This window comes from Arsukibacterium ikkense, from assembly GCF_000987775.1.
GTDB classification, from domain to species: Bacteria; Pseudomonadota; Gammaproteobacteria; order Enterobacterales; family Alteromonadaceae; genus Alishewanella; species Alishewanella ikkense.
Window position 1 is genome coordinate 1 of record NZ_LAHO01000011.1, and the last position, 57,671, is coordinate 57,671.

40 protein-coding genes (1 of these 40 running past the window's edge) are annotated in these 57,671 nt (G+C 51.4%); 21 read left to right on the forward strand and 19 right to left on the reverse strand.

What is annotated here, in order from left to right:
* Positions 1–113: 113 nt before the first annotated feature.
* The gene (locus WG68_RS11615; protein ID WP_046557871.1) at positions 114–1,136 is read left to right on the forward strand and encodes a tetratricopeptide repeat protein; all 1,023 of its coding nucleotides are present in this window, start codon (positions 114–116) and stop codon (positions 1,134–1,136) included.
* A gap of 43 nt (positions 1,137–1,179) precedes the next feature.
* Here WG68_RS11615 and WG68_RS11620 read toward each other — a convergent pair whose 3' ends face one another.
* Together WG68_RS11620 and WG68_RS11625 are read right to left on the reverse strand one after the other, a co-directional pair.
* The gene (locus WG68_RS11620; RefSeq protein ID WP_046557872.1) at positions 1,180–5,154 is read right to left on the reverse strand and encodes an alpha-1,6-glucosidase domain-containing protein; all 3,975 of its coding nucleotides are present in this window, start codon (positions 5,152–5,154) and stop codon (positions 1,180–1,182) included.
* Between the two features lie 73 nt (positions 5,155–5,227).
* Positions 5,228–8,074 (reverse strand): TonB-dependent receptor, encoded by a 2,847-nt coding sequence (locus WG68_RS11625; RefSeq protein ID WP_046557873.1) that lies wholly within the window; start codon positions 8,072–8,074, stop codon positions 5,228–5,230.
* A gap of 288 nt (positions 8,075–8,362) precedes the next feature.
* On the opposite strand from WG68_RS11625, the gene WG68_RS11630 reads away from it, so the two are divergent.
* A complete protein-coding gene (locus tag WG68_RS11630; protein WP_046557874.1) occupies positions 8,363–9,790 on the forward strand; it encodes a hypothetical protein in 1,428 nt (475 codons plus the stop codon).
* Positions 9,791–9,875: 85 nt separating this feature from the next.
* Here WG68_RS11630 and WG68_RS11635 read toward each other — a convergent pair whose 3' ends face one another.
* From WG68_RS11635 to WG68_RS11645, 3 genes are all read right to left on the reverse strand, one after another.
* A complete protein-coding gene (locus WG68_RS11635; protein ID WP_046557875.1) occupies positions 9,876–10,124 on the reverse strand; it encodes a YdcH family protein in 249 nt (82 codons plus the stop codon).
* Between the two features lie 238 nt (positions 10,125–10,362).
* Positions 10,363–11,853 carry a tryptophan halogenase family protein gene (locus WG68_RS11640; protein ID WP_046557988.1) on the reverse strand — a complete coding sequence of 497 codons (1,491 nt, stop codon included), beginning with the start codon at positions 11,851–11,853 and terminating at the stop codon, positions 10,363–10,365.
* Between the two features lie 118 nt (positions 11,854–11,971).
* The gene (locus WG68_RS11645) at positions 11,972–14,821 is read right to left on the reverse strand and encodes a TonB-dependent receptor (RefSeq protein WP_046557876.1); all 2,850 of its coding nucleotides are present in this window, start codon (positions 14,819–14,821) and stop codon (positions 11,972–11,974) included.
* Between the two features lie 438 nt (positions 14,822–15,259).
* Between WG68_RS11645 and WG68_RS11650 the strand changes: the two genes are divergently transcribed.
* A complete protein-coding gene (locus WG68_RS11650; RefSeq protein WP_046557989.1) occupies positions 15,260–15,706 on the forward strand; it encodes a helix-turn-helix transcriptional regulator in 447 nt (148 codons plus the stop codon).
* The gene (gene malQ, locus WG68_RS11655; RefSeq protein WP_046557877.1) at positions 15,693–17,837 is read left to right on the forward strand and encodes a 4-alpha-glucanotransferase; all 2,145 of its coding nucleotides are present in this window, start codon (positions 15,693–15,695) and stop codon (positions 17,835–17,837) included. The genes WG68_RS11650 and malQ overlap by 14 nt, the downstream gene beginning before the upstream one ends.
* A gap of 61 nt (positions 17,838–17,898) precedes the next feature.
* On the opposite strand, the gene WG68_RS11660 is transcribed toward malQ, so the two are convergent.
* Entirely contained in the window at positions 17,899–18,678 is a 780-nt protein-coding gene (locus tag WG68_RS11660) for a substrate-binding periplasmic protein (RefSeq protein ID WP_083981873.1), read from the reverse strand.
* Between the two features lie 276 nt (positions 18,679–18,954).
* On the opposite strand from WG68_RS11660, the gene WG68_RS11665 reads away from it, so the two are divergent.
* Entirely contained in the window at positions 18,955–19,641 is a 687-nt protein-coding gene (locus tag WG68_RS11665) for an outer membrane beta-barrel protein (protein WP_046557878.1), read from the forward strand.
* A 69-nt stretch (positions 19,642–19,710) separates the two neighbouring features.
* Here the strand turns inward: WG68_RS11665 and WG68_RS19115 are convergent, their stop codons facing one another.
* The 5 genes from WG68_RS19115 to WG68_RS11690 form a co-directional block, all read right to left on the reverse strand.
* Positions 19,711–20,115 (reverse strand): hypothetical protein, encoded by a 405-nt coding sequence (locus WG68_RS19115; protein WP_152663085.1) that lies wholly within the window; start codon positions 20,113–20,115, stop codon positions 19,711–19,713.
* Positions 20,116–20,304: 189 nt separating this feature from the next.
* Positions 20,305–20,709 carry a hypothetical protein gene (locus tag WG68_RS11675; RefSeq protein ID WP_046557879.1) on the reverse strand — a complete coding sequence of 135 codons (405 nt, stop codon included), beginning with the start codon at positions 20,707–20,709 and terminating at the stop codon, positions 20,305–20,307.
* A 47-nt stretch (positions 20,710–20,756) separates the two neighbouring features.
* Positions 20,757–20,945 carry a hypothetical protein gene (locus WG68_RS11680; protein ID WP_200897588.1) on the reverse strand — a complete coding sequence of 63 codons (189 nt, stop codon included), beginning with the start codon at positions 20,943–20,945 and terminating at the stop codon, positions 20,757–20,759.
* Positions 20,946–21,049: 104 nt separating this feature from the next.
* A complete protein-coding gene (locus tag WG68_RS11685; RefSeq protein WP_046557880.1) occupies positions 21,050–21,481 on the reverse strand; it encodes an acetyltransferase in 432 nt (143 codons plus the stop codon).
* A gap of 282 nt (positions 21,482–21,763) precedes the next feature.
* Positions 21,764–24,190, reverse strand: coding sequence for an alpha/beta hydrolase family protein (locus WG68_RS11690; RefSeq protein WP_046557881.1), 2,427 nt, complete (start codon positions 24,188–24,190; stop codon positions 21,764–21,766).
* Positions 24,191–24,501: 311 nt separating this feature from the next.
* On the opposite strand from WG68_RS11690, the gene WG68_RS11695 reads away from it, so the two are divergent.
* Entirely contained in the window at positions 24,502–25,077 is a 576-nt protein-coding gene (locus tag WG68_RS11695) for an outer membrane protein (RefSeq protein ID WP_046557993.1), read from the forward strand.
* 59 nt (positions 25,078–25,136) lie between these two features.
* Here WG68_RS11695 and WG68_RS11700 read toward each other — a convergent pair whose 3' ends face one another.
* Positions 25,137–27,191, reverse strand: coding sequence for a M13 family metallopeptidase (locus tag WG68_RS11700; RefSeq protein WP_046557882.1), 2,055 nt, complete (start codon positions 27,189–27,191; stop codon positions 25,137–25,139).
* 234 nt (positions 27,192–27,425) lie between these two features.
* Here WG68_RS11700 and WG68_RS11705 point away from each other — a divergent pair, with 234 nt between their 5' ends.
* The 8 genes from WG68_RS11705 to WG68_RS11740 all read left to right on the forward strand — a co-directional run bounded on the left by WG68_RS11705 (position 27,426) and on the right by WG68_RS11740 (position 40,140).
* The gene (locus tag WG68_RS11705) at positions 27,426–27,839 is read left to right on the forward strand and encodes a DUF350 domain-containing protein (RefSeq protein WP_046557994.1); all 414 of its coding nucleotides are present in this window, start codon (positions 27,426–27,428) and stop codon (positions 27,837–27,839) included.
* A 10-nt stretch (positions 27,840–27,849) separates the two neighbouring features.
* Positions 27,850–28,473 carry a DUF1190 domain-containing protein gene (locus WG68_RS11710; RefSeq protein WP_046557883.1) on the forward strand — a complete coding sequence of 208 codons (624 nt, stop codon included), beginning with the start codon at positions 27,850–27,852 and terminating at the stop codon, positions 28,471–28,473.
* 3 nt (positions 28,474–28,476) lie between these two features.
* Positions 28,477–29,625 (forward strand): glutathionylspermidine synthase family protein, encoded by a 1,149-nt coding sequence (locus WG68_RS11715; protein ID WP_046557884.1) that lies wholly within the window; start codon positions 28,477–28,479, stop codon positions 29,623–29,625.
* Between the two features lie 366 nt (positions 29,626–29,991).
* The gene (locus tag WG68_RS11720; protein ID WP_046557885.1) at positions 29,992–32,115 is read left to right on the forward strand and encodes a glycosyl hydrolase family 18 protein; all 2,124 of its coding nucleotides are present in this window, start codon (positions 29,992–29,994) and stop codon (positions 32,113–32,115) included.
* A 197-nt stretch (positions 32,116–32,312) separates the two neighbouring features.
* Positions 32,313–34,940, forward strand: a complete 2,628-nt coding sequence (locus WG68_RS11725) for a glycosyl hydrolase family 18 protein (RefSeq protein ID WP_046557886.1) — start codon at positions 32,313–32,315, stop codon at positions 34,938–34,940.
* A 233-nt stretch (positions 34,941–35,173) separates the two neighbouring features.
* Positions 35,174–36,409, forward strand: a complete 1,236-nt coding sequence (locus WG68_RS11730) for a lytic polysaccharide monooxygenase (protein WP_046557887.1) — start codon at positions 35,174–35,176, stop codon at positions 36,407–36,409.
* A 209-nt stretch (positions 36,410–36,618) separates the two neighbouring features.
* Positions 36,619–37,938 carry an amino-acid N-acetyltransferase gene (gene argA / locus WG68_RS11735; RefSeq protein ID WP_046557888.1) on the forward strand — a complete coding sequence of 440 codons (1,320 nt, stop codon included), beginning with the start codon at positions 36,619–36,621 and terminating at the stop codon, positions 37,936–37,938.
* 84 nt (positions 37,939–38,022) lie between these two features.
* Entirely contained in the window at positions 38,023–40,140 is a 2,118-nt protein-coding gene (locus WG68_RS11740) for a DUF6351 family protein (RefSeq protein ID WP_046557889.1), read from the forward strand.
* On the opposite strand, the gene WG68_RS11745 is transcribed toward WG68_RS11740, so the two are convergent.
* Entirely contained in the window at positions 40,134–41,204 is a 1,071-nt protein-coding gene (locus WG68_RS11745; protein WP_046557890.1) for a glycerol-3-phosphate dehydrogenase/oxidase, read from the reverse strand. The genes WG68_RS11740 and WG68_RS11745 overlap by 7 nt on opposite strands.
* Positions 41,205–41,382: 178 nt before the next feature.
* Here WG68_RS11745 and WG68_RS11750 point away from each other — a divergent pair, with 178 nt between their 5' ends.
* Positions 41,383–42,705: a coiled-coil domain-containing protein gene (locus WG68_RS11750; RefSeq protein ID WP_046557891.1), complete on the forward strand. Its 1,323-nt coding sequence runs from the start codon at positions 41,383–41,385 to the stop codon at positions 42,703–42,705.
* On the opposite strand, the gene proB is transcribed toward WG68_RS11750, so the two are convergent.
* Together proB and WG68_RS11760 are read right to left on the reverse strand one after the other, a co-directional pair.
* Positions 42,702–43,808 (reverse strand): glutamate 5-kinase, encoded by a 1,107-nt coding sequence (gene proB / locus WG68_RS11755; RefSeq protein ID WP_046557892.1) that lies wholly within the window; start codon positions 43,806–43,808, stop codon positions 42,702–42,704. The genes WG68_RS11750 and proB overlap by 4 nt on opposite strands.
* 56 nt (positions 43,809–43,864) lie before the next feature.
* Positions 43,865–44,383, reverse strand: coding sequence for a DUF4124 domain-containing protein (locus tag WG68_RS11760; RefSeq protein ID WP_046557893.1), 519 nt, complete (start codon positions 44,381–44,383; stop codon positions 43,865–43,867).
* Between the two features lie 210 nt (positions 44,384–44,593).
* Between WG68_RS11760 and WG68_RS11765 the strand changes: the two genes are divergently transcribed.
* Together WG68_RS11765 and WG68_RS11770 are read left to right on the forward strand one after the other, a co-directional pair.
* Positions 44,594–45,226, forward strand: coding sequence for an OmpA family protein (locus tag WG68_RS11765; RefSeq protein WP_046557894.1), 633 nt, complete (start codon positions 44,594–44,596; stop codon positions 45,224–45,226).
* A gap of 260 nt (positions 45,227–45,486) precedes the next feature.
* Positions 45,487–48,351 (forward strand): TonB-dependent receptor plug domain-containing protein, encoded by a 2,865-nt coding sequence (locus WG68_RS11770; RefSeq protein ID WP_152663086.1) that lies wholly within the window; start codon positions 45,487–45,489, stop codon positions 48,349–48,351.
* Positions 48,352–48,461: 110 nt separating this feature from the next.
* Here the strand turns inward: WG68_RS11770 and WG68_RS11775 are convergent, their stop codons facing one another.
* The gene (locus WG68_RS11775) at positions 48,462–48,914 is read right to left on the reverse strand and encodes a DUF4124 domain-containing protein (protein WP_046557896.1); all 453 of its coding nucleotides are present in this window, start codon (positions 48,912–48,914) and stop codon (positions 48,462–48,464) included.
* A 123-nt stretch (positions 48,915–49,037) separates the two neighbouring features.
* The gene (speE, locus tag WG68_RS11780) at positions 49,038–49,901 is read right to left on the reverse strand and encodes a polyamine aminopropyltransferase (protein WP_046557897.1); all 864 of its coding nucleotides are present in this window, start codon (positions 49,899–49,901) and stop codon (positions 49,038–49,040) included.
* Between the two features lie 135 nt (positions 49,902–50,036).
* Here speE and speA point away from each other — a divergent pair, with 135 nt between their 5' ends.
* The 3 genes from speA to WG68_RS11795 all read left to right on the forward strand — a co-directional run bounded on the left by speA (position 50,037) and on the right by WG68_RS11795 (position 53,856).
* Positions 50,037–51,923 carry a biosynthetic arginine decarboxylase gene (gene speA, locus WG68_RS11785; protein ID WP_046557898.1) on the forward strand — a complete coding sequence of 629 codons (1,887 nt, stop codon included), beginning with the start codon at positions 50,037–50,039 and terminating at the stop codon, positions 51,921–51,923.
* Positions 51,924–52,033: 110 nt separating this feature from the next.
* Positions 52,034–52,927: an acyltransferase gene (locus tag WG68_RS11790; RefSeq protein ID WP_046557899.1), complete on the forward strand. Its 894-nt coding sequence runs from the start codon at positions 52,034–52,036 to the stop codon at positions 52,925–52,927.
* Positions 52,927–53,856: an acyltransferase gene (locus WG68_RS11795; protein ID WP_046557900.1), complete on the forward strand. Its 930-nt coding sequence runs from the start codon at positions 52,927–52,929 to the stop codon at positions 53,854–53,856. The genes WG68_RS11790 and WG68_RS11795 overlap by 1 nt, the downstream gene beginning before the upstream one ends.
* Positions 53,857–53,884: 28 nt before the next feature.
* Here the strand turns inward: WG68_RS11795 and WG68_RS11800 are convergent, their stop codons facing one another.
* Complete coding sequence (locus WG68_RS11800) at positions 53,885–55,102, reverse strand: methyltransferase (protein ID WP_046557901.1); 1,218 nt, start codon at positions 55,100–55,102, stop codon at positions 53,885–53,887.
* Entirely contained in the window at positions 55,102–55,947 is an 846-nt protein-coding gene (locus WG68_RS11805; RefSeq protein ID WP_046557902.1) for a tetratricopeptide repeat protein, read from the reverse strand. Before WG68_RS11805 ends, WG68_RS11800 begins: the two co-directional genes overlap by 1 nt.
* 304 nt (positions 55,948–56,251) lie before the next feature.
* Here WG68_RS11805 and WG68_RS11810 point away from each other — a divergent pair, with 304 nt between their 5' ends.
* Positions 56,252–57,671, forward strand: partial view of an acetolactate synthase 3 large subunit gene (locus WG68_RS11810; RefSeq protein ID WP_046557903.1) — the 5' portion only. 320 nt of this gene lie beyond the right edge of the window; the window shows 1,420 of its 1,740 coding nt (coding positions 1–1,420); the start codon lies at positions 56,252–56,254; its stop codon lies off the right edge, out of view.

A 57,671-nucleotide genomic window follows, 5' to 3' on the forward strand; every position in this document is an offset into this window, starting at 1 on the left:
GAAGATTGTCATTAAGGAGTGTTGTTGTGCCTGTCCATGTTTCTGTTCGGTTTTGAAAAATCGGCATTCAGCCTCTATAGTAATAATCTGGAACGCTAGCAGCAGGTTTAGCCATGTTAAAGTGTGGCGTGCTAATTTGGTCACTGACAGCAACGCTGTCCTCGTTTTATTCTGTCGCCGATATAGCTGCAACATTAGATGAAGCGGAAGATTATCTGACAGTGAACCCAGCGCGCACACTTATGCTACTGGAAAGCATCACGGAGCCAGCAGCGCTGCCGCTTGATACATTTATCCGGCGGAATGTTTTAATACTCAGAGCAGCAGTGCCAACCAATCAGATGGAGCTGTTGATCCAGACGTTAGACGCCATTTTTGAATATCATCTGCATCCATACTTTCAGCAACAACTTACGCCAATAACCAGCGCTCTTGGCATTTGGCTCAGGCGCAATAATTACTTAGATGATGCGCTGCACAGTTTTGAGTGCTCTAACAAATACGCCAAGACTGACCGACAACGTCAGACGCTGAGCAACAGCATGGCTTTGGTGGCCAGAGAGTTAGACGAAACCGAAAAAGCCCGTGCATTATTTGCCAGAGCCCGGCTGCTGGCAGAGCAGTCTGAGCAGATCAATGTCTTGGCGATGACCGAAAATAATCTTGGCTTACTTGCACTTGACGAAGCTAACATAGAACTTGCAGAACCACATTTTCGTGCAGCTTTGGCACATTACCAGTCTTTGAGTCTGCGTGCAGGACAAATCTCTGCCGGGGTCAACCTCTTGTTTGTTTTTTTGCTGCAGGGCGATTTAACAAATTTTCAACGCCTGTACAGCCCTACTGCCAGGCTGACCATAAACTTCCCGAATCAGGCTAAACAAGCATTGCTGTTTTGGTTGCATACCCGGTTTGAGCAATTGCAAGGACAAACCATTACTGAGCAAACTCGCCAGCAACTAAACGAGGCCTACCAGCAACTGGAAGACAATAAAGTGAAAACGTTGGTTCACCAGCATCTGGCGCCACCACTACAGGTTAACATTAAACTTCCTGAGCCGGTTGTACGCAAAGCCTTCAACCGTTCATGGTTTGACAACGTGATACTGTGTGAATGGCCACAGCATGATGCATAAAAAAGCTGCAGACAAGCTGCAGCTTTTTATCGCTTCTAACAGTTTATTGCTTGGTTATTGTTAGCTCTGGCGTTTCGGTTAACGTGGCATCTAACAGGAAGTTATATACCGCGTCGTCGGCGAATGTCATATTCAGATTGTCGTTACTGGCTTCTATTCGCAACGGATTACCTTCGGTTACCGTGGCCCCGTCGGCACCAGCGCCCATATTTACGGTAGCCCAGTCGCTGGATGCGACTTTAAACTCATAACTGCCGGCGCTGATACTGATATCCACGCTGTACAGGTTTGCGCCCAGATACGCAAAGGCGTCCACTTCACCCCAGCCATTCATGCCACCACGCAGGAACACGGTAGTAGCACCATAAGGCACATACTCGCGCACTGTCAGGGTTGGCGCCGCCGGGTTAACGGCATTCAGGGTGAACACATAGGAAGAGCTGTTGGCAATATCAATCCGCAGGTTGTCGTTGCTGGGTTCAATCACGATGGGAGTGTTAACCAATACCTGATTACCGGCTGCACCTGCCCCCAGGTTTACTGCTGCCCAGTCACTTGATGCCACTTTAAACTCATAGCTGCCCGCGTTGATATTTAAGGTAGCGCTGTAAATGCCGGCACCAGCATACTCAAATGCATCAACCACACCCCAACCATTCATACCGCCGCGCACAAAGACGTCAGTTGCTGCATAGGGCGGAATATCAGGCGCGCCCAGCGTGGCATCGGCCGCTAAACCGGCACCTTGCTGCCCCTGCTGGGCTTTAACAAACACGGCCATGCTATATGCTGGCACAGTAAAGGTGCCTTCGTCTGTACCGGCAGTAAAGCTGGCCATGCTCACCATATTATCTACCGAGGCCTGCTGTATAGGGTGCAAATCAAAGCCGGCAGCGGTCGGTACAGTGTGCGACCGCTCTTGCGCCGTACCGTTAATCATTACAACTAAGGCGTCATGCATCGGATCAAGATCAGCCAGGCCAGTGCCGTCGTCAATTGACATCACAATAACGCCCTGGGTCTGGTTGCTGCCGATATTGTGAAAACCTACCCGGTCCATTACAGCCTGGCCAGTGGTCAGACGGAACAAAGGGCTGCTGCTGCGAATGGCCAGAAACTCGCTAAACACATCAGAAGCAAACATAATGTCGTTACTGCTAACCCGGGTATTCGGGTTTAAAAATAAGGTCGCAATACTGTCCCAGGCAGTGCGGTTTTTTTCGGCCAGCGGTAAACCCACCGCCCAGTTGTTGCTTTGCATGCTGAAATCAACAAAGTTAAACCAGTCGCCTGAATCATAGCTGTCACGGTCCATTGACTTGGAGCGCAGGAAATCGCCGCCCATTTGCAAAAATGGAATGCCCTGGCTCATCAATGGAATGGCAATAGACATGTTCTGCGCCCGCACCCGCTCGCTGGCACTGAAGGTAGTGGGTAAGCGTGCTTGTAAAATATCCCACAGCGTTTCGTTGTCATGCTTCGATACATAGTTAATCACATCAGCCGGATCTTCAGCATAGCCCGCCGCCTGGCCATTCCAGTTTGCACTGGATGCCGGGCCGGTGATATCACGGTAATTTTTCAGCACATAGTTTTTTAAGGTACCCGCTAAACTGATACGGATAATATCCTGCTCGGCCAGATTGCCGTCGTTATTAACGCCGCTGAAAATGGCAGCGCTGCGCACGCCCTCACGAATACGGTCGTTAAAGCTACCGAACTCAGTGCCCGCCATATCCTGTTGCTTGGCCTGGGTAAATAAGCGGTTATTGGCTACTTCGCCAAAGTTCCAACCTTCACCGTAGAAGTAAGTGTTGGGGTCAACCGCCCTTACCGCGTCGCGCGCGGCTAACAGGTTTTCTTTCGGGTGGTGGCCCATGATGTCGAAGCGGAAGTCATTAAAGCCAAAGTCGCGGGCTAAAATCACTAACGATTCTTTAATAAACTTATCGAACATTTTATGCTCGGTAGCGGTGTTTTCGCAGCAGGTAGAGCGTTCAATATTACCGGTGGTTTCGTTATAACGGTGATAATAGCCCGGTACCAATTTATCGAATACCGAGTTATTAAACAGGCCCGAGCTGCTGGTGTGGTTGTACACTACGTCCAGTGCCACCCGCAGGCCAATATCGTTTAACGCTTTGACCATGGCGCGTACTTCTTTAATCCGCACTTCGCCTTCCGGGTTTGAGGCGTAGCTGCCTTCTACCGCAATAAAGTGATGCGGATCGTAACCCCAGTTAAAACCGTCAATCCGGCGCATCGATTCTACCAGCGCCTGAGCATCATCACTGTATGGCAGGTAGCCTTCCAGTAACGATTGCAAGGTTGCATTGGCATTTTCCACACCGCATACCGGCGCTGTGGCATTTAACGCACACAGTTGGGCAACGGTATCCGTTAAGTTAATGCGCCGGTTGGCACGCTCTTCAATATTGGCCTGATCGTTTAACGGTAATACGTGAAAATGGGTTAAACCATTGTCCGCCAGCTTTTTCAAATGCTGTACCGGCAGTGACTCCATCTCGGTAAAGGCCAGATACTTGCCGCGATTGGCCGCACTGGTACTCATATCGCGCACGCTGAAATCGCGCACATGGCCTTCGTAAATCACAATATCTTCCGGCGTAGCTACCACCGGCACCGTCCGCTCGCTCCAGCCCTCTGGCGCCAGGTCGGCATCGCCCAGGTTAACAAACTGGCTGTAAGCACCATTGGTAGACACACTCAACGAATAAGGGTCGGTACTTTCAATGGTTTCAACCGCGCGGGTTAACGGGTGATAAACTGTCACTTCATACCGGTAGAATTTGCGGTCTAATGCACTGCTGGCACCGGTGTACGACCAAACCCCGGTTTGCTGGTCCAGGCTCATCGGCTGGCTGGCGGCTAAGGTTTTATCGCTGTTGTACACTTTTAAGGTCATGCTGCGGGCAGTAGGGCCCCATACCGCAGCGGTGATATTGCCGCCTTCATAATGAATACCCAGTGTGGCGTCTAAGGCGCTGTCATCGCCGCTGGCATATAAATCGTCCAGTACTTTGGCAACCTGCACATAAGTAGCGCCAACCAACTCGCCGTCGCTGCTGTAGGCGGCCAGTGCCAGCTGGTTTTTCGCCATAGCTTTCGCTTCACCAGCGGTAAAGTCGGCACTAAAGGCTGCGGCATTGGCCATATGCGGTACCAGCGTGCGCTGCATATCGTTTAGCTCAACAGGCGTCAGCTCCATGCTGCTGCCAATCAGCTGATCATCGTTATTAACAACCAGGCTGGCATCGGTTGAATAAAACAGTTTTACCACAGGCACAGTATTTGCCAGGCCGGCATTCCAGATAAAGGTATTGGTATCAAGCCAGTGGCCGGCGGCACCCTGAATACTGACCCCCAGCGACACAATCGGGAATTCAAACACACTGCTATTGCCAGAGAATACCCAGTTCATCCGGGCAAAATCCGGGTCATCCTGCGATAACGGCATTTGCATATCCGGGCCGGGGTCTTTACCGGCGTCATCAGTACCAATATGGATAATAAAGTTACCGCAGGCATCTTCAGTACCGGCATAACCGGGCTTTAAATTTAAGATCCAGTAAGCACCATAATTCGGATCCACGCCGTTATGCACCAGACCGTTATCCCAGGATGGCGCAATAGAGGAAGGCTGATAGGCATCGCAGTTTTCGTTATTCCAGGTATGCAAGCGGTAACCGGTATAAGCACCATCTTGTGGCCGCTTGTAAAACAGCACGGCCTGATCCGGGCCGGCAAACACCACAGGTTGCGGCGCATCGGGGTCTTTACCTACCCGGCAACCGTCGTTGGTGTCATTCGGAAACTGGCCGGTAGGGCAGGAAAACGGCGGCGGATCAATACAGGCTGTGCCAGCACTGTTTGGTATTTGCGGCACGCTACAGGTTAGCAGTACCTCACCCGGGCTGGTGGAATCACCACAGCCGTATAACAGACCGGCAGTTAATGCCAGCGCGCTCATTCTGAGCATTTTTGTTGGGTTAAACATTATTCAGTTACTCCAGTGTTATTCTTTTCCTCGCCGCAGCCCGGCACCGCCGGTGTTGCAGCGCTATGCTGGGTTAAAACGAGTACACCGCACCGACAAAATACTGCCGGCCGAAAAACTGCAAGGTGCCGGTTTGCGCCGGCTGGCCAAAGTAGCTTTTGGTGGGTTCGTCGGTCAGGTTATTCACCTGGAACAATAACTTCAGGTTATCGTTAAACTGATAACCAAACTGGAAGTCCAACACCAGCTCACTGTCAAAATTAGTAATCTGCTCATCAATGCCCACCTGCGACGATACAAACGGTGAGCGATAACGGGCGTTAATCCGGGTATCTATCCCTTGGTATTCCCAGAACAGGGTGGCGTTAACCACATTTTTCGACAGGCCTTCAAAGGTGGTTTCGATAGATTCACCACCCAGATTATTAATCAGCTGCACTTCACTCTCGGTATAGGAGTAGCTCAGCTGCATGCCAAGGCCCGACCACAGATCCGGCAGGAAATTAAACACCTGGGTATAAGCCAGCTCGATACCGCGAATATAGCCACCCTGATCGTTATTAACGGCAGTTGAGAACGCACCATCGAAGGTGGTACGCGGCACGCCATCTTCATTGATAATCACGTCAGGCACCGCAAAGCCGGCGCCACGGAAGTCAAAACCCTGAATGGTAAAATCGTTGATAAAGGATTTAATATCTTTGTAGAACAGCGCCGCTACCGCAGCACCGCTACCAAAATAATACTCGTACGACAGATCAAACTGGTTCGCTTCAAACGGCCGCAGGAACGGGCTGTTGGAGCTGGAACCATTCACTTCACCATCGTCGCTGATGCTAATGGAGGTATTCGATGCCAGCCGGTTAATCGGCGGCCGCGAAATCACTTTAGCCGCGGCAAAGCGCAAGATGGTTTCATCAGTCAGACTTAAACTCAGGTTCAGGCTAGGCAGATAATGCGTGTATTTTTCACCTAGAATGCCAGGCGCATACTGGTTATTCACCAGGCCGGCTTCATCCACAATATTCTGCGCACCGCGCAGTGGGTCACCGCCGACATCGGTTAAATCGGTGGCCGACTGATCGGTAGTCACCCGCCGCACGCCAACATTACCGCGCAGTGGCAAATCGAAAATTTCGGTATCCAGGTTAGCCATCACATAGGCTGCCAGCACGTCTTCGTATACCTCACCGCTTTGCAATACCGACCAGCTGGTGTTCGCCGAGGCATTCGGGTCGCCGTTAATCACCCCCGGGTTACCAGCGCCCCAGGTTTGCACCGGCTGCGGGATGCCCTGCGGGAACCAGGCATTGAGCGCTTTATCTAAATCAATTGCCAGATAACTGGGATAGTTCGAAAAATCGCCTTTAAAATTCACCACTTTGGCCATATCGGCCGTTAAGCGTAGTGGCGGTTGTGAATTTAAAAAACTGCCATCACTGCCATATTCAAATACTGAACGGTCATTGGTGTATTTGCGTTCTGAATAGCGAGCGCCCACTTCAACCGAACGCAGCAGTGGCAAATCTAAGTCAAAGCTTAAATCCAGCCGCACGGCATTTACTTCATCGGTATTCACAAAAGGGTAAATACCGTATTTGCTGACCATCACCCGATCAATATCGCTAAAGGCTTCAGCCTGGTTAAAACCAATACTTGGCAGGTTTAAACCATTTAGCAAATAACTGATTGAAACATTGTTATCAAATACCGGATTGGCCACGGTGGCATCTTCTGCGACCAGCGCCCACAATAAGCCGTTTCTGAAATCACTGCTGGCACGGGAATGCGACACATCAAATACCAGGTTGGTACGATCGTTAATATCCCAATCAGCCTTGATGCCATAGCTGTGTACTTCATCGTAATCACGGTTGTCATCGTTTACCAATTCCACCCGGGTAAAGCTCTGGCGCGAGCGGCTGACATTGCCGCCAATAACCGAGGCGTTATTTAATACCGGGTTGGCATAATTGGCCTGCTCGCCGCCAAACTTTACCCGAAAACCGCGGGCAAAAGATTCACGGTCAAACTTGGAAATAAACACGTCGCCTTTCAGGCTAAAGGCATCGTGTGGCTGCCATTCCAGCGAACCCAGGTAACCATTACGGGTTTCTTCGCCGCCTAAATGCTGAATTTCAAAGCCTTCGCTGATAAATTCATTCTGGCCATTGCCGGTAACATCTTTCTGGCCGTTGTAAGCTAAACCAATAAACTGGGTGGCAACACTGGGCTGATACAAGCGGGCATAGCCCAGCGCCAGGCCCAGGGTATTGTCTAAAAACTTACCCTGGTAAGAAAAGCTCAGGCGATGGCCGGTGTCTTCGCCGTCGGGCACTTCGTTGGCCCGGTCGTTAAACATACCGCGCACGTTAACGTTAAAGCTGTGATCTTTATCGTTTTGCAGCACACTGCCGGTGTGTAATTCAACAGTACCTGCAACACCACCTTCGATTAACGAAGCCTTCGGTGATTTATATACGGCAGCAGAGTTAATCAGCTCAGACGGGTACTGATCAAATTCAATATTGCGTTTACCACTGGTCGACACCTGCTCGCGGCCATTCAGGGTGGAAAAGACAAAACCACCTGACATCCCCCGAATGTTAATCTCAGCGGCCTGGCCACCGGTACGTACCGCAGAAATACCCGGTAAGCGGGTTAAGGCATCGGCGATAGACACATCGGGCAAGGCACCCAAATCGTCGGCCGAGATGGTTTCCGACACCACATCGCCAAAGCGTTTACTGTCCAGTGAGCGAAACAGGCTGCTGGCAAAGCCTTTTACCTGGATCACTTCAACCTGTTGCTCATCTGCAGCAGGCTGTTCCGCTGGCGGTTGTTGCTGAGCAACCGCCAACGAACTTAGCCCTGCTGCACTGACAGCAAGGCTAAGCAGACTAAGCTTAAACTTATTCATACCTTCATCCCCGTTTTGTTTTTATTGTTGGTTGCGCCATCCATGCGATACGGGCCATCCGACTCGGGCACGAAATAATGCAGCCATAATTTTTCTACGGTTAGTTATTAACCTATTTGGGGCAACTGGCAATATGAATACGTATTCACAAGCGCTAAAATAGCGCAGCAAACGGCGGCATGCGCCCAAACTGGTGCAAACGGGCAGGGCTTTTCATTAGGGTTAACTCAGGCTATGTTACATAGCTGCAGGCTTAAACAAACTATCAGATAAGAAGGAAAGCGTTCGTTGAAAAAAACAGCCAAAAGTTCGGTGATGGTGTACCGGCTGGAACGCCTGCTGGCCAGCTTGTATGCCAATGATGAACACTGCTTTTTTCAGCGCAGTAAAACGTTTTTTGCGCATTATCGTCAGCAGCAAAAAACGCTGCATCAGGCCGAACAACACTGGCAGCAGTTGCAAACGCTGCAAACAGCCAGCCAGGCTGAACGCCTGCAGGCCCGCCAGCGCTACAGTGAATTACAGTATCAGGACGAAAAAGCCCGCTTACAGCGCTGGGCTGATTTACAAATGCTGGCAGAGCAATTGTTACAACTATCTGAAGGCGAGAATAACAACGAAACCCTGGTGTTTAGTGCCCGGCTGCTCGGTTGCCTGCAAATTATGGTACCTACCGCTAAGCGTCAGCGCGAACTGGTGCAATTTGCTTATAAACCGTTATACCGGGCGGTATTAACCTTACGTTTACTGGATCATTTACTGGCGCAACACATGCTGCACGACCCCACCCTGCAGGGCCATTATCAGGCGCGCAGCCGCCTTACCCCAGATGACTGTCCATACCGCCAGCATGTGCAGCTGCCGATTGTTATGGCAGTGTTGCTGCAGGATATTGGCTTATTGCACCCTGAAGCAACAAGCATTATTCAGGGCGAGCTGGCCCAGTTCGACCCGGGCCGGGCGCTCAGTATGCAAGAGCGGCAGCAGTTGCTGCAGGTCAGTAACGACGCCAGCCTGGCGTTACTGCAACAGGGTTTTGGCATAACGCCCTATAAAGGTAATGATAAAGTCGAACGCGACCATTACTTTGCCGCCCAGCAACAACGGCTAAAGTGGTTAAGCCAGCTGCTGCAATTAAACCCTGGCGATAAAACCTTGTTTGGCAGCGTCTTAAAAGTACCGCAGGTGTATACCTCTATTGTGTTGCCGGGCCGGCAACGGTTTAACTACGCCTTGCTACCCAAAGCCGCGTTGCTGATGCGCGAGGGAGCCAAACGCAATGAATACAATGGCCTGCTGGTCGATCAACTGCTACGGATCACCGGCCTGTTTCCGCAGGGCTACGGCGTGGTATTCGCGCCGCTGGGCGGCGATCAGCAACCGCTCGACCGCTACGAATTTGCCATAGTCAACGGCCTGTACCCGCAAAAACCCGAGCAACCCAATTGCCGGGTGGTCAGCCGCCAGCAGCAGTATCGCAACACCGGGCTGGATATCAGCCTGCAAACCGATTACAACCTGTATTTTAAAGTCGCCCGCCAACGGCTGGAGGTACTGCCCGAACACCGCCTGAAAGCTTTACTGAACGCCTTATACCAGGATGGCGAAGCGCGCTACCTGCGCAAACTACTGCCCCGCTGCTGGCAGCCCGAGCAGTTTTTTCATGAACCGGCGCACCAGAATTTGTGGCAAAACGCCACGCTAAAGCAAAACTGAAAGACGCTCGTGGAACACCTCATGTCGCGCTAATAAAAAATCGCTGACAGCACGCTATCAGCGATTTTTATTAAGCTTAAGAAAATTAAGCAGTTAGTTGTTTTTGAATCATCTCAAACAGCTGGTCTTTTAGCAGTAATCTTTGCTTCTTACGTTGCTCCAGATGTTCATCTGCCGTTGTTTCCACACCGGTTTCAATACGCCGTACTTCATGATCAATATCATGGTACTCATCAAATAAACGGGCAAAATGATTATTTTCCAGTTTCAATGTATGAATCACGTCTTTGTGTTCTGGCAATTCATGAATTAAATCGTGCTTCTCATTTAACATTAACAGTACCCCTAACGGTATGTGTTTGTGGTGCTACTACGTTAACACATAGCCAGTGCCCATGGTCTGATCCAGATCAACAGACCTCGGCGAATTACCGGTTTAACGCCCCAGGTACACCCGATAACCCCAGGCGGGCAATGTCAGCACAGCCGGTTAGTCATAGGGTAAAGATTAAGCTCGCTGACAGCAGCGATGTCATACTCCGGGCGTAAAACATAGTAGTGTCCTTTGGTGGTTAACCCCGGCTAATCATGGTTTGAATATAAGTATCATGATCAGGCAGCTTGCTTAGCGGCTCCTGCTTAATGGCCTGAATATTGGCCAGCATCTCGCGCAGTTTTTCGATACTGAAATTACTGGCAATCGGATGGTAGTCTTTCGGTTCAATGCCCTGGCCTAGCATCACCTGCAGCCAGGAGCTTTCCAGAAATAAGTCGTTTTGCTCGCGAAACAGCTGGCCGTTGTCGGCGAAAATTGCCATTTTCTGGCGCAAACTGTCCGGAATGGCTAGCTGCTGCATATCGCGCCAGAACTGGCTGTCGCTGCGTTCATTAACGTGATAATGCAAAATCAGGAAATCACGAATTTGTTCAAATTCCAGCTGAGATTGCTTGTTGTATTCGTTGATGGCACTCTGGCAAATACCGTTGTGCGGGAACAGCTGAATAAGCCTTACTACGGCTGACTGGATAAGGTGAATACTGGTCGATTCCAGCGGTTCTAAAAAGCCACTGCTTAAGCCGACCGCAACCACATTACGCTGCCATTGCTGACGGCGGCGGCCGGTTTTAAAGCGTAGAAACTTAGGGTCGGCCACGGCTTTACTATCCAGGTTCGTCAATAATAAGTCGGCAGCCTGCTGATCGCTATAATGGGCGCTGCTGTACACCAGGCCATTGCCATTGCGGTGTTGCAGCGGAATGCGCCACTGCCAGCCCGCACTGTGAGCAATAGAGCGGGTGTAAGGTAAGGTTTTTTCAAAGCGCTCTGACGGCACCGCTACAGCGCGATCGCAGGGTAAAAAGTGGCTCCAGTCGTCATAACCTGCATTCAGTTTGTCCTGAATAAGCAAACCACGAAAACCAGAGCAGTCGATAAATAAATCGCCGCTCAGCTCACGGCCATCTTCCAGCACCAGACATTTTATATCGCCATTCGGGTGTTGAAATACCTGCTGTACCTTACCCTCATGCCGGGTTACCCCCATTTGCTCGCTAAGCTTGCGTAAATAGCGGGCGTAGAGGCCAGCATCAAAATGGTAGGCATAGGGTAGTTCCAGAATACTGTCTTTGGCGTTAATCGGCGCAAATTTGCCCGCCATGGCGCAAAGGTAGTTTAAGTCGTACTGCCATAAATCGGTTTTATCACCATGCTGGCGGGCCCGCAGCCATAAATGATGAAAGTGACAAAACGCCAGGCTTTTGCCAGGTGCGCCAAAAGTATGGAAATAGCCTTCGCCTGGCACCCGCCAGTTATCAAATTTGATCGCCAGTTTAATGGTGGCTTTGGTTTCGCGCAAAAACTCAGCTTCATTAATACCCATCACATTGTTAAACAGGCGAATGGGCGGAATGGTCGCTTCCCCCACCCCCACAGTGCCAATGTCTTCCGACTCCACCAGTTCAATGTCAATTGCGCCAGCCAATACCTTTTTCAGTAAAGCCGCTGCCATCCAACCGGCGGTACCGCCACCTAACACCACGACTTTTTTCACTGCGTTATTCATAATCTCGTACTCGAAAAAAAGCCCAGCCCTTAAACCAGGCCGGGCTTTTACCAGGGAAAACCTGCACTGCCAGAGGCCAGCCTGTTGCTCAAGCAACCAGCTGAGCCTGGCAGAGCTATCAGAACTTGTAGTTTAACCCTAACATAAAGTTCCGGCCAAAACTCTGATAGTCAGTAACCTGACGGGCATCAGCGCCATTGGTTCTTAAGGTTGGCTCGTCAGTGATGTTTTGCACCTGGAAGGTGACCCGCAGGCCATCCAGTGCTGCAATACCCGACTCGCTAAAGTCATAACCAATCTGCGCATCCCACAGTTCAGCCCCACGGTCTTCAATGGTCGCCAGTGACAAACTTAAGCCACGGGTTTCACTTAAGAACTCATCACGTTTGGTGCCGGAAATCCGGAACTCAAAGCCTTTGTACTCATAGTAAGCAGTTAAGGTGTAGATTTCATTGGATAAACCCGGCACCCGGCCACCGTCATCCAGTTTACCATCCATAAAGGTGGCGCTGGCAACAATACCAAAACCATCTAACGATTGATGCAGAATTTCAAAAGGCAGACTGGCCTGAAACTCGTAACCACGAACAAAGCCCTGCAAGCCATCGGTTACCCGTGATAAACCGCCAACAAACAACACTGGAGGCAGGTTACCCGTTTCATTTGAAGACTGGTGGAAGCCCGGAATATACACGTCAGAGAAGTCAGCAATCACGGTTTCATTGCGGTGCCAGTTTTTCAAATCTTTAAAGAAGAAGCTGGCGGCAAAAAAGCCGTTGTCGTGGTAATAATTCTCGTAGGCTATATCAAACTGGTTTGCTTCCAGTGGTTTAAGCTTGGTATTACCGGCACTGCCGCCCCATGGGCTATTAGCAGGATCATTGCTCAGGATATTGCCATCGTTAAACTGGAAGGTTACCTGGGCATTGGGCCGCATATCGTCCATCCGTGGCCGGCTAATCACTTTTGACAAGGCGGTACGCACATACTGGCGATCGGCCACTTCAACACTGAGGTTTAAGGTAGGCAAAATATCGGTGTAGCTATCGCTATCACTTACTGGCGTGGCCACGGTAAAGCCCTGAGCATTACTGGTGGTACTGAAACCTTGACCGCTTTGCTTGGCATTTACCACTTGCAGACCAAAGTTACCCTGCACCATCATGCCAGCCACTTCAGTATTTAAATCAAACTTGGCAAAGGCAGTGGTCAGTTTTTCATCAATTTTATAGGTGTCACCAAAACGGCCGTTTTCCAGCAGCGCGGCATCGGTTTCGATATAGTAACCACTGTTATATAAACCTAAGCTGTCATACGCCGTTACCCCGGCAATACCAATAAAGCTTAAATCGGCCACACCCAGTGGGTTAGGAATGGCTACATCGCCCGGCCAGCTTGGTGCGGTTAAAAAGGCACCGTTGTTAATTTTGGTTTTTGAACGTTCCTGATATACCAAGCCGGTTTCAATGCCGGTGATAATACCCCAGTTCACAAAACCATTTAGTTGCAACCGGATGCTATCCAGTGTTTCTTCAAACTCAGGCTGGTTAACAAAGCCATCCTGCGCGTTAGTACTGCCAGCAAACTGTGGAATTGCACCAAGAGCTCCACCCCAGCCTTGCGGTCCGGCTAAGCGCATCAGGCTGGCATTGGTATAGTCAACTGACGGCAGGCTTGGGTGGTCGCTGTACATCACGCCTGTTGGCGTCATGGTCCAGCTGCGGGCTGCCAACGGCCGGCCATCGATACCGGCCCGGCCAACACCTGAGTAACTTTCAACATCGGTAATGGTTTTTTCCACTTTACCGCTGGATAAATCCAGTTGGGCGCTCCAGTCGTCGCTTAGTTCATACTCCAGGTTTAAACCAAAAGTCAGCAAATCGGCTTCCTGACGGCGGGCATCGTTACGCACTACCGAATGAAAACCATCATAGTAACCCGAGGTAACCAGGCCATTTTCGACACCGGTAATGGTGTAAGCGCCAGTACCCCACTCAGCGCCACCTTCTTCCAGGCCGCGACGAATGTCGTTTTCAACAAAGTCGATATATAAGGCGTCAAACTTAACGGTAAGTTTATCGCTTGGCATAAATTCGATAATAGCCGCGAATGAATCACGCTCGAGCATGGCGGAGCGGGTAAAGGAGTCATGACCACCCAGCACTACTGTGCCTGCAGGTACCGCTACCGTATCGGTTGCCCGGCGTGGGTTTTCAAAATTGCCGTTAGCATCGCGATTCAAGTTGACGTCAGCATAACCCCAACCACGGAATTGCTGCTCCTGGCGTGGCGTTTCCATTGATGACACTACCAGCGCAACGCCGACTGTGTCGTTTAAAAATTTGTCGACAAAGTTAATCGAAAAACGATGGCCCTTGTTATCGAAATCAGGGTTGCCTGACGAATAATCATTTTGCTCAAAGTTAGCGTTAAAGGTCAGGGTAGATTCGGCTGTGAGTGGCCGGATGGTTTGTAAGTCGATGGTGCCACCAATGCCCTGTGCCAACACGGTTGCATCCGGTGTTTTATACACGACTGCGGTTGAGACAATTTCTGATGGATATAAATCGTATTCTACGCCGCGGTTATCTCCCATACCCAACAGCTCACGGCCATTTAATGAGGTACCCACGTAGTTTTCGTTAAAACCGCGCACCGATAAACCGCTGGTGCGGCCATTACGACGCTCACCGGCCAGGCCGGGTAAACGCGCCAACGATTCGGCGATACTGGTGTCAGGCAATTTACCAATGTCTTCAGCCGATAGTACTTCTACTACCGAGCTTTCACTCATTTTAATCGCCTGGGCGCGTTGCAAACTGCCCCGATAGCCGGTAACGGCAATCACTTCGATAGCATCTTCTTTAGCCTGTTCGGCGGCTTCAGCGCTTTGCTGGGCCACTGCAGCTGAGCTGGCGCCGGCTGCAATCAGCGCGACAGTCAGCATATTTAATTTAAAGTTTTTCATTACCCTTATCCCCGGTGAGGTTGTTATTTTCAGGCCGTAATTCTCACCGTGCTTGTAACGATACGACGATGAAAGCTTACCAACCAACTTTTACTATGGTCATTTATTAAACTTATTCGGGCCTAAGCTCAACATGAATACGTATTCATAAGCGGCTTTATGCACAATGCCGGGGCAAAGCGGCTACTTGGCGCACAATTGCGGTGCGCCCACTGCCATCGGCTTTGAATGCTGGCCAGCTAAGCCGGCTTTGTGGCTGCGCCGGCCATTTAGCAGCCTGATCAGCCGCTTTTTTTTCAGCTCATTTCTGGCTATTTTCGCTGCATACGTATGCAGCATGTTTAAATATGGACCAACGTTGCTTTATGCTTGCACCAACTAACGGCAGCTTTGGGCAAAGCCTGGGATTTTGCTTTGCTGCCTCTTGGAGCAATGCAAATGACAATCGGCACTTTCAATTTACTGCACTACCACGCGGTAAATAACCGTAACGACCACAGCCTTAATACGCCGCTGATGCTGTTACGCCAGCAGATTTACCAGCAATTGCCGCAGGTACCTCGCTTAAGTATGACAGCCAAAGCATTGCACATGAGCAGCCGCTCGTTACAACGCTTTTTGCAAGGCAAAAATACCAGCTTTCGCCTGTTGGTAAGTGAATGCAGGCACCGGTTGGCCCAGCAATATTTACAAGAAAAAACGTTTAGTATTCAGCAAATTGCTACCCAGTTGGGTTTTGAAGAGCAAAGTAGTTTTCAAAAAGCATTTAAAAGCTGGCAAGGTTGCTCGCCAGGGGTGTATCGCCAGCGCAGCAGCACAATAATTAGCCGACCTTACCCAGGTAATACCCTGGCCAGCCGACAGGTGATGTATGGAACCAATTAAGCAACTTGCTGCATTAGCGGGGCTGCAAGACAGCTATGTGCACGCCCAGGGCCACACCGAGCATATCGCGCTGGCCGATCAGCAAGCTATTCTGGCAGCAATGGGTTACGACTTAAGCAGCAGCAAAGCCATAGCGCAGCAAACTGCCCGGCTGCAACAACAGCCGTGGCACGAGGTTATTGCGCCGGTGCAGGTATTGGCCGCAGAGGCCACCGTTACTGTGCGCCTGCAACAAGCCGCCGCGGTTGCCTGCAGCCATTGGCAATGGCAAATTGTTACCGAGCAGCAGCAAACTTTCAGCGGTGAGCAACAGGTTGCCACCCGTGATATCATCGACCGCCAGCAGCTGGCCGATACCGAGTATCTGGCATTTAAGCTCAGCCTGGATGTGGCGCTGGAACAAGGCTACCACCAACTGACCTTGTCAGATGGCCAGCAACAGTATCAGCAACACCTGATCGTTACCCCGGGCCGCTGCTTTCAATTACAGGACCAGGCTACCCTGCATAAAACCATGGGCCCGGCCATTCAACTGTATGCGCTGCGCTCCAGCCGTAACTGGGGTATTGGTGACTTTGCCGATTTAAAAAACATAGTGGCGCCGCTAGCCGAACTGGGTAACGATTTTATTGGCTTGAACCCGCTGCATGCTTTGTATCCTGGCCTGCCACAGGATTGCAGCCCCTACAGCCCAAACAGCCGGTTATGGCTCAATACCCTGTATGTCGCGCTGGAGCATAGCCCGGAATTTGCCGAATGTGCACAAGCCCAACAGTTACTGCACAGCCAGCCATTTCAAAGCCGCTTGCAGCGTTGTCGCGCCACCGCCGATGTCGATTACCCTGCAGTAAGCAGCCTGAAAGCAGACATGGCTGAGCTGTTATATCAGCATTTTAAACAGCAGCATCTGGCCAGTAACAGCGCACGGGCACAACAATTTCAGCAGTTTGTCGGGCAAAGCGACCCCAGCCTGTTGCAACTGGCCAGGTATCAGGTATTACAGGCCGTGCTGTTTAAACAGGATATGCAGATGGCCTGCTGGCAGAACTTCCCGGCGGAGTACCAAAACCCGCACAGCGACGCGGTGCAGCAATTTGCCGCTGAACACAGCGATGCCATTGCGCAGCAACTGTATTTGCAATGGCTGGCCCAGCAACAGCTGGCCGAGGTAAAAGCAGAATGTCAGCGCCAGGGTATGGCCATTGGCCTGTACTGCGATGTGGCGGTGGGTGCAAACAGCAACAGCGCCGAAAGCTGGGCCGCCCCGGAAGATTTCCTGATGCAGCTAAGCGTCGGCGCGCCACCCGATATTATGGCACCCAAAGGCCAGAACTGGGGGCTGCTGGCCTATAACCCGCACACCCTGCGCCAAAAAGCCTACCAGCCGTTTATTCAGCTGATCCGGGCCAATATGCGTTATGCCGGCGCCTTGCGGCTGGACCATGTGATGGCACTGCTGCGCTTATGGTGCTGCCCGCCGGGTGCCGATGCCACCGCCGGCGGCTATATCAGCATGCCGGCCGAAGATTTATTCGCCATTATGGCGCTGGAAAGCCAGCGTAATCACTGTGTGGTTATTGGCGAAGACTTAGGTACGGTACCGGTAGCGATCAGTGAACTGATGGCCAAATATCAGGTATTGTCGTACCGGGTTTTTATGCTGGAGCAAAAGCACGGCAGTTATCAGCACCGCGAACAAACCTATCCGGCACTGGCATTGGCCACGGTAACAACCCACGATATGCCAACCTTAGTCGGCTTCTGGCACGAACACGATCTGGCGCTGCGCCACCAGCTGGATCTGTTCCCCAGCGCGCATATAGCCGCCAGCCTGGAGCAGCTGCGTAAAGACGAAAAACAACTGCTGTGCAACCAGCTGCAACTGGAACCGGGCAATGTGCAGCAGCTGGTGCAAAACAGTCACCTGTATCTGGCGGCCACCCCGGCCCGCTTAATGGCTTATCAGCTGGAAGACTTATTACTGGTTGCAACGCCGGTCAATATTCCCGGCACCAGCACCGAGTACCCGAACTGGCGGCGTAAATTGCCGCTGGAGTTTGAACAGCTGCTAACGCAGAGCGACGTGCGCGCACTGATAACAGCCATGGCGCAGCAACGCCGCAACAACTAAATAATGCGTTAGTTTTGACAGCTAACGATTGGTAAAGAGGCTGAGTAAGCCTTACCACTTATCATAGTTGGATTGGGCCTGATGGCAGTTGATGAAAATATTCATTAATCAGCCCTTCGGCAATCATTGATTGAACAGCATCGGCTAAACGCTGCTGCAGATTCGCATGTGGGCTGGCTCTGGAGAGGCCTAAATGCACAAAGCGCGGCTCGGTAAGTTCGAAGGAGACACTGGCGAACTTAAACTGGCCGTGGTATGACGGGTTGCTTCTAATCCTGTTACGGGCTATTTCTGCAGTACTAATTAAGGCATCGCCACGACCTCTGAGTAACAATTCCAGGCCGGAATCCTGCGAGTCCATCATAATGGTGTTTCGGTGCGTGGTCAGCATTTTAATAGTTTCGGCATTGTAGGTGTAGCCGCGAATAAGGATCAGGTTTAGCTGCGTCAGCCCGGCCACCGATTCGATATCCGGGCTGTCTTTTCGCAATAGCAATACTTCTGAGCGGGCATAATCAACGGGGATCATAAACATAAAGCGCTCCCGCTCGGGGCTGGAGTTCAGGCGGATCATTACATCAGTTTTACCTTGCTCCATCAGCCTTAAACAGCGGGCAAATGGGGTGTTAGGGCTGTACCTCAGTTTTACTCCTGCGCGTCTTGCTACCTCTTGCATAAAATCCACCGTTGGCCCAAATGGCATACCGGTTTCAGGGTAATTATGCCGGTCAGGTAAGTGATCTAAACACCATTCCAGCTCTGGCCGAATATCTTGTTGTGCCACCGCATAACAACATATTGTAAGCCAAAGTAGCACACCGCTTAGCCAACGCATTCGCATTATGACATGACCTTATTTTGAAAAATTATAAGCGTCGTTAAAGCATAGCATAATATATATATACAAAATTTTTCTGTTGAAGTCCGATGTGCCTGTCCACCATGTACGCTGATAACAGCAATGGCGCAGCAACGCCGTACAAACAAAGCCGCACTTTTAGATTATTTTGTTACACATTGTTTGCATAAATCCATTTACCCACCCTTTTGTTTCAGTTATAAACACAACCGCGAAGCGCTCGCTAAGCTCCAATCACTTAATAAAATAGGATGTTTTATGCTGTTTAAAAAAATTGCGTTAGTCGCTGCAGTATTCAGTTGCACCGCCGTACAAGCCAACACTGCACCAAGTTATCGTTACCTGCAGGGTTCAATAGAGCATATCTCACAGTCTGGAGACGAAAGCTTTTCAGATACCGGTTTTGGGGCAGCAGGCGCCTGGCAGTTTAATAACAACTGGTTTATCGCCACAGAATGGCAGCGTTTTACTGACAGTGAGTCTTATACTGAAAGTTTTAACAATGAACGGGTAGACATGTCACTTAAGCTAACGTTAGACCGATATTATTTTGGTACTGGTTACGTTATGCCGATCAGCGATATTACCAATATCAGCTTTGCCGGCTATATAGGCAGCTATCGTGTAGGTGTGAGAAGCAGTTTCCAGGCTTTTATTAATAATCAGCTGTCTTTCTCTGATAGCTACAGCGACAGCAGTTCAAATGAATCTGTTAAAGTTGAAACGGTAGTTCGCTCTAATATCAACAACAACGTAGAGCTAACGGGCCGGGCTTACTATGAATACCTGAATGCCAATCTGGACGACAAAAGCCAGTATGGTTTAGGCGCAGGCGCCCAGTACAATTTCACCCCAAACTTTGCGCTGAGAGCCGACTTAAGTTACGGCAGGCTGCTGGATGAAAACACCACGCAATTCAGCCTGGGTGCGCGTTACCACTTCTAAAGATAAATTTATTCAACCACTGGCTCAGCGCTCATTAGTGCCCACTGAGCCAGTGTTACCTGAGGCGGTTTAGTCAACAAACACCGCTAAACCTTGTGCGTTATGATAATACTTTATCACATCCCGAACACTTGACTGTACACCATCAAATGAGGACACGCGTTCTTTTACCGCTTCTTCCTCAAACTTAGTTAACACAACACCATTAGCACCAAGCGCAGCCGCTTCGGATATTAATGCATTTATCACTTCATCCTGTTTTGATTGCTTGCCAGCAACTGTCGAACCAATACTCCGGGCTGACACAATTGCTATTTCAGTAAATTGAGCTGGTGCTTCGTTATAAACAACCACTGCTGAGGATGAAGTTGCCGCGCGAACCTGACCGGTCAGCTGATGTGAGGAGTTTGAAGAGTTTAAAGAGCAACTGGCTATTAATAAACAAAGTAATATACAAGCGAATAATTTAAGCATTTCTTAGTCTCTTTAGCTATGTGGTTTTAACTGTTCCGCTTATCGCGGTAGTGTTTACCAGACTTTTGGCCCGATAATGAACATATACCATGTTGCCTTGTTATACATCATCTTTAAGCAACTTATAACGCTGCCGTTAATCTCGGGCAACTTATTGGCCGTCTATTCAGACGGCTTTGAAACGTCTTGTTACTTAGAAGCCAAGTGATCATGATAGAGCTCTGCATCTACAAGCCCGACAAGGACGTTACCGATCACCATCGTTCCGTTTGAGTCGATTATTCCGCCTTCACCGTCGACAATGACTGAGAAATATGCCAAATCTTGGCGAGTCGCCTGCGCGGGGGCCGCTTCCAACCGATTTAGTTCAACCTTTACGGCTTGTCCGCTGCTAAGAACTAACTCCATCGCATTAGAATCATTAGGGTTCAGAGCAACCAACTCTGCCAGGACCTTTGATACTTCATAAATGTGAGCATAGGTTTCTTGTCCCGTTCTCGAGACTTTCTCTTTTCCCCCTAATTGGAGCAATCCAAAAGTAGCAACAGCGCCAAATGCTATTGCAGATAGGTGGGTTAGTATTCCTTTAGTCATATCTACTCTCCTAGAGACGTTTAAGGCCCGCCACAGATGCGAGCAACTTATTGCGGTACTGCGATAGTGAACAAGTCGACCAGAGTATACGCAAGCAAGCCCGATACTTGTGCAACAGATTTTAGAATGTCAGCAGGTATGGCTACGGCAGCACCAATACCAATAATAGCTATTGACGAATAAGCTAGGGCAACACCCAGAATGACGGCGACTACCCAATTTTTAAATTGATCCATCTACTTACTCCTTTTTTTGCCTAACGCCACCAGCAAGCGCGGCTTTGTAGTGAAGGCGAAGCCGCAACGAAAAAGACGTCGCCGTGCCTGGCTTTGATAAATTTTTATAGCGCCATATGCAAAAGTGGATAAGGCTTACCCTGACCATCGACTGGTGAGCGGCCAGTCACTTTAAAGCCAATATACTGGTAAAAACCTAGTGCCTGTCCATTCTGTTCGTTTACATCGACCTTTGATGCGCCCTGCACTTTGATAGCATTAGCTGCTAACATGGCACCAATGCCTTTTCCGCGGGCATCAGGTGAGATGAATAACATTTCAATATTACCGTCATGGACGCCACAAAATCCCTGTATTTCACCGTTGCCGTTTTTAGCGCACCTTAAATCAACAGCGTCAAAGTACTGTTCCAGAATTAACGGCTTTAACTCCTGCAGATCATCTTCAGCTAAAAAGTCGTGGGTTGCTCTGACCGATGCCTCCCAGATTTCTATCAGCTTAAGGTGATCTGCTTTTTCTACGATCTCAATATTCATCACTACGCCCGATTGAAAATTTAACAGCTTAATAATTTGTAACTTCCACCCTCTTACGCTGTGTAAACTACACTCCACCTTTTGTAAATCAATTGACGTTATCCAATAACTATCAGTGTATCAACATATTTTTGGTGTGGTTTCTGGTACGTTACGGTAAAAGCGGGGTTTATGCTGGCAATTTACGTGGTAACAACATATCACCATTATATGGCGGCTACTGCAGTAAAAAGGGCTGCAGTTGCAGCCCTTTGGTTGATGGTTGTAAATCGTTAACTAGCGTTATGGCGCCACAGCTGGCGTGGCGTTTTTTACAAACTCATCCAGCCAGCTCTGGGTTTCCCATAGCATATGCAATACTGATTCGCGGGCGCGGTAGCCGTGCGATTCCAGTGGCAGCATCACTAAGCGGGTAGTACCACCATGGCCTTTTACAGCCTGGTACAGGCGCTCGCTTTGCATCGGGAAGGTGCCGGAGTTGTTGTCGTCACTGCCGTGGATTAGCAGTAAAGGCGTTTTTAGTTTATTGGCATGGAAAAACGGCGACATGGCCAGGTACAAATCCGGATCATCCCACAGCGTACGTTGCTCACTCTGAAAACCAAAAGGCGTTAAGCTGCGGTTATAAGCGCCGCTTCTGGCAATACCAGCTTGAAATAAGTTGGTATGCGCCAGCAGATTAGCGGTCATAAAGGCACCATACGAGTGGCCGCCAATGGCTACGCGCTGTGGGTCGGTTACACCACGGCTTACCCCGGCTGCTATAGCGGCTTCGGCATTGAGTACCAGCTGGGCAATAAAGTTATCGTTTGGCTCCACTTCACCTTCGCCAACAATTGGCATGGTCGCGTTGTCCAGTACTGCATAACCCTGGGTGGCCAGAAATTGCGGGGTCCAGTAACTTACCCGGTTAAAGCGGTACGGCGAATCAGCTACCTGGCCGGCGGCCGCGGCATTGCGAAACTCGCGCGGGTAAGCCCAGATCACCGTTGGCAAAGGGCCATCGCGTTTAGCATCATAGCCTGAGGGTAAAATCAGGTTGGCCGACATCGGCACGCCATCGCCACGCTGGTAGTTTATCAGCTCGCGGCTGATCCCCAAGGTATGCGGCATCGGGTGTGGCGTGTTGGTTAAGGCGGTTAACTCACCGCTTTGCAGATCGCGCAGGTAAAAATCGGCCGGCTCGGTGGGTGCTTCGCGCTGAGTCAGCAATTTGCCGCTGGGTAGCAGCGTAATAGGGTATTCATAGTACGGGGCGGCTGAGCGCCACAAGCGTTCAGTATTGCCAGTGGCCAGTTCGAACTTGTCGATAAAGGGCCGGTTACCCTCTTCGGACGCACCTACCGCCGTAAGATACAGCTGCCCTTGCTCTACGCGCAATAAGCGCTGGCCATTGGCGGCGGTGGTCATTAATGGCCGGCCCGGATCGGCATAGCGGTCTTCGGTAGAGCGCTGCCAAAGCAAACGCGGTTCGGCACTGCCATCGGGGCTAACCAGCCAGACTTTTTCCTGCCGATCCTGCCACCAGCCTTCATACACCAGTGCCGTACTGGCATTGGCCGCCAACAGATTGCGAAACCGAAACGCCATATCCAGTAATTTTACCGGTTCAGCGTTAAAAGGTGCCGCCAGTTGCCACAGTTGATCGCGCACCTCAGCCGGGTTTTTCGGGTCGCCGCCATCAGCTGCCTGCGCCCAGTGCAAAGTAGCCGGGGCATCGCTGCGCCAGCTAACACTGCGCGGCCCGGTTACCACCGCATCAAAGGCGATTGGCAGGTTGTCGGCTACCGGCTGGTTAGCCACGGTGTAACTTACTTCACCGCGCAGGTTCCATACTTCGGTGCTGTTGGCAAAACGGAATAGCGGTACTGCATAAGAAAACGGCGGTTCAATCCGGTTTACCAGAATATGCTGGTTGTCAGGGGACAAACTAAAGCTGCGAATTAACGCTGGCTTGCCAATGTTAGTGATTTTATTTTTCAGGCTGATTTTCAGCAGCTGGCTGCTGAAATAGTGGCTGAACAGCGCTTCGTCATGCTGATCTTTTAATAAATCCTGATAGGTACGTGCCGGCGCAGTACGACCACGCGCTTCGGTAACCACCGGCCCGGCCGGCACTTTAGTCGCTACCGGTGCGGCACCACGTCTGGCAGCAACGGCCAGCAGGTACAGCTCTTCATTGTTAGCAGCCCATTCCAGCCGCGCACCCTGAATGGCATTGGGTTGCAGCTTGCCCCAGCGCTTGGCGGTAGCATTTTTGGTATCAATCCGCCATAAGCTGCTTTGGTTATCATCCAGTTGTACCACGGCAATATAGCGGCTGTTAGGTGACCATTCTGCAGCAATCACTTTCAAGTTTGCCGGCAGGCCTTTAATCGCGCGGCTGTCACCACTGGCGATATCAATAAGAGTAACCCCGGCAATATAACGCGGCTGGCTGGGGCCGTTATTCGCCGGGTTTAAACGCACCCCGGCCAGGCGGTGTTCCGGCGCCGCTAAATCAGCCAAGCTGGGCAAGGCCGGAAACTGCAGACTTAACAACATTAAGCCGTCAGGGCTTAAACTGGCACTGGGGGTGGGCGCTGCATCAACAATGGCGGTGATTTCGCTGGCAGGTTCGCGGTAGCCGGTATCAACAGCCGTAGCCAGCAGGCTAAAAGAGAGCAGGCTCAGCCATAAACTGGCAGCCAGCAACAGTGTTTTTTGCATGGTTTCATCCTTATTTTAGCAATACTTCAGTTGTAACATAGCCACTACCAGCCGGCAGCAGTTAAGCGACCACATCCCGATTTTGTACGGTAAGGTTCAGATAAATTTGCAAATCTTAATTTTGTTCCTGTAACAGTTAAGTCTCCGTTCAGCTGCGAATTCGTACATTAGCCACACCAAGCAGCCTTAGCTTAACCTTATTGCTCAACCGAGCTTACAGCAGACACGCTTTTAACAGCGCTATGATAGTTACCTGGCTGCAAGTAGCCGACACTCAGAAACATTTTTTATTATTTAATAAGGATACACATATGTTCAAAAAAATCTCTTGCCTGGCGGTTATTGCCGCCCTTAGCAGCACATCGGCGCTGGCCAATGAAGGCCTATATATTGGCGGCCAACTGAGTAGCACTAAACTGAAGGTGGCAGTAGCGGGTGAGTCAGACTCGGAAAGTTTTAATGTGTTATCGGGCCTGGCCGGCTATAAGTTTAATCCGTATTTTGCACTGGAAGCGCGTTTAGGCAAGGGCATTAGCGATCAAAGTGCTACTGAAGATGGTTTTCGCGAAAGCATTTCAGTTAGCCATCAAAATGCCTTTTTGGCCAAAGGCATCGTACCCATAAATGACGTATTTTCTATGTACGGCGTCGCCGGTTTTGCGGCGGTAAAATACAAATTTAAAGAAAGCGGTGATGGATTTTCGGCATCCGCTAGCGAAACCATTGATGGTTTTTCTGCCGGTGTCGGCGCAGCGTTTAACCTGAACAGTCAGTTGTCACTCACCATAGAATATCTGCAATTACCCAACAAAAAATACTCCGTTGGCCCTGCCAATATTAAATTGAAAACTAACAGTGTTACCGCAGGGATCAATTACGCATTTTAATGATTAAGCGCTCCTAAAAAGGGTCGCTGCTGCGACCCTTAATCATCCGACATTAACCCTTACCAGATTTTTACCCGCACATCTTCTTCACGGTACATGGCATCGCCAGGCTTCACCTCGAATGCCTCGTAAAACTCGGGCATATTCGACAGCACACCCAGTACCCGGTACATGCCCGGTGAGTGCGGCCCGGTGATCACTTGCTGGCGCAGTGCTTCATCGCGGAATTTAATCCGCCATACCTGAGCCCAGCCCATAAAAAACCGCTGTTCCGGGGTAAAACCGTCAATCAGTAGCGCTGGTTGCTCTTTAGTGGCGGTTTGGTACGCTTTATAAGCCACGGTTAAGCCACCTAAATCCGCAATGTTTTCTCCCAGGCCCAATGCGCCTTGTAAGCGTAAGTCGTCAATCGGGTTAAAATTGCTGTACTGGTCAATCATCCGCTGTGCCCGTTCGCGGAACTGGCGTTCATCTTCTTCGGTCCACCAGTCGCGTAAATTGCCGTCACCGTCAGAGCGACGGCCCTGATCATCAAAGCCATGGGTAAATTCGTGACCGATAACGCCACCAATAGCACCGTAGTTTACTGCGTCGTCTGCAGCAACGTTAAAAAACGGTGGTTGCAAAATAGCGGCCGGAAATACAATTTCATTCATGGTAGAGCTGTAATAGGCATTCACCGTTTGCGGGGTCATGCCCCATTCATCGCGGTTAACCGGCTGGCCCAGCCGGCCAACCATCCGCTGGTATTCACATTCGGCACTGCGGCGTAGGTTGCCAATTAAGTCATCGGCAGCAATAGTCAGGCAGTCATAATCGCGCCAGACATCCGGGTAGCCAATTTTAGTGTTAAATTTGGCTAGTTTGGCCTGCGCTTCCACTTTTGTTGCCGGGCTCATCCATTCTAAATCGTCAATCGCCTCTTTAAAGGCCAGCCGCAGGTTCTCGATCATTTCATCCATCCGCGCCTTGGCTTCGGGCTGAAAATGCCGCTCTACATATTCTTTACCCACCATAAAGCCCAGGTTACTTTCCACCGTGCTGACAGCGCGCTTTTCCCGCGTGCGTTGCTCCTGCTGACCACTTAAAATACGGCCGTAAAAATCAAAACTGGCAGTAGCAAAGGGCTCACTTAAATTGCCGGCGTTGGCCCGCAGTAAATGAAACTTTAAATATTGCTGCCACTGCGCCAGCGGTATCTCGGCCTGAATTTTGGCAAAGGCGGTAAAATAGCTGGGCTGACGCACCACGATATGCTCAATATCTTTAAGCTCGGCGGCCGTTAAAAAGCGGGCCCAGTCAAAACCGGGGGCTAATTCAGCCAGTTCGGCCTGGCTTAACTTGTTGTAGGTGGCGTTGCGGTCACGGTTTTGAATGCGGCTCCACTGCGCTGCGGCCAATGTCGTTTCTATCGCCAGAATGTTGGCCGCCGCTTGCGAGGCGTTATCCCAACCGGCCAGCTGCCACAGGGTTTCAATAAAGCTACTGTACTGGCTGAGTAAGGTTTTGCTGCGTTCATCATCTTTTAAGTAATAATCACGGTCGGGCAACCCCAGGCCAGCCTGGCTGGCGCCGGTAATATATTGATCAGACTGGCGTTGGTCCTGGCCTACAAATACTGCCAGCGGCGTACCAAAGCGAAAACGCTGGTTCTCGCCCCAGTACTGGCTTAATTCGGCACTGCTGCTCAGGTTGTTAATGCGGGCTATTTCACCCCGTAGTGGGTTTAAACCCAGCACATTGATCCGTTCTTCATCTAAGTAAGAACGATACAAATCAGCCATTTTCTGGCCATCAGAACCGGCAGCATGCCCGGTAGCAGCCAGTTCCTCAATAATTGCCAACACTTGCTTGTCAGCACTTTCTCTCAGCTCGTCAAAACTGCCCCAGCGGGCTTTATCGGCCGGAATGTCGGTATTGGCCAACCAGTTACCGTTAACGTAGCGGAAAAAGTCCTGCTGCGGCGCCACGCTGGTATCCATATTAGCCGGGCTAATGCCCGAGCTAAGCTGGCTTTGCTGTTGCGCGATATTGCTTGCAACAGGCTGGCTGCTGCACGCTGCCAGCCCTAAAGATAAGGCCACGCCTAACGCGAGGGCAGATACTTTATTCATAATGGTTCCTTGGATGTCTGATACGGTTGTTTTAATAATATTGTTATTTTAAGCAGCATAGTTTTGCAATTACAACCGAGTGTAAAAGCTCTGAGTCTGATGTAAAGCCTGGCAGGTTAGCCCGCCAGCAGGCTGCGACAAAAGGCGAAATAAGCCGCACTAAGCCGGTTTTACTTGAAATACACCAGCTTTTTGCGCAGGATCAGTGCTCGCTCATACTTGCAGGACTTTTTTATGTTAGACACCGCGTTAACCTCATTGGCTGGTATACCGTCATTTTTAGCTTATTTCGTGCTGGCCGTGGTATTGCTGCTGCTGTTTATCCGGCTGTATACCTGGGTAACGCCACATGATGAATTTGGCCTGATCCGGGCCAATAATCCGGCTGCAGCCATTGCCTTTGGCGGCGCCTTAATTGGTTTTGGCTGGCCGCTGGGCAGCGCTATTACTAACTCCATGTCACTGCTCGACTGTGCAATCTGGGGCGCAGTAGCGCTGGTTGTACAGGTGCTGACGTTTCTAATTAGCAGCGCTGCGCTAAAACAACTGCCGAACCGTATTACCCAGGGCGAATTAGCGGCCGGTATATTCTCTGCTGCCTGTTCCATTACCGTCGGTATGTTAAACGCCGCCTGCATGAGTTATTAAGGAGTATCAGATGACATTACGCCCGAGCAAACGCAGCCACAAAGCTGCCCTAATTTTTATGTTGCCGGCTGCCGGTCTGGTATTAAATGGCTGTGGCGAAAAGCAGGTGCAAGCCCAGGTATTCAGCACACCGGACGAGTGCGCTGCTTTTTATAACCCACCAGCCCAATGTCAGGCAGCGTTTGCTGAAGCCGAACAACTACACCCGAAAGTGGCCCCGCGCTACGCCAACAAAGCAGAATGCGAAACCGACTTTGGCCCGGGCCAGTGTGAAACCGCACCTGAGCGCCACCAGCAGGGCAGCTTTTTTATGCCGATGATGATGGGCTTTATGGCCGGCCAGATGTTAAACCGCGGTGGTAGTGCCCCGGCGACTGGCCAGCTGGCAGGCCAGCAAACGGCTGCCGCAGCAGGCCGTAATAGCGTGCCTACCCAGCCGCTATATAAATCGCGCGATGACCGCAACACCTTTCGTACCGCCAGCAATACTGCGGTCGCCAGCCAACCCGGCACTACTAATATCCGGCCCTCAGCCGTGCAACCAAAACCAGCGGCATTAGCAAGGCGCGGCGGTTTTGGCGCCCAGGCGGCGCAACGTGCTACCACCGCACAACGCCAATCTGCCGGAGGCTAAACCATGCAAAGACGCGACATTCAACCACGCCCGGGCTGGCAAGACTTTGCCGAGAGTGTCGGCTTTGCCTTTCATACTATCGACAACGAGCCGTATTGGGATGAAAACGCCTATTACCAATTCAGTCTGCAACAAGTCGAGCAGGATTTAGAAGCGCCGACTGAAGAATTACACCAGATGGCGCTGGATCTGATCCCGGATATTCTGGCCAGCGAGCAACAGCTGCAGCAATTAGCCATTCCCGAGCAATTCTGGGATTACATTGCCACTAGCTGGCGCAGTGGCGAGCCGCACTTATATGGCAGAATGGATTTCAGCTATGCTGGCACAGGCCCCGCTAAATTGCTGGAACTGAACTACGATACCCCCACCTCGTTATTTGAAACCGGCTTTTTCCAGTGGGTCTGGCTGGAAGATCAGCTAATGCGCGGCCAGTTGCCGCAAGGAAGCGACCAGTTTAATTCGTTGCAGGATAAACTGGAGCAAGCCTTCGCCCAGCTGCCACTGGCGCAACCGTTTTACTTTAGCAGCGTTACCGAAAGCCTTGAAGATAAAGGCACCGTCGATTACCTGATGGACATTGCGCTGCAGGCCGGCCTGAATTGCCGCTATATTCAGCTGGAGCAACTGGGTGATATTGACGGCCAGCTGGTCGATAGCGATGGTTTTCCGATCAACGGTTTATTCAAGCTGTATCCGTGGGAATTTATGCTGCAGGAAGACTTTGCCAGCACCATTCTGACCAGCCAGACCCAGTGGCTGGAGCCGAGCTGGAAACTGTTGCTATCGAACAAAGGGATTTTACCGCTGTTATGGCAAAAGCATCAGGGCCACCCTAATTTACTGCCGGCATTTTTCACTGGCAACCAGCCAGTAGCAGCGGGCTGGGTGAAAAAGCCGCTGTTCTCGCGTGAAGGCGCCAATATCGAACTGGTTACGGCCAGCGGCCAGCGTTTCAGCGAGGATGGCCCCTACACCGACAGTGGCTATATTCGCCAGGCCTTAGCGCCCTTACCAAAGTTTGGCGACAGCTACACCTTAATCGGCAGCTGGGTAGTCGGCGACAGTGCGGCCGGTATTTGTCTGCGTGAAGACAACAGCCTGATCACCAAAGACAGCTCACGCTTTTTACCGCATATTATCCTCGATTAAACCATTAACGGCAGCCAGCACCTGATGCTAACCACTGCGCCTGCCGTTAACAACTTTCCCGTAAAATGCCTGTTCCGGCCCGATAATCTGTAAAATAAACTGACAACCAACTGTAAATATATTTCATTTTATTTCAGTGCGTTAGAGTTTTATCAACAAAATATCAGTTAAAAATCGCCTGCAAATTTTGACAACGCTGTCATTTTTGTCATAGTCATAACTGCTCATTTTACAGACAACTCTCAGCAGAGATGTCAGGCCCAAAATCCTGGAATGAGCCCGTTGAAACGCTGTGCCAGGCCATAGCCTGCAGCGTAAACAAATAACGCAAACAGAATATAAGAATAAACAATACCGGAGGAAGTTATGTTTAAACAATTAGTTATAGGTGGTGGCAGCCTCTCACTCCTGCTGCTGGCAGCCCAAATCCAGGCGAATACCCCCAATGCCCCGGTGATCAGCTGGATGCCGGCCGATTACCAGTTACAACACGGCAGCGTGCAGGTGCCCGTGCGCTGGGATATGTGGTGGGGTAGCAACGGTAACAAGTGGTATTTGCACAAAAATGACAGCGCTGTCTACAGCGCTGCGCTAACAGCCGATGGCCAGAATGCCCAAAGCGGCAGCACTACCCTGACCTTTACCCAACCCGGTAGCTACCAGCTGCAGGTAAGCTTATGTCAGGTTAGCGGTGCGACAGAAGAATGCGCACAAAGCGGCATTACCACTATTACCATTGGCGGCAGTGGCGGTACTGTACCCGACCCGGTAGAGCCAGACCCTGTCGAGCCTGATCCAGTAGACCCCGACCCGGTTGAGCCCGCGCCCACCAACCCGGCAGCGCCGGCTAAGCCGGTGTTTGGCTGGAGTGAAAACAGTGTCACGCTAACAGGCGGCAGCGCCAACCTGAACCTGAGTTGGAATATGTGGTGGGGCAATAACGGCAATCTGTGGCAATTAAAGCAAAACGGCGCCGTAGTGCACAGTGCTGCGTTAACGGCCAATGGCCAGCAAGCCCAAAGCGGCAGTACCAGCGTTAACTTTAGCAGCACCGGTAACTATAACTTTGTGGTGAGTTTATGTCAGCAAAGCAGCAGTGCTCTGCTGTGTACCGACAGTGATATAAAAACGGTGGCAGTGACGGCTGGCAGCGGCGGGGATAATGGTGGGGATGGTGGTTTTAACCCCTGGACCGATCTGGATATGACTGCCTGGCCACATCCGTTAAAGCAAAGTAATCAGGCTTATAGCAACACCACAGGTAAAAAAGTCGGTGCGTATTTTGTGGAATGGGGTATCTATGGCCGTGCCTTTCATGCGGCCGATATTCCGGCGCAAAACCTGACCCATATTTATTATGGTTTTATTCCGGTATGTGGTGCCAACCCGTCATTACAAGCCGCTAACCCGCAGGGCCATGCGGCGCTGGTGAGCCAGTGTGCTGGCAAGCCCGACTATTCAGTAGTGGTACACGACGCCTTCGCCGCCCTGGAAAAAGGCTACCCTGGCGATGTCTGGGATCAGCCCATTCGCGGTATTTTTGCCGAATTGTACCGGCTGAAACTAGCGCATCCACATGTTAAAATTCTGCCGTCAGTCGGTGGCTGGACCTTATCTGATCCGCTGTATCAGGTGGGCGTAAACCCGGCAGCACGGGCAGTGTTTATCGAATCGATGATCGACTTTATCCGCACTTACGACTTCTTTGACGGTATTGATATCGACTGGGAATTCCCGGGCGGCGGCGGCGCAACACCCGAGCTGGGCAGCCCGCAGGACGGTGCCGGCTTTGCCACCCTGATGCGTGAATTACGCGAAGCGTTAGATGCGTTAAGCGTGGAAACCGGCCGTGATTACGAACTGGCCGCCGCGATGTCGGGCGGGGTGCAAAAACTCAGCGTAGTGGACTGGGAAGATGCCCATCAGTACATGGATTACATCAACCTGATGACCTACGACTACTACGGCGCCTGGAATGGCGTACTGGGTCACCAGACCGGCCTGTATCCGTCAGCAAACTCACCAATAAGTGGCTTTAGCGCCGATGAGGCGGTGCAATACCTGTTAAACCGTGGTGTACCCCCAGACAAAATTGCGCTCGGGGCGGCGATGTATGGCCGCGGCTGGCAGAATGTGGCCGGAGTCAGTGGTAATAATCCGTTTAGTGGTACTGGCGGCGCCGGCATCGGCGGCGGCTGGGAGCCCGGCATTATGGATTATAAGAAAATCGAAGCTGACTTTATGGGCGGGCCAGAAGCCAATGGCGTTAACGGTTTTACCGTGGGCTGGGATGATACGGCTAAAGCCAGTTATGTCTGGAACCCGGCAACCAATACCCTGATAAGTATGGATACCAAGCGTTCAGTGCGCGAGAAAGGGGCTTACATTCTGCAACATCAGCTGGGCGGTATTTTTGCCTGGGAAATCGATGCTGACAATGGCCATATTTTAAACGCGATGCACGAAGGCTTAGGCCATCCGCAACAATAATTCATATTGCCGCAAGCCCTATGCTGACTAGTTGGCTCGGGCTCTATACCCTAAGTGATTGGAGTTGCAGTGAGGCGACGAGTGAGCGAGATCCCATGAGCATAGACAAACTATGTGATTGGGGCGAGCAAGCGAAGTCAACAAAGCTGCAGCTTCAAGCACGACGGGTATAGCCGGCATTTTGCAGGAACTTTGATATGAAACTCACTACTACACTGTCATTGCTGGCCCTGGCCAGCAGTGCAGCCTTTTTTGCCCAGGCGCTTGATTGCAGCAACCTGGCGCAGTGGCAAAACGATGCCGCTTATAATGGCGGCGCTCAGGTACAACAGCAACAACAGGCCTATCAGGCTAACTGGTGGACGCAAGGCAATGAGCCACTTAGCCACTCTGGGCCTTATCAGCCATGGAGCCTGCTTGGCGCCTGTGACGGCGCCGAGCCTGAGCCCGATCCTATTCCGGAACCAGAGCCAGAACCTGATCCGGACCCACTTCCAGACCCCGAGCCAGAGCCGGAACCACTTCCAGACCCCGAGCCAGGCGACAACAGTTGCCGGCCCGATGGTCTGTACCAGACACCGGGCATTGCCGTGCCCTACTGCACTGTGTATGACGCTGCGGGCCGCGAGCTTATCAGCCCCGATCACCCGCGGCGGATTATTGGTTACTTTACCAGTTGGCGCCATGGCAAAAACGGCCAGCCGGCCTATTTAGCCTCAGATATTCCGTGGCATAAAATTACCCATATTAATTATGCTTTTGCTCATGTTAACAGCGCAAACCAACTATCCATTGGCGATGCAACCGACCCCGACAATGCCTCTACCGGCATGGCATGGCCTGGGGTAGCAGGGGCAGAGCTTGACCCCAACCTGCCCTATGAAGGTCATTTCAACCTGCTGACTAAATACAAGCAGCAGTACCCGCACGTTAAAACCCTGATCTCAGTTGGCGGCTGGGCCGAAAGTGGCGGCTATTTTGACGCCGATGGCAACCGGGTAGCCAGCGGTGGTTTTTATACCATGACCACCAACAGCGACTTAAGCATTAACCAGCAGGGGATTAATACCTTTGCCGACTCGGCCGTGGCTTTTATTCGCCAGTACGGTTTTGATGGGGTGGATATTGACTACGAATACCCCACCAGCATGAATGATGCCGGTAACCCGGACGACTTTGCCATCGCCAACAGCTTACGCGGCGGCCTGAACCGCTCTTATATTGAGCTGATGAAGGTACTGCGCCAGAAACTGGACGCCGCTGGCGCAGCCGATGGTAAACATTATCTGCTGACCATTGCCTCGCCCTCGTCCGGCTATTTGCTGCGCGGCATGGAAGCCTTCCAGGTCACCCAGTACCTGGATTACGTCAACATTATGACCTACGATCTGCACGGCGCCTGGAACCAGTTTGTCGGCCACAATGCCGCCTTGTTCGATAGCGGCGAGGATGCCGAACTGGTCGCCTGGAATTACTACAACACCAGCCAGTATCAGCAAATTGGCTATCTGAACACCGACTGGGCCTACCATTATTTCCGCGGCACTATGCCGGCCGGGCGGATTAATATCGGCATTCCGTACTACAGCCGTGGCTGGCAGGATGTACAGGGTGGCAGCTTTGGCTTATGGGGCAGCGCGCCTTTACCAAACCAGAGCAACTGCCCGCCGGGCACCGGAGGTAGTACCGTCAGTAAATGCGGCAACGGTGCCATTGGCATCGACAACCTGTGGCATGACAAAGACAGCAATGGCCATGAAATGCCGGCTGGCTCTAATCCGCTGTGGCATACCATGAACCTGGCCGAAGGCATCAGTGGTAGTTATCTTGGCGTCTATGGCCTTGACCCGGCCAACCCTGAGCATCAGCTCACTGGCAATTACAGCCGGCACTACGATGCTACGGCCGTCGGCCCCTGGCTGTGGAACGCCCAGAAAAAGGTGTTTTTATCGGTAGAAACCGAACAAAGTATCGCCACTAAAGCACAGTATGTGATTGATAACGGCATTGGCGGCGTGATGTTCTGGGAGCTGGCCGGTGACTACGCCTGGGATGCGGCCAAAGGCGAGTACTTTATCGGCAATACCCTGACCACGCAGTTTTACGACAGCTTCAAAGGCGCCAGCCCCTATGGTGCAGTAAAAGCCGAGCGGGTGATGCCGGCACAGGCAGTTGATGTGCGCCTGAGTATCAGCGACTTTAAACTGGGCGATCAGAACTTTCCCATCAACCCCAAGTTAACCCTGACTAACCACAGCAACAGCACTATTCCGGGTGGCAGCAACATTAGCTTTGATGTACCAACCGCCATACCCGATAGCATCAGCGACCAAAGTGGTTTTGGTTTAACGGTAATTGACAGTGGCCGTAACGCCAGCGGCAACAATATTGGCGGCCTGAGCAATAACTTCCATCGGGTGGCCTTTAACCTGCCGGCGTATTTAAGCGTGGCACATGGTGAAAGCGTTAGTGTAACGCTGAATTATCAGCTGCCAATGCCGATGCCGTCGAACTGGGTATTACATGCCAACGGCAACGACTATGCCTTTGCCGCAGAGTACCCGCAGTTGCCAGTGGTGAGTATTGGCGGCGGTGATGATGGTGGAGATAACGGCGGCGGGCCGGGCAATGGTAACAGTTGCGGCGGCATTACCGCGCCCATCTACCCTTACCCGCAGTGGCCGCAAACTGATTGGCAGGGCAACCCCAGCCACGCCAACGGCGGTGATCATCTGTCATATCAAGGCGGCGTGTATAAAGCCAACTGGTGGACCAACTCGCTACCCGGCAGTGATGGCAGCTGGAGTTTTATTTGTAATTTATAACAGCTGACCAACTAACAGGTCGTGAACTTTGAACTTGGAAAGCGCAGGGTCGTGTCCTTTTCAGGGCGCCACAGAGTGTCTGAGTAAAAATCGCTGCAGCATATAGCTCCGGGCCGTAACGCCCGCCAGGCTCCCTGCAGCAACTCGCGCCCGCGGTGCGGGCACTCAGACACTCTACAGGGACCTGTCAGGGTCACGCCCCTCACTGTTTTACCAAAACTGGAGTGGTAACAATGAAATCCGTATTCTTAAAACCAGTATTACTAACAACCAGCCTGCTATTTATCAGCCTGCAGGCCAACAGCCATGGCTATGTCGATTACCCCAAAGCCCGGCAGCAAATGTGTAAAGACGACGGCGGCTACTGGTGGCCGGCCGATGGCAGCGGCATACCTAATCCGGCTTGTCGCGCAGCGTACCTGCAGTCGGGTGGCTATATGCTAACCCAGCACCATGAATTCTCGGCCAATGTCGCCAACTATCGCAATATGGCGGCGGTGCAAAGCGTGGTTAGTGATGGCAGCCTCTGTGCCGGCGGCGACAGCCGTAAAAGTGGCATGGATATTCCGTCTGCCGACTGGCAACGCACCCCTATCGACCTGGCACAACACAGCGAGCTAACTCTGCGCTTTCGCGCCACTACCCCGCATAACCCCAGTTTCTGGCAAATTTACTTAAGCAAACCCGGTTTTGATGCCGCTGCGGCGCCATTAAGCTGGAGCCAGCTTGAGCTGATTTACCAGCAAAGCGATGTGCCGGCCGATGCCGGCTACTATACCTTGCAGGTACCGCTGCCGACAGATCGCAGCGGCCCCGCTGTATTGTATACCCGCTGGCAACGGGTAGATGTGGTGGGTGAAGGCTTTTATAACTGTTCGGATATTGAACTGATAAACGGCAGCGGCGACACCCCGCCGCCGGCGTGGTTTGATAAAGGCGCTTATCTGAACCTGCAAACCCCGGCCGAAGTCGGCGGTTATGCGCAGTTGCGCTTGTTTGATGCTGCAGGCCTGGAGCTGATAGACCAGCACTGGCAAATCAGCAGCAGCAATATTGCCAACGCGCTATGGGCCACCGAATTGGCAGCACAGGTGAATACCCAGTACAGCAACTTGCTGCAGTTGGGGGTGTTACACGGTGAAAATGTGACCTTTAGCAGCGATCTGGCGGTAAACCGCGCCTATGTGCGGGACGACAGCTATTTTTATAACCTCGACCTGCGCCCGGCTGCTGATAACGGCGGTGACGATGATGATAGTGGTAATAACCCGCCAGGCAACTGCCCGGGCTATGATCTCACCACCGTTAACAGCTACCCCAACTGGCCACAAACCGACTGGCAAGGTGCGCCCAGCCACGCCGCCACCGGCGATAAGCTGCTTTACCACAGCGCGCTGTATCAGGCCAACTGGTGGACCCAGTCTCTGCCCGGCAGCGACAGCAGCTGGACGCAGCTCTGTAGCTGGTGATAGTTTCGCCAAGCCAGATGCCCGCAGTACAAAAGGTGGGGGCGGAGCGCTCGCCCGGACGAGGGAATAAATATGCTTTAAAAGTGGATATTAACCCACAAAGCGCATAAAATGCCGACTTTGCGGCCGCAGAGTTGGCATTTTGTCACTTAGCTGCCATCTTTATGTTGTATATAGCTATTGTTTAATCAGAAGGAAGCCTCATACCCGTGCGTACTACTGAACTTGTCTCCGGTTTTCGCCAGTCAGCCCCCTATGTTAATGCGCACCGCGGTAAAACCTTTGTGGTGATGCTGGGTGGTGAAGCCATTACCCAACCGGGCTTTCGCAGTATTATTAACGATATCGCTCTGCTAAACAGCCTGGGCATTAAAATAGTGCTGGTATATGGTGCCCGGCCGCAAATTAACCAGGCGCTGGGTCTGGCCGGGCTGGAGCCTACTTATCACAACCGGGTGCGGGTAACAGATGATGATTCGTTTAAGCTGATTAAGCAGGTGGCTGGTGCGTTACAGCTGGATATTACCGCCCGCTTATCGATGAGCTTAAGCAACACGCCGATGCAGGGTGCGCAAATTAACGTGGTCAGCGGCAACTTTGTTATCGCCCAGCCTTTGGGCGTGGATGAAGGCATTGATTATCACCACAGCGGCCGGGTACGACGGATAGATGCAGCCGGTATTCGTCGCCAGTTAGAGAGCAACGGTATCGTACTGATGGGGCCAATAGCGGCCTCAGTCACCGGTGAAAGCTTTAACTTAACCGCGGAAGATATTGCCACCCAGGTGGCGATAAAACTGAAAGCCGATAAAATGATTGGCTTTAGCGAAGTAGGTGGTATTACCAACGAAGATGGCGATATTATCGCCGAGTTGATGCCCAACTTTGCCGAGCAAAAAATGCTGGAGCTCGAAGAGCGCCCTAATGCCTGCCCTGGCACCATTGCCTTTTTACATGCGGCTATTACCGCCACCCGCGGCGGCGTGCCGCGCTGCCACCTGGTGAGCTATGACGAAGATGGCGCCCTGCTGCAGGAGCTGTTCTCACGCGATGGTATTGGCACCCAGATTGTTACGGAGTCGGCTGAAAAACTGCGCCGGGCAACCATTAGCGATATTGGCGGTATTTTAGATTTGATCCGGCCGCTGGAACAACAAGGCCTGCTGGTACGCCGCTCACGCGAACAGCTGGAAATGGAAATTGATTACTTTACTTTAATCGAGCGCGATGGCCTGGTGATTGGCTGCGCCGCACTCTACCCCTTTGTGGATGAAAACGTCGGCGAATTTGCCTGCTTAGCGGTGCACCCCGACTACCGGGATGCCGACCGTGGCAGCCTGCTGCTTAAACATATTATTCAGCAGGCCCGCCAGCGCCGCTACGACAAAGTGTTTGCGCTTACTACCCGCAGCATTCACTGGTTTTTAGAGCAGGGCTTTGAACTGGTTACCGTGGACGATTTACCGAGCCAGAAAAAGCAGCTGTATAATTATCAGCGCCGCTCAAAAATTCTGGCGATTACCTTATAAAAGCGCCGGTTGCAGCAGGTTCGTGCTGCAACCGGCGGGTTCCTTGGCTAAGCTTAATACACCTGCTGCTGAACAGAGTTGGCAATGTTCTCTACCCTCTGGCGTTACAAAACCCTTTGCCTGACAGTACTGCTAACCGCGGGGCTGTACCTGCTGTATCTGAGCAGCCTAACCCCTGGCCAGCGCTGGCGTGAGCCCAACCCGGTGCAAGGTGTAGCGCCGCAGCAAGCCGGCCCGCTGCTGCAGGTCAGCTCGCATATTCGCTACAGCCCGCGCCCGCCTGACCCTTATCCTTACCCAATACCCCTGGGCCAGCCCGGGCCGCATATACCCCTGTACAGTGGCGGCCTCAGCTATCCGTTGTATTGTGACTTCAACCAGCAACAGCTGCCGCCACCGCTGGTCGACAACCAGCAAGGCTTTGGCGTGGCAGTGCAACAGCAGGGCAAAACCCTGGGCTACAGCAAAGACTGCCTGCAGCCAGCCAGCCTGCAATACTTTTACATTACGGCCGATGGCGCAATCAGCCACTATCAGCAGCAAACCGTTACCGCCGATGCGCTGCTGGTGCGGCTGGAACTGGGTACCATTAACCGGTTTTTCTATTACCTGTTGATGCCGGTGCAGCTGGCAGAAATCACTGAACGCAACAGCGCAGCGCTGTGGAATGGCAAACTGATTTACCAGTTTCACGGCGGTGTGGGCATTGGTTACCGCCAGGGCTATCTCCGAGCGGAGCGGCTGATCAGTGAGCGCTTGCCGCAGTTACGCCAGGGCTTTGCTGTCGCCAGTGCCAGCATTAATAAAACCAGCTATGGCTATAACTTTTTACTGGCTGAAGATACCGCCAGCCGGGTGAAACGCCAGTTTATCAGCCTGTACGGCCAGCCCCTTTATACTTTGGGGATCGGCGGCTCCGGCGGCGGTATCGCGCAATATCTGCTGCTGCAAAACAATCCCGATTTGCTCGACGGTGGCATTGCGCTCTACAGCTACCCGGATATGCTAAGCCAAACCCTGTACGCACTGGACTGCGATTTGCTGCACAACTATTACCACTTTACTGCAGTTGATAAAGCCCGCTGGCAGGATCTGGGCCAGCGCCAGCTGCTGGAAGGCCTTAGTGTTACAACTGAGCACCCGTTAAAATTTGCTCCGCAGGTGGCGCTGGCTCAGCTAAGCGCAGGGATTTGGCCCAGCCTGCCGCATGGCGCCAGCCAGTGTCATAATGCCTGGCTCGGCTTAGCATCGCTTATCCATAACCCTCACCAGGGAAAGCTGAAACGGCTGACCACCGATCCGCTACTGGCGCAGGTAAACTGGAGCTACTGGGGCAATATGGCCGATATCTATGGCCGCGACAGCCAGGGTTTCGGCCATAGCCTGTGGGATAACCACGGCGTGCAGTACGGCTTACGCGCTTTAATCAGCGGCGAGCTTAGCGTGGCAGATTTTATAGCGCTAAATGCCGCTGTTGGTAGCTGGCGGCCACAGGCAGCAATGCGCCCAGAGCAGATCAATTATCTGCCATTTCTCGGCACACCGCTGTGGCGCAGTGCTTTTGGCCGGCAGAATATTATCAGCAGCACCAGTGCTACCCCCGCAGCACGCTACAGTGCAGATCAGGCCGCAATCACCCGAGCCTATCGCTATGGCCAACTGTTTCTGGGCATGACCGACAAACCCATTATCGACCTGCGCCACTATCTCGACCCTGAACTTGATATGCATCATCTGGAACCGTCGTTTGCCGCGCGCAAGCGTCTCATCCAGCGCAATGGCCATGCCGGCAATCAATTAATCTGGGTAAGCCATCCCGACTATACGCCAACGGATCAGGCTGTGGCGTTAATGGATATGTGGCTGACAACAAACCAAAAACCAACGCTGGCCGTTGATCAGTGTTTTGCGGCAGATGGCCGCGTGATCGCCGCAGGCGATACTGTCTGGCTGGACAATGGCGACTGCAGCACCCATTACCCGCCATTAAGTAACAGCCGGCTGCAGGCTGGCGCCCCGGGTCATGGTTTAATGTTCAGCTGCGCTTTAATCAGCGTCGAACAGGCGATTGCCCGGGGTATCTACCACACTGTGGATATGCAGCCCTATGCGGCAGAGCTACGCGCAGTATTTGCCGACGGTGTTTGTGATTACAGCATGCCGGACCAGGCCATGCCTGCCGACCTGACGTTTCCCTACTGACTGGCAGCGACTGACCGGCTCACCTGCTTAGCCAGCGCCCGGGCGGTGGTCCACTTGCCGCCCGAAACCGTTAACAGCTGGCCTTGCCAGTTCAGCTGATACTCGCGACTGGCCTGACTGGCATTAGCGGTGCCACCCAGTAGCGGCCTTACGCCGGCGAAATCTGCCAGCACCTTGCTGCTATCCACTGCCGGTCGAAAATAGTGGTTATAAACCGTCAGCAAATAGTCGCGCTCAGCAGCCGAGCATTGAATGGGCTCTGCCAGTTGCTGGCGCACTTCCGTGGTACCGAGCAGGGTGTTACCCTGATAAGGCAGTACAAACACAATTCGTGCTTCGCCCGGTACTTCCAGCATATGGCCATAGCGGCTGATCGGCGGCAACAACAAATGACTGCCGCGCACTAAATCCAGCGGTTGCTCTGGCAAACCGGATTGCTGTAATAACTGCTGACTCCAGGGGCCGGCAACATTAATCACCCGATCAAACTGTTGCCAACCGCTGGCCAGCAACACCCAGCCATCGGCAGTTAGCTGCAGTACCGGTTGGTTTTCATAAAGCTGTACACCGGCTTTAGTACATTGTGCTGCCATCCACAGGCCCAGTTTCTGATCGTCCATCTGGCCGTCAAAAAACAAGTAAGCACCTGTTAAGCCATCCGCCTTTAACTGCGGCGAGCAGCGCAAGGTTTGTTGCGGCGTCAGCCAGCGATGGCGGCCGATGCCCCTGCGCCCGGCAAACGCATCATACAGCCACAAACCTACTTTTAACTGCCAGCGGGCGCGGTGGGAATCAGCATAGATCGGATAGAGAATGGGCAAACGCCGGGTTAACTGTGGCGCCTTTTTTAACCACCAGCGTCGCTCCTGCAGTGCTTCACGCACCAGGCGAAACTCACCCTGCTCCAGATAACGTAAGCCTCCATGCAATAACTTAGAGGAAGCACTGCTGGTGGCAGCCATTAGTTTATCCCGTTCAAACAAGCTAACCTGGTGGCCAGCCAGCGCGAGCTGCCAGGCACTGGATAAGCCGTTAATGCCGCCCCCTACTATCGCCAGCTTCATTAGTACTCCTTAAACTTATTTAGGTTACAACTTGTCTGGTGGCGAAATTACTGACTAAACTGTGCCGATAACCGTTGTTTTTTGTGGTAACGGCTACTGAGGATCACGGTAGCCCGCCAATGTGGCTCTGATGCTCAGTGTTAGACAATACAGATTAACTGATGACGGAGCATACACAATGAAAACATGGTTAAATGGGTATTTTTTATTAACACTGCTGTTATTGCTGGCTGGCTGCAGCGACCCACCGCAACTGGACGCCGTAAAAAAACAACTTGCTGCCGAGATCCCGCAAGGCTGGCAGGTGACTAAATTTAAGGTTGAAGCCAGCGAAGACGCTGGCAGCAAGGTCGAGCCGTTATGGCAATACCGGATTGCCGCCAGCATAGCCCCGCAGGAAAATCTGCACTATAGGGTTGGCAGCTTACTGGACACCGATATTCTGGAAATTGCTCAGAAGAAAAATCAACAGTTTCAATTGCATGGCATAGCTTATTCTGCCCTGGATGGTGGGCAATGGCGCAGCCGGCTCGATTTACAAAGTGTGCCGCCGTTTCGTGCTGGTCAGCCGGCCAGCGCTTTCAGTGGGCAACATGTAGTGCAAGGCAGCTCGGGTTATAAGAAACTGTTAAAACAGGCAAAAGCGGCCTTAACCGAACAGCAAGCTAGAATTGCGGTTGATGAAGAGCAGCTGACGAAAGGTATCGCCCGCTACAATGAGCTCAACCGGGAGTTGCAGGAAAAAACGCGTCTTTCTGCAGAACATCTGGCGACCTTGCAACAACAGTTTTCACAACAACGTTCTGAATTACAGCAACACGTCAGTAGCCAGAGCCGGGAATTGAGCAGTCAGTTACAAGCAGAGCGGCAACAACAAACCGCCCTGTTTAAACAAGAGTATGATAAAAAAGTGGCGGAGACCGATGCTCAGCACCGGCTGGCCAGTGCCGGCTTTGCTGCAGACCGCACCCGCGCCCGCGAAAACCGCCAGATGGAACGCAACAAACTACGAGACGCCTTTGCGGCCGATACCAGCAATGCCCGCCAAAATATGGCCCGTGCCGACTATACCGTTTATAAAGCGCAATCAGACGAAAAGCTACGTTTGGCCTATCAACAGGTAGAGAGTCAATACCAGGCGCAATTGGCCGGGATAAAAAAGCAAGAAGACCTGCACAATGCCACCCGACGCAACGCGCTGGATAGTTTGACCGCGGCGTACCGGCAGCAGGTTGCTGCACTGAATGAGCAACAAAGCAGCCTGAGCAATACCGCCCGCGCTGAACTAAACCAACAACAGCAGGATACCCGCACTAAGCTCGACAGCGAATTGCAGCAAGCGCGTAATAGTCATCAGGCGTTATTGCAGGACAATAACCGCCAGTTATCAGAGCTTCGGGGACAACTGGACCGGCTGCAACGTCAGGTAAGTGAGGCTAAAAACAAGCATGGTCAGCAAAGCCAGTTACTGGCGCGGTTAGAGAGCAAGCCAGGCAATTAATTTAACAGCACCAAATCGTTGCGGTGGATCACTTCTTCACTTGGGCAATAACCCAGCACCGCAGCGATATGGCTGCTGTGCAGCCCTTTAATTTTGCTTAGCTCCTGCGCGCTGTACTGGCTGATACCTTTGGCTAGCGGTTGCTGTGCATGATCAACAATCATGATAGCATCGCCTTTATCAAAATGGCCACTGCTGCTGACGATACCACTGGCCAGCAACGATGCGCCTTTGCCTTGCAAGGCGGCACTGGCACCGGCATCCACCGTAATCACGCCGCATTGCTTTAGGGTATTCAGGATCCAGTGTTTTTTAGCGCTCAGCCGGTCTTGCTGCCGGCTGAAGTGGGTACCAGCCGTGCCACCAGTCAGTAGCCGCTCAAAACTGGTCGCATCCTGACCATTAATAATCAGGGTATCAATACCAGCTTTGGTGGCTTTTTCTGCCGCCTGAATTTTGGTCAGCATGCCGCCCGTGCCAATAGCATGATGGCTGCCGCCTGCCATCGCATAAATAGCGCTGGTTACCTGTGCTACTTCAGCAATATGCTGCGCCCCGGGGTCTAATCTGGGGTTGGCCGTGTACAAGCCGTCAATGTCCGAGCAGATCAGCAGCACATCAGCATCAACGACTATCGCTACCAGCGCCGCTAAGTTGTCGTTGTCACCCAGTTTTAATTCTGCCGTTGCCACCGAGTCATTTTCATTAACGATGGGCAGCACATGATTGGCCAGCAAGGTACGCAGAGTGTTATCAATATTCAGGTAGCGGCGGCGGTCTTGCAGATCGGCATGGGTCAGTAAGATCTGAGCACAGTCAAAATCGAACAGCTGGCTCCAGCTGGCCATCATCCGGCTTTGCCCGACCGCCGCCATAGCTTGTTTTATATTAATAGGCAGCGGCTGTTGTTTGGCCAGAATGGCATTGCGCCCCGCAGCAACGCTGCCGGATGACACCAGCACCACTTCTTTGCCTGCCAGCCGGCACTCGGCAATAAAGCGGGCAATGGTAAGTAAATAGCGGGTAGAGCAGCCCTGAGCAGAAGGCGCAATCAGGGCACTACCTACTTTAATAACGATCCGACGCCAGGAAGAAAAAGCCATAACACACTCCCGCACAATAATGGCAGCAGCTTAAAGTTCAGGCGTCTATATGTCTATTAATTTTTTGCGCTAACGATCGCCACATCGCATTCACCGGCAGTCAGGTGGGTAAAGTTACCATAGGCAGCAATAACCAGCTCCTGCTCAGTGTAACGACGCACATGCCAGCTGACCTGACCGCTACCAAAGGCAGGGTGATCAATCACAAAGTTACCCATGCGCTGGCGAATATTGTAGTTAAAAATATCCTGACGCTGGCCTTGCTGGATATGTTGGGTCATTTGATGCTCAGCAAAAACCCAGGTTTTGCTCAGCGACTCGTCCCGATACACGGTGCCATCCAACACTTTAGAGGTACCCAGCTCACACCAGCTGCCACTAAGGATAGCTGTAGGTTCCTTCACTGCCTGCTCACCAAACAACATATCAATCCGCGCCTCAGTACCTGAGACACAAGGCGAGCCCTGAAAAACCACATTGCCATCTTCTGCCGTGCATTTAAACACGGCAGCACTCGCTGCCTGACTCAGCCCTAAAAAAAATAACAAACAAAAACAACGAATTATAATTATCATTACAGTATGTCCTGATTGTTCTGCACTACGGGCTACGTTTTATCGCACCCAAAACCCGCTTACCTTACCCAAAAATGCAGCGAAAGGGAATTCTATTTACATTGCATCTACATGAATTAGGCTGGCCTGGCACAATTAAGCATTTAATTAAGTTCAGCGCCAATTCAGAGAACAGTGCTAAGCTGTGGCTATAATTAAAAGGAGTCCGTTATGAAGTTAGCCTCTATTGTTGTTACCACCCTTGCTGCCAGCCTGATTTTAGCCGGCTGTGCTGACCAATCTAATGCCACCAAGGGCGCCGCTATAGGTGCAGTTGCAGGCGCCATTGCCGGTAAGGCAACCGGTAACCATAAAGATAAAAGGCTGGTAATTGGCGCAGCAGTGGGTGCGTTAGCCGGCGCCGCTGTCGGTAGTTATATGGATAACCAGGAAAAAGCGCTGCGTGAAGAGCTCAGTGGCTCTGGCGTCAGAGTAATACGTGATGGTGATATTTTAAAACTGGATATTCCGGCGCAGCTGACATTTGATATTAACCGCTCAGATATTAAGCCTAACCTGTATCCGGTGTTTAACGACATTGCTAAAGTATTGCGTGACTATGAAAAAACCATGCTGGTGATTGCTGGCCATACTGATGATACCGGCCCGTATCAATACAATATGAACCTGTCACTGGCCCGGGCTGATGCTGTTAAAAATTACTTAATGGCGCAAAACGTGCAATCTATCAGGTTAGAAACTCAGGGTTATGGCCCTAATTACCCTGCTGTTGCCAATACCTCTGAAGCTAACCGCGCCCAAAACCGCCGGGTAGAAATTCATATTGAGCCTATTGTTCAATAACTGTTTACACTAGTCATCATACCAAAAGGAGCCTCAGGCTCCTTTTTTTACGTCAAAAAAACATTACACCACCAACTTAACCTCTACCCCATTATTTTTACAAAATACAAGTTGTTAGCTATGCTGATGCTGTTTGTCTGTTTTATGACAACAAACTCCAACAAAGCGTGCGCTAAACCCGCTGGTTGCCGGGCTTAAAAGCTGTAGCCGGCTAAGCAACACCCAGCATGTTTAAAACAATTACAATAAGGAACAGCTTTATGCGAACAACTTATACAAAGTTAAGTTTAGCTATTACCAGTACCCTGCTATTTAATGCACCACAAGTGCTGGCACAACAAGCCGAGACGGCCAATGTAGAGCGGATCGAAGTAACCGGTAGCCGGATAAAACAAACCGAGCTGGAAGGCAAGAGCCCGGTGCAAATCCTGGATCGGGATTTTATTGACCGCTCAGGCTTATCTTCAATCGGCGATATTATTCAGAATATAACCGCTTCAGGTTCTGCCCTGAATACCAAATTTAATTCCAGTGGTAACTTTGGCTTCCCTCCAGATGGCGGCGGCGTAGGCGCCGGCGCCACGACTGTTGACTTGCGTCATTTGGGTGCCAAACGGGTATTGGTACTGGTAGACGGTATCCGCTGGGTAAACGAAAGTTCAGCATCAGGTGTCGGTGGGGTAGTCGACTTAAACACCATTCCGCTGGCGATTGTTGAACGCATTGAAGTACTGGAAGATGGCGCATCTTCCATCTACGGCTCGGATGCCATTGCCGGGGTCGTTAACATTATCACCCGCAAAACCGACGACAAAGCCCGCTTTACCAGCCGGGTTGGCCAGTTTACCAAAGGTGATGGCAAAAACATGGACTTCGAGCTGAGTTTTGGCGGCAGTAACGACAAACATAGTTATTTTATTGCGGCCAGCTACAACGAGCAGGAAGAAGTTAACGCCAGTGATCGTAGTCGCTCCAGCGTGCCTGTACCGGGCACAGGTGTCGCGTTGGGTAGCTCTGCCATTCCTGCCGGACGTTTTCTGTTTACTGACCCGAACACCGGCGCTAATCTTGATTTAGTGCCAAATGCCGGCATTAGCAATCCACAGTATGACCCAGCTCTGGGAGCCAGCTGTAACCGCACCGATGATTTCCATTGCTTTACCAATGACGACCGCTTTAATTTTGCTACCTATAATCTGCTGCAAACCCCGAATAAGCGTATGTCGCTGTATACCCAGCAAACCTATCAGTTAGCTGACGATACCAGCTGGTATTTGCGAGCACTGTATAATCAACGTAACAGTGTCAACCAGGCTGCACCAGAGCCGTTTTTTATCGGCACAGCCGCACCCACCAACTTCTGGGCAGATAACATCACTATTGCTGCAGATAACCCATACAACCCTTTTGGTTTTGATTTAATCAGTACCGGTCCGGGTGCCAATCTGGCCCTGGCGGGTCGCCGGCCATTGGAGGGTGGGCCGCGACGCTTTGAACAAAAAGTTGATACTTTTTACATTGCTACCGGCATGGAAGGTCAGTTTACTGCAAGTGGTCAGCCAATTTACTGGGACATTAACGCGGCATACAGCACCAACCGCGCCCGTCAGGATAACTACGGCAGTTATAACGCCCGCCGTTTGTCAACAGCATTGGGCCCCTTAGCAACTTGTCAGGCCGATCCAAACTGTGTACCACTGGATATCTTTGGTGAAGGTAGCATTACCGCGGCCATGCTGAACTACATTCAACCGATAGTACGCGATAGCAGTGAAAATAAACTTAGCCTGTATTCGGTCAATCTGACCGGTGATATTATTGAACTGCCAGCCGGCCCGCTCAGTTTTGCCAGTGGCTGGGAGTTCCGCAAGTATACCGGCGAGTATAACCCTGACGGTTTAACAGTTTCCGGCGAGTACAATGGCGTGGTATCACTACCAACCTCAGGCTCACTGGATGTCAATGAACTGTATCTGGAGCTGAGTGTTCCGCTGCTCAGAGATGCCGCCTTAGCCGAGCAACTGGATTTAAGTCTGGCCACCCGCTACTCTGATTACTCCACCTTTGGCTCTGAAACCACCAGTAAAGTGGGCATTCGCTGGTTGTTATCCGATGAAATGTTACTACGCGGCAGCTGGTCTGAAGGTTTCCGCGCACCCAACATTGGTGAGCTATTTGGCTCTGCCAGTGGCTTTGATGCCGTCATAGCAGACCCATGCTCTAACCCCGCCAATAATACTATTACAGCCAACTGTTCTACCCTGGGTGTGCCTGTCGGGTATCAGCAGCCAAATCCGCAAATTGGGGTTATTACTGGTGGTAATCGGAATCTGGAACCGGAAACCTCGACCAGTTATAACCTGGGTGCGGTATATAGCCCGCAATTTGCCGCGCAGCAAAGCTGGTCAGAACGGCTGGATATCGGTGTCTCCTGGTATCAGCATGAGCTGAAAGGTGCTATTCAGGCGCTTGATGCGCAAACCCAACTCAACTTATGCGTACAAACGCTGAGCAACACATTCTGTAATGGCATCAGCCGCAATAACCTTGGCGCCATTAACAGTTTTAATAATGTATTGACCAATATCGGCCAAATTGAAACTTCAGGTTTTGATTTTGATATTAACTGGCTGTTACCGGCAGCAGAGCATGGTCAGTTTAGTGTTAACTGGCGCACAACTTATGTCGAAGACTATAAGGTACTGGATGCCAATGGCGTGCGCCAACCGAAAACCGTCGGCATTGAAGTGAACAATAGCGGTATACCAGAGTGGAGCAGCAATCTGGCAGCGAACTATAACTTTGAAGCCTGGCGGGTAAGTTGGACCATGCGCTACACCAGCGAACTGATAGAAGAATGTGGCGGTGCCGCCAGCTTTGCTATCTGCGGCAACACCCCTCTGGTCGGCTCAAACAAACTCGGCAGCACAACCTTTCATGATGTGCAGCTAAGCTGGACTACTGACGCCATGTTCTCAGGTTTGCAACTTAGCCTGGGCATCAACAATGTGTTTGGCAAAGAGCCACCGGTGTGTTTGTCATGCTCACTGAATGGCTATGATCCCTCTACTTATGATATGCCTGGCAGTCGCTTCTGGTATCTGCGGGCCTCTATTACGCTATAAAAATACACTGGCGGAGCTTGCTCCGCCTTTTGCTACAGCCGTTACGACCAGCGGCCGTCAAAAAGCAAAAAGCCCGCGCTACTGCGCGGGCTTTTTTAACGTTACAATAATTAATTAGAGGTTTGAGCGTATTGCCGCTCCAGGGTAACTACCTGCGCCTGCAAACCGCGTAACGTCGCGCGCTCGGTGCTAATCCGTTCGGCATAACGTTGTTCAGTTCGCTCAATTTTCTGCGCAATGGCCGTAAGCTCTTCTGCCCGCGGGAAGCTGCGCCGCAGTTTATATTGCTCAGATTTAAGCTCGTCCACTGCCTGCGTTCTTTCCTGTTCCAGTTTGGCTATCTGAAACTCAACAAAACGGCTTCGGCGCTTAACGGCATCGACCTGCTGCCGGAACTCACCTGGCGTACCAGACAAAGCCGTTCCTACCGGACGCATATCTAATGCTTCAGCATTATCAGCACAAGGGAACTGGCTAAACTCGACTACGCCGTTCGTGTCACATTTATACACCGTCGCCTGCGCTGAAAAAGCCCCAAAAAACAATAACGACAAGTATCTCATATTACTTCACCTTTGTTATGAGCAATAAATGTACAAAAGCCTTGCCAATTAAGCAAGTGATGTTTGTTATTTATTTTCGGCGTTCAACTGGCGCAAAGCTGCTTTGTCTACTTCAGCCACGGTTTAACTGGCTTCCAGTGCTTTGCGCATAAAATTGGGTAACGCACTGGCCGCTTTATGAATGTCTACATTGTAATACTCGGTAGCAAAAGGTGCTTGCTGGGCATCGGCTTCACGAAAGCCATTAAACGCCGCACCTTTGCGCGCCAGAGTGCAAGTCCACCAACCTGACGGATACACCATCTGCGGGAAGTTCAACGTTTGCAACGCCGCAAAGCCAGCATCGCTCATGGCCTGGCGCATGGCCGATAGCAGTGGCATATGAATTAACGGCGACTCACTTTGCTGCACTAAAATGCCACCAGCGCGCAACGCTTGCAGGCAACTGGCATAAAAGGCGCGGTTAAATAAGCCTTCACCTGGGCCAATGGGGTCGGTGGAATCGACAATAATCACGTCAACTGATTCAGTAGGTGCTTCGCGCATAAACTTAATACCATCAGCAAATTGCAGCGTTGCCCGCGGGTCGTTGTTGGAGGCGCACAGTTCCGGAAAGTATTTTTCTGCCATCCGGGTAACCTGTTCGTCAATATCAATCTGGGTGACGGTTTCAACCCCGGGGTGCTTTAATACTTCACGCAGGGTGCCGCAATCGCCGCCACCAATAATGACTACGTTTTTCGGATTAGGATGGGTAAATAACACCGGATGGCTCAGCATTTCGTGGTACAAAAAGTTATCGCGGCTACTGAGCATAATCACGTCATCAATTACCATTAAATTACCGAAATGACTGGTTTCGTACATCGCAATTTTCTGAAACGGCGACTGAACTTCGTCCAGTTTTCTGGTAATGGCCAGGCCAAAGACGCTGCCGCTGTCGGCAAACACTTCGGTTAACCACTTTTTGTCATCAAATACTGACATCTTTATTCCTCTTAAACGTATAGGTCGCATATTTTGCCTGTATGGGCGGCAACAAACAAATTTTTATCGTTTTTTGCTGCAGCTGAGCGGCATAGGCTTTACACTATCTGACAGAGAAATTTTTAAGGAATCGTAATGGCTGATTGGGGTATTGAAAAAGCACGTTCAATTTATAACGTGGCTGTGTGGAGTGAAGGCTATTTTGATGTGAACCAGGATGGCAACTTAATTGCGTATCCGGATCAGGATCACAGTAAAGCCGGCATCAGCTTCCCGGAGTTGACCAACCGCTTTAAAGAAGAAGGCCTGACTCTACCGGTACTGGTGCGCTTTACTGATATTCTGCAGCACCGGGTTGATACCCTGATTAAGTCATTTAGAAATGCGAAAGCCGAAAAAGACTACCAGGGTCAGTATACCGCCGTTTACCCGATTAAGGTGAACCAACAGTTTTCAGTGGTAAAACGGTTAATCAGCCACGAAAGCGGCAAAGTAGGTCTGGAAGCTGGTAGTAAGCCAGAGCTGATGGCCATTTTGGGCGTGACCGAAAAGCCGCTGCAAATTGTTTGTAACGGCTATAAAGACAGCGAGTTTTTGCGCCTTGCTACCATTGGCCAGATGATGGGCCACACCGTGTATGTGGTGGTGGAAAAGCTGTCTGAGTTAAAAACCCTGCTGCGGGAAATTGATAACTTAGGCGCGGCACCACGCATTGGTATTCGCATTCGCTTAAACTCGGTTGGTAAAGGCAAGTGGCAAAATACCGGCGGCGAAAAAGGTAAGTTTGGCCTGACCGCTACCCAGGTGCTACAGGCCATAGATGTACTGCGCGCCGCTGGCAAACTGGATTTGCTGCAACTGGTGCATTTTCATATCGGATCGCAAATTGCCAATATCCGCGATATTCACAATGCCATTCGCGAATGTGCCCGCCACTATGCAGAACTGCGTACCTTGGGTGTGCCTATTACCACTGTTGATGTGGGTGGCGGTTTAGGGGTCGACTACGAAGGCTCGAAGTCGCGCTCGGCCTGCTCCATGAACTACACCATGATGGAATATGCCCGCAATGTCGTTAACGGCTTAAAAGAAGTGTGCGACGAGTACGACCTGCCGCACCCAAATATTATTACCGAGTCGGGCCGGGCGATGACGGCTCACCACGCAGTGCTGGTAACCGACGCCATTGATATTGAGCGGGCGCCAGGCCTGGTGAATTTACCTGAGCCAAGCGATGATGCCCCCACCGTTATTTTAGGTTTATGGGAAGCCTATCAGAACGTTACCCCGCGCTCAGCGGTAGAGGCGTATCATGATGCCATTCACTACTTTACCGATGCCCATGCCCAGTATGTGCATGGTTTGCTCACCTTGCAGGACTGGTCGCTGCTGGAACAAATTTACTTTGCTACCATTAACAAAGTGCGGGCCAACCTGGATTTATCAGCGCGCTCGCACCGGGCAATTCACGATGAGCTGAATGAAAAACTGGCCGACAAATTATTTGTTAACTTTTCCTTATTTCAGTCGATGCCGGATGCCTGGGGTATCGACCAGCTGTTTCCGGTAATGCCACTGGAACGGATGAACGAATCACTGGAACATCGGGCTATTATTCAGGATATTACCTGCGATTCGGACGGCCAGTTAAAAAGTTATGCCGATGGCAATGGTATTGAATCAAGCTTGCCGCTACCCTTTTACAAAGAAGACGAGCAGTACCTGCTGGGCATGTTTATGGTTGGCGCCTATCAGGAAATTTTGGGTGACTTACATAACCTGTTCGGCGACACCGATTCAGTACACGTTGAACTAACCGATGATGGCGGTTACAAGCTCACTAACATCATTAAAGGTGATACCGTCGCCGACGTACTGCGCTACGTGCAGTTTGACGCGACAAAGCTGTTAATGTCATACAGTAAACAACTGGCGAAACTGGATATGAGTAGCGAGCAGAAAGATGCCCTGCTGGATGAACTGAAATCTGGTGTTTATGGTTATACCTATTTCGAAGATTAAGCTAGAATAGCCACTGATCGGACAAGTGCAGAGCAGCCAATGGCTGCTCTGCTTGTCTTAAGCTTATTTCCTGTTGCCAACCCCGGCAGCACTAAATAATCAGGTGCGTTATGTTTGCATTTTTACCCAAGCCTATTGTCGGCGTGTTGTCGGTGTTGCTGTACTTTATCAATACCCTGTTCTGGTTTGTGCCGGTTGTTATTTTGGCTATCTTAAAACTGCCCCCTGTTAGTCGCTGGCAAAGCTGGATGACCTACCTGCTGGATGCCTGCGCGGTTGCCTGGATCAGCCTGAACAACCTGACAACCCAGATGTTTACCCGTATTCGCTGGAATGTGCAGGGGCTGGAGCAGCTATCGCGCAAAGACTGGTATCTGATCTTAGCCAATCATCAGTCCTGGGCCGATATTCTGGTGCTGCAGAATATTTTTAACCGCAAAATCCCCTTTATAAAATTCTTTCTGAAAAAAGAGCTGATCTACGTACCCTTGTTGGGCATTTGCTGGTGGGCTCTCGATTTTCCCTTTATGAAGCGCTACAGCAAGAAGTTTCTGCAGAAAAATCCGCAGCTGCAGGGAAAAGATATTGAGACCACCCGTAAGGCCTGTCGTAAGTTTCAGTTTAAACCGACCACTATTATGAATTTTGTTGAAGGTACCCGCTTCACCAAACAAAAACATGATCAGCAGCAATCGCCATTTAGCCGTTTATTAAAACCCAAGGCCGGCGGCGTGGCCTTTGTGCTCGGCGCTATGGGCAGTCAGCTGCATAAAATGCTGGATGTGACCATTCATTACCCGCAGGGTATCCCGACGTTCTGGGATTATATTTCCGGTAAAGTTCGTGATATAACGGTGCAGATTAAGATATTGCCAATCAGTAATGATTTAATTGGCGACTATAACGACCCGGTTTACCGCGAGCGGTTTCAGCAGTGGGTTAACCAGTTATGGCAGCAAAAAGATCAGGAGTTGGCCGCATTAGCGCAAAAAGGAGTAGGCTGATGTTAAGTGTGTTACCAGGCTGGTTACTGTTACCTATCAGCTTTAGCTGTTTTGCCCTGAACCTGGCATTCTGGGGCTTAGTGGTGACGCCTATTGGTATTGTTAAACTGTTGCTGCCTTTTAAAGGCGTGCACCGTCTGTTGGCGATGGCCGGGCGCAGCTGCTTTCGTGGCTGGACCATTGTTAATACTGGTCTGATTAATGTATTTAATGATGTTGACTGGCAAGTCAGTGGCGAGCAAACACTGGATCGGGAAAGCTGGTATTTACTAATCGCCAACCATAAAAGCTGGCTGGATATTCCGGTTGTCAGTGGCTTTGCGCACAGGCTGATACCTGAACCAAAGTTTTTCTTAAAAGATCAGTTAAAATGGATTCCTTTTTTAGGAACTGGCTGCTGGGCGCTGGATATGCCCTATATGAAACGTTACAGCGCCGCCACCCTGGCTAAGCACCCGCATTTAAAAGGCAAGGATATTGCGACCACCCGCAAATCCTGCGCTAAGTTTGTAACGGTACCCACTACCATTATCAATTTTGTTGAGGGTAGCCGCTGTACCGAGCAAAAGCGGCTGGCCAAGCAAAGTCCGTTTCAATACTTACTGCCGCCGAAAGCCGGCGGCATTGCCTTTACCCTGGCCAGCATGGGTGAGCAGTTTAATGCTATTTTAGATTTAACCTTAATTTACCCGGACAACCCGCAACACGTGGCTTTAGATATGCTAATGGGCCGCTTAAAAAGGATTGTGATCAAGGCAGAGGTGCTGGCAGTAGACGAGCAGGTGATGGGCGACTACTTTAATGATCCGGTCTTTCGGGAACACTTTCAGCAATGGCTTAACCAGCGCTGGCAAGCAAAAGACCAGTATATTCATGATTTTTATCAGCAACAGCAACAAGCCCGCAGCGAGCAACAACTGGCCTGCTGATGCCGCGGTTCAGCATGCTGCTCATCACTTACTGACGCCAGGCCTGTAACAGCAAATTACGCGGTGTCACCTGATAATCACAAAACGCGTTTAACTTTACCTGATAGCCTTGTTGCTGCAGGTATAAAGCGCGGTCCAGCACCAGCCACAGTTCCAGTGGCCTGCGAAACAGATGCCTTACCAGTTCAATGCGCCGCACCAAAGCCCCATGCACTGCCCCTTGTTGTAAATAATACTGCCAGTCTGGCGAGGCTGGCAGGCAAAGCTGATGCTGCGTAGCGGCCCAGCGGGCAAAGTCAGCAAAATCGCCACTAAACCAATGTTTCGCTACTGACGATAACGGCCGGTAGTCAGGGTCGCCCGTAAGCTCGGCACGCAGCGCCTGATAAGCCAGCCGCCATTGCACTTCGGTGTGGCGCAGCTTCTCAATACGGGCTCCCGCCGTCACCTGGCCCTGCACCGCCAGCTTTAAATCGTGCTGGCTCAGCGTTAAATCTTGTTGCTGGGCCGTCACCGATAACGGCTGATAATACTCGTCAGGGATTAAATGATAGCAACAGGGCACCACATGCAATTGCTCGCAACCGGTGGCGCTGGCCTGTTGCAGTAACTGAATATGCAACTGGCCACAGGCATGCAGCGCCAGTACCTGTTGTTGTGGCGCTAATACCGCACTGCCCTGGGCCGTTAGCACATCAGCATGCACAAAGCGTTGTGGAATATGAAACTGGGTGGCCAATGCGCTGCCAGCAACACAGAGCTGCTGTTGCCATTCAATACTGGTTACTGGTCGGTTAAACTGCCAGGCCAGCAGGCGGCCTAAGTGACCTTTACCGGCGCACCATTCCAGCATCGGTAACTTGCTCGGTGGCAACTGCTCAGCGAACGCCGCTATTTGCGCCAGCTTGCGCCCGCCAATGCCATTGGCCAGCCAGAAAGGTAGCGGTTTCAGTTGGGCAGTAGCCAGCGCAGCAGTGGAAAACTCCGGGCTTGCTACTGTCAGATAAGTATCGAGCTCAAATAAGCCACTGAAAAACCCGGCAAAGTGCTGTTGCTGCAATAGCGGGTTTTGGTCAATGTCTGCCAGCTGCTGCGCTGGCAGACTCATTAGTTTTTCTGCCAGTGCGCTGTTATGCCAGGGCAGTTGCTGGCAGGCAAAGGGCACCAGTTGCCAGTAAGCCTGGTATTGCTGCAGCAAGGCGCTACAGCGGATAAAAGCCTGCTGCAGCCCCGTATTGTCGGTCATTAGTACAATAGGCTATACAGTTTACGCCGGTACTGGCTGGCTACCGCATCGCCTTTGGGTAGGGCTGCCAGAATATCCAGATACAGTTTCTTGCTGTCACCGAAGTTAAGATCTTGCTGCAAGATACCCAGTAACAGCGCCAACGCTTCTTCACTGCGCTGCGCTGCCTGATACTGCACTGCTAATTGCTCTTTAATGTTGCTGTCATCGGGTTTGGCTGCCAGTTGTTGCTCCAGTGCCCGGATTTCCGGGGTGTCGGCTGCTTCCAGTGCCAGTTCTAATTTGGCCAGCACCGCTTTATAAACACTGTCCTGATCAGCCAGTTTCACTTCGGCCAATAATGCCTGCGCCTGCGGTAACTGGCCCAGGCTAACGGCGGTATCGGCCAGCCAGACTTTCAGCTCAGCGCGCTCAGGGGCTAACTGCAGCGCCTGTTTAAATAGCGGATAAGCTTCGGCCGGATTTTGCTCGGTCAGAAACTGCTGCGCCTTACCGATAAGTTCATCCTCTGGTTTGGGTAAATAAGGCTGCAAGCGAGCCATAATGGCTTGTTCGGTTTCCACGCCGGCAAAACCGTCTATCGGCCGGCCGTCTTTAATCAGCATCACGGTGGGCAGCGACTGCACGCCGAACTGCATGGCTAAATCCTGCTGCTGGTCGCAATCTACCCTGGCCAGCAGCAGTTGCTGCGGGTAACGCTGCACTATCGCCGTTAAAATGGGGGCCAGTTGCTGACAACCTTCACTGCGGGCTGAATGGAACTGAAACAGCACCAGCTGGGTGTTCGATTGCTCCAGCACCTCACGGGCATTCTGGAGAGTGACATCAACGATGGGGCTTTGCATAACTGACAGGTCCTGTATTTCGCCGTAATGGCCATACTATGTGGTCGGAAGCGTTATTTTACAAGCATTGAGCAACTCACGGCAAATCCGAAAAAACCATCGACTTTCGTTGTCACATCCCGTAAATTATCTGAGCGTTCAGATAATACGACTTCAACAGAAGCAATAACAAGAACGTCATAGTGACCAACCCGTCCACGTAGCAAACAGGCAGTGCCATTTCGCGCACTGCAGAATTTGACGCTAATGCTGAATTTTCAGCGTTAGACATACGCTTTTGCTATAAAAACTATGAGACAACACCATGACAAGCCAAACGAAACAAACCGAGATGTTATCGGGTGCCGCTATGGTTATCCGGGCGCTGGCCGATGAAGGGGTAGAATACCTTTATGGCTATCCGGGGGGCGCAGTACTGCACATTTATGATGCGTTATTTCAGCAAACCAAAGTAAAACATGTACTGGTGCGCCATGAACAGGCCGCTACCCATATGGCCGATGCGTATGCCAGGGCTACCGGTAAAGCCGGCGCGGTGCTGGTCACGTCCGGCCCCGGCGCCACCAATGCCGTTACCGGTATTGCCACGGCCTACATGGATTCGATCCCGATGGTGGTGCTGACAGGCCAGGTCATGAGTCATTTAATTGGTGACGATGCCTTTCAGGAAACCGATATGTTGGGTATTTCACGACCGATTTGTAAGCACAATATGTCGGTGCGCCGGCCGGAAGATATTCCGGCCATTATCAAAAAAGCCTTTTATATCGCGCAAAGCGGCCGGCCCGGCCCGGTGGTGATCGATATTCCAAAAGATATGACCATCCCCAGCCAGACTTTTCCGTACCTTTATCCCAGTGAAGTAAAGCTGCGCTCGTATCAGCCAAAATTAAAAGGGCACAGTGGCCAGATTAAAAAGGCCATTACAGCGCTGTTAGCGGCAAAAAAACCGATACTGTATGCCGGTGGCGGGGTGATCATGGGCGGGGCATCGGCGGAGTTGACTGAACTGGCGCAGCTGCTGAACTTACCGGTCACCAATACCTTAATGGGCCTCGGCTGCTACCCGGCCAGCGACAAGCAATTTATCGGCATGCTGGGCATGCACGGCAGCTATGAAGCTAACCAGACTATGCACCACGCCGATTTAATTCTGGCAGTCGGTGCCCGCTTTGATGACCGGGTAACTAACAACACCAAAAAATTCTGCCCCGATGCCACTATTATTCATATTGATATCGACCCGGCCAGCATCAGCAAAACCATCAATGCTCATATTCCGATAGTGGGCCTGGTACAACCGGTGCTCAGTGAAATGCTGGAACTGCTGCAGCAAAAGAAGAAAAAACCGGACAGTGCGGCCTTAAAAAAATGGTGGCAGCAAATAGACGAGTGGCGCGCAGTGCACGGTGGCCGCTACGACAACGCTGCACCACAGTTAAAACCGCAATATGTCATTGAGCAGGTAAGTAAAATAACCAAAGGCAATGCCTTTGTTTGCAGTGATGTTGGCCAGCACCAGATGTTCGCTGCCCAGTATTATGGCTTTAACAAACCCAACCGCTGGATTAACTCCGGTGGCCTTGGCACCATGGGCTTTGGCCTGCCGGCGGCAATGGGCGTTAAACTGAATTTCCCCGATGCCGACGTGGTCTGTGTCACCGGCGAAGGCTCGATTCAGATGAATATTCAGGAGTTATCAACCTGTAAGCAATACGGCTTAG

What these genes read in the sequence shown, in the direction of transcription:
- WG68_RS11615 (WP_046557871.1), top strand. Translation starts at nt 114, where the DNA reads ATGTTAAAGTGTGGCGTGCTAATTTGGTCACTGACAGCAACGCTGTCC.
- WG68_RS11620 (WP_046557872.1), bottom strand. Translation starts at nt 5,154, where the DNA reads ATGTTTAACCCAACAAAAATGCTCAGAATGAGCGCGCTGGCATTAACT.
- WG68_RS11625 (WP_046557873.1), bottom strand. Translation starts at nt 8,074, where the DNA reads ATGAATAAGTTTAAGCTTAGTCTGCTTAGCCTTGCTGTCAGTGCAGCA.
- WG68_RS11635 (WP_046557875.1), bottom strand. Translation starts at nt 10,124, where the DNA reads ATGTTAAATGAGAAGCACGATTTAATTCATGAATTGCCAGAACACAAA.
- WG68_RS11640 (WP_046557988.1), bottom strand. Translation starts at nt 11,853, where the DNA reads ATGAATAACGCAGTGAAAAAAGTCGTGGTGTTAGGTGGCGGTACCGCC.
- WG68_RS11645 (WP_046557876.1), bottom strand. Translation starts at nt 14,821, where the DNA reads ATGAAAAACTTTAAATTAAATATGCTGACTGTCGCGCTGATTGCAGCC.
- WG68_RS11650 (WP_046557989.1), top strand. Translation starts at nt 15,260, where the DNA reads ATGACAATCGGCACTTTCAATTTACTGCACTACCACGCGGTAAATAAC.
- malQ (WP_046557877.1), top strand. Translation starts at nt 15,693, where the DNA reads ATGGAACCAATTAAGCAACTTGCTGCATTAGCGGGGCTGCAAGACAGC.
- WG68_RS11660 (WP_083981873.1), bottom strand. Translation starts at nt 18,678, where the DNA reads ATGCGAATGCGTTGGCTAAGCGGTGTGCTACTTTGGCTTACAATATGT.
- WG68_RS11665 (WP_046557878.1), top strand. Translation starts at nt 18,955, where the DNA reads ATGCTGTTTAAAAAAATTGCGTTAGTCGCTGCAGTATTCAGTTGCACC.
- WG68_RS19115 (WP_152663085.1), bottom strand. Translation starts at nt 20,115, where the DNA reads ATGCTTAAATTATTCGCTTGTATATTACTTTGTTTATTAATAGCCAGT.
- WG68_RS11675 (WP_046557879.1), bottom strand. Translation starts at nt 20,709, where the DNA reads ATGACTAAAGGAATACTAACCCACCTATCTGCAATAGCATTTGGCGCT.
- WG68_RS11680 (WP_200897588.1), bottom strand. Translation starts at nt 20,945, where the DNA reads ATGGATCAATTTAAAAATTGGGTAGTCGCCGTCATTCTGGGTGTTGCC.
- WG68_RS11685 (WP_046557880.1), bottom strand. Translation starts at nt 21,481, where the DNA reads ATGAATATTGAGATCGTAGAAAAAGCAGATCACCTTAAGCTGATAGAA.
- WG68_RS11690 (WP_046557881.1), bottom strand. Translation starts at nt 24,190, where the DNA reads ATGCAAAAAACACTGTTGCTGGCTGCCAGTTTATGGCTGAGCCTGCTC.
- WG68_RS11695 (WP_046557993.1), top strand. Translation starts at nt 24,502, where the DNA reads ATGTTCAAAAAAATCTCTTGCCTGGCGGTTATTGCCGCCCTTAGCAGC.
- WG68_RS11700 (WP_046557882.1), bottom strand. Translation starts at nt 27,191, where the DNA reads ATGAATAAAGTATCTGCCCTCGCGTTAGGCGTGGCCTTATCTTTAGGG.
- WG68_RS11705 (WP_046557994.1), top strand. Translation starts at nt 27,426, where the DNA reads ATGTTAGACACCGCGTTAACCTCATTGGCTGGTATACCGTCATTTTTA.
- WG68_RS11710 (WP_046557883.1), top strand. Translation starts at nt 27,850, where the DNA reads ATGACATTACGCCCGAGCAAACGCAGCCACAAAGCTGCCCTAATTTTT.
- WG68_RS11715 (WP_046557884.1), top strand. Translation starts at nt 28,477, where the DNA reads ATGCAAAGACGCGACATTCAACCACGCCCGGGCTGGCAAGACTTTGCC.
- WG68_RS11720 (WP_046557885.1), top strand. Translation starts at nt 29,992, where the DNA reads ATGTTTAAACAATTAGTTATAGGTGGTGGCAGCCTCTCACTCCTGCTG.
- WG68_RS11725 (WP_046557886.1), top strand. Translation starts at nt 32,313, where the DNA reads ATGAAACTCACTACTACACTGTCATTGCTGGCCCTGGCCAGCAGTGCA.
- WG68_RS11730 (WP_046557887.1), top strand. Translation starts at nt 35,174, where the DNA reads ATGAAATCCGTATTCTTAAAACCAGTATTACTAACAACCAGCCTGCTA.
- WG68_RS11740 (WP_046557889.1), top strand. Translation starts at nt 38,023, where the DNA reads ATGTTCTCTACCCTCTGGCGTTACAAAACCCTTTGCCTGACAGTACTG.
- WG68_RS11745 (WP_046557890.1), bottom strand. Translation starts at nt 41,204, where the DNA reads ATGAAGCTGGCGATAGTAGGGGGCGGCATTAACGGCTTATCCAGTGCC.
- WG68_RS11750 (WP_046557891.1), top strand. Translation starts at nt 41,383, where the DNA reads ATGAAAACATGGTTAAATGGGTATTTTTTATTAACACTGCTGTTATTG.
- proB (WP_046557892.1), bottom strand. Translation starts at nt 43,808, where the DNA reads ATGGCTTTTTCTTCCTGGCGTCGGATCGTTATTAAAGTAGGTAGTGCC.
- WG68_RS11760 (WP_046557893.1), bottom strand. Translation starts at nt 44,383, where the DNA reads ATGATAATTATAATTCGTTGTTTTTGTTTGTTATTTTTTTTAGGGCTG.
- WG68_RS11765 (WP_046557894.1), top strand. Translation starts at nt 44,594, where the DNA reads ATGAAGTTAGCCTCTATTGTTGTTACCACCCTTGCTGCCAGCCTGATT.
- WG68_RS11770 (WP_152663086.1), top strand. Translation starts at nt 45,487, where the DNA reads ATGCGAACAACTTATACAAAGTTAAGTTTAGCTATTACCAGTACCCTG.
- WG68_RS11775 (WP_046557896.1), bottom strand. Translation starts at nt 48,914, where the DNA reads ATGAGATACTTGTCGTTATTGTTTTTTGGGGCTTTTTCAGCGCAGGCG.
- speE (WP_046557897.1), bottom strand. Translation starts at nt 49,901, where the DNA reads ATGTCAGTATTTGATGACAAAAAGTGGTTAACCGAAGTGTTTGCCGAC.
- speA (WP_046557898.1), top strand. Translation starts at nt 50,037, where the DNA reads ATGGCTGATTGGGGTATTGAAAAAGCACGTTCAATTTATAACGTGGCT.
- WG68_RS11790 (WP_046557899.1), top strand. Translation starts at nt 52,034, where the DNA reads ATGTTTGCATTTTTACCCAAGCCTATTGTCGGCGTGTTGTCGGTGTTG.
- WG68_RS11795 (WP_046557900.1), top strand. Translation starts at nt 52,927, where the DNA reads ATGTTAAGTGTGTTACCAGGCTGGTTACTGTTACCTATCAGCTTTAGC.
- WG68_RS11800 (WP_046557901.1), bottom strand. Translation starts at nt 55,102, where the DNA reads ATGACCGACAATACGGGGCTGCAGCAGGCTTTTATCCGCTGTAGCGCC.
- WG68_RS11805 (WP_046557902.1), bottom strand. Translation starts at nt 55,947, where the DNA reads ATGCAAAGCCCCATCGTTGATGTCACTCTCCAGAATGCCCGTGAGGTG.